The sequence below is a fragment of the Sphingobacterium sp. SGR-19 genome, assembly GCF_011043555.1.
Classification (GTDB): domain Bacteria; phylum Bacteroidota; class Bacteroidia; order Sphingobacteriales; family Sphingobacteriaceae; genus Sphingobacterium.
In genome coordinates this window covers 57,672-115,342 of the sequence record NZ_JAAKGS010000011.1, presented here as the reverse complement: position 1 = coordinate 115,342, position 57,671 = coordinate 57,672, and the positions used below count along the sequence as shown (strand labels likewise).

Genomic DNA, 57,671 nt, shown 5'->3' with positions numbered 1-57,671 from the left:
CACCACGAGCAAAAATATTTTTCGGAACTATTTTATAAGTCCACTCAATTTTGGTTTGGCCATTACCGAGGTCGTTAAATATCCAGTCCCCTTCAATTCTCTTTGCTAAAAAGCGAAGTTGAGAAGTAAAATCTTCAATTCTGTATGAGAATGAAGTATGAGGAACAACTGTCAAAAGTGTTTCTTTTGAGGTTGAACCATCTTCAAAGTAAACCGTTCTTGTCAACCCTGCTTTAAACCACTTTTCTTTTTCATCTGTCTTTATAATTGCAGGCAGATTTTTGTGTTTTTTAAAAATGCGTGATAACTCAACGGGTACAATGTAGTTAAAAGCATTGTCAATTGGTGCGTTAATTGTCATTATGATTTTTGTTTGTGGAATTTTTTTATTGCTTTGTGCAAAGGCAATTCCTGCGAAGCCCATTGTTAATCCGATTGTCATTAAAAATGCTGTCATTGTGTTTTAATTTTAAATTACATTGCAAAAGTCGCAACATAATTCTTGACAGCATTTGCCAAATGGCAAAAAAACTAACGGATATTTTTTCTAATTCTGCTCAATGAAGATTGTGTTATTCCTAAATACGAAGCCAATAATGAAAGAGGTATTCTATTGGCAAGTTGAGGGAATTTGTCAAGGAAACTGATATAACGAGCTTTAGCGTCTTCTGCAAGCATTGGACTAATCCGACTTACTTTTTCAATTAATGATTTTGCTGTTATTTGGTTAATTATACCATTCCAAGCAATGATTGTATTTGACAAGTCTTTTAGTGCATCTGCCGAAAAAACTAAAAGTCTACAGTCTGTGACTGCTTGTACATATTCAGAAGATGGAATTTGATAAGTAAAACTGTTTAAGTCAACAGCAAAGTTATTTTCGTCTATAAAATATCTTGTTATTTCTTCACCTTTATTGTTGTAATAGCAAACTCTTAAAATTCCGTTGTCCACGAATGCCACTTGTCGGGCAATTTTTCCTGCTTCTGAAAAATAGTCGTCTCTTTTTAGTTCAACTACTTTTGACTTGCTTGTTATCAAGTCAATTTGTTGTTGGTTAAGTTGTCCAAATTGAAGTAAATAGTTTATTAGGTTTTCCATAGTCGCAAGGTAGCAAGTGTAGTTCTGTTAAAAGTTGTCATTTGGCAAATAAATTGATTTTTGTCTGTTGGTTGTTTTTCTGTTAGGATTGCAGGTAACGGTCAAGTGTATGAGCAGTAGCGGGTTTTGTACGCTTACTGTTCAGTTTAGCACAAAGATAGCTAAAAGGCAAAAACTTTGGTTTTGGCACTTTCCCCGCTATTGCTTATACACATTGTTAGGTGCTGGCATTTTTACACGAATTTTATTGGATATTTCGTCTTTATCTGTCCTTTTGCAATCTTTTTAAGTTTGGATTCCATCAGCCTTCTGGTCAATGGTTTTAGATAGTCAAGATACAAAATTCCTTCTGTGTGGTCGTATTCGTGCTGTATCATTCTTGCGGTCGTTCCACTAAATGTCTTTGTTTGAAAGTCAAAATCTTTGTTGTAATATTCTATACTAATCGTCCAAGGTCTTTTTACTTTTTGCGATAAATTTGGGATACTTAAACAGCCTTCTTCGTCTTCCCAAAGCTCTGCGGAACGTTCAATGATTTTTGCGTTGATAAAAGTTTCCATTATTCCTTTGTCGTCTTTGTCAAAATAGATTTCCCTGTCCGCTTCGTCAAGATTTTCAAAAGTTGTTTTACTGTCCACTACAAAAAGTCTTATCGGAAGTCCGATTTGTGGCGAAGCCAATCCGCAACCATTGGCGTTTTTCATTGTTTCCCACATATCGGCTATTAGCTTGTCCAACTCGGGATAATTCTTTTCGATGTCGTTGCACTTTTGTTTTAAAATGCTGTGTCCGTATGCTAAAATAGGTCGTTTCATTCCTTTGCTTTTTATCGCAAAGTTCCAAAGAATGAACAAGGTTGGCAATGAACCTATGTTAAGTAATCTGTCTGCGAATACGGCTCAAGCCCTGTGGCGTTATTCCGATGTAGGAAGCCACGTATTTTAGCGGAATGAATTTTAAAATGTCGGGCTGTTCGCTGAACAGTCTTAAATAACGCTCTTTCGCATTGTATTTAAGCAAGGACAGTTCACGTTTGCTTTTAGCCAAAAACAATTTTTCGGAAGCGAAGCGTCCTAAATAATTCCCAACTTTGGTCTGGGCATACACTTTTTGCAAATCGTCAAAGGAAATTTGCCAAACAACGGTTTCCGTCAATGCCTGTAATTCGTATTCGGACGGTGTTTGCGTGAGAAAAGAGTCGTAAGCACAGGTAAATTCTTTGTCGAAACTGAAATTAAAAGTCAGTTCGTTTTCATCATCGGGAATGTAAAACCGAACGATGCCCGTTTCAACGAATGAAAGGTAATTTTCCGTTTCGCCCTGCCGTGTGATGATTTGGTTTTTGGCAAACACCTTTCTGTCAAAATGTGAAGCTATAAATTCCCATTCCGATTCTTGTAGCTTTACGATTCTTTCATAGTATTCTCTTATGTGTCCCATTTTTGACGGTTTTTGTCCTGCTTGCACCTAACATATTCTTTAGCGAAGCTAATATACAAAATATTTCGCCAATCCGTCTCTATAGACGCACTTCGCCTTACAGATCCAAAGACGATATAACAGACTATATTTTAACATGTTGACACAACATTAAATACCGTAAAACGAAACAATTGATATGAATAAATCGTTATCTCTATATGGATAACGAAACTATACTGAAAACATTTGAAAAAAAGCTGACTACGCAAAGATATGCTAACAATACAGTTAAAGCATATAAAGATTATGCCCGTTTATTTCTCAAATATGTTGATAATTATCCCTCTTTAGAATCAATACCAATTACTATTATAGAATCCTTTATAAATGAAAAAGTTCAAAAAGAAAAAATCAGTATTTCCTATCAAAAAGGTTTAGTTGGAGCTATTAAGAAAATTTATGAATTGATACTGAATGAAAAAATTAAACTTGATTACTTATACCCTAAAAGACATTTAAACAAACTGCCAAAATTCTTTTCCAAAGAAGAGATCAGACTACTATTAGATAATACGGAAAACATTAAACATAAGGCCATATTAACAACTATATATAGCTGCGGACTACGCCTTAGTGAGTTACTAAACCTCAAAATAAAAGATATCCGATCATCTAATAAGATGATACGTATCAACCAAAGCAAAGGAAACAAAGACCGAATTGTTTCATTACCTGATAAGTTGCTAGATATTTTACGCGAATATTATCTAATTTATAAACCTAGCGACTATCTTTTTGAAGGAGAAAGAGGAAATCGATATAGTGAAAGAAGTGTTCAGCTTATTTTAAAAAAAATCATTATCAATGGCTAAGATCAAAACCGAAGGTACAGTCCATACGTTACGACATTCGTATGCTACACATTTAATTCAGTCCGGTATTGATATTCGAATTGTTCAGGAATTACTAGGTCATGAGAATATCAAGACTACCATGATCTACACACATATCACAGATATTGATAAGAAAAAGACCCCAAGCCCACTAGATTTTTTATAATTTCTAAGATAAACACTATATGAGACTACCCTAATCTAGACTTACCGATCTTAATATTAAGTTGAAAAATAAGTAATTTTTGTCCGAAATAAGTCCGAAAATAGAAAAATCCACTGATTATCAGTGGCTTTTGTCGGGGTGGCAGGATTCGAACTTTTAATACACCTTTCGCGAGTTACAGCAAAATACGATTAATGAATATTATTAAATAAACTCTCCAACATAATTTTGAATTGTATTAATATAACAACACCCAAAACTGGGTGTAGTTTTGGGTGTTAATCTTGTAAATTATTGAATTTCAAGTTGTTTTGTGGAGCCGGAGGGATTCGAACCCTCGTCCAAACATAGTATGATTTACGCTTTCTACATGCTTAGTTTCTCTTTAGTTGTCGGGAGAGGGAAGGTGAGAAACTTACCTATACCGTTCTCCGTAGTTGCTGTATCTCGCAAGTGCTTAGCAACATCACACTTGCCAGTTCTATAGTTCGATGCCCCTGATGTTAGACCAAAGAACAGGATCTAACGGGACAAATAGCTATGTTAAGTCTAACTTAAGCAGCTAAGGCGTAGTTTTCTTCGCCAATTATAAAGTTGAAAGTTCAGATTAAAGTGCTAGACTAACAATGCACTGCATGCTTACATAACCATCGCTATCCTGTCAATTCCGGTCGACCCCATGATTATATAATTTACAAAATTACGAAAAATTATTTGTTTTCGTTATATTTAGAACGGAAACAGATAATTTTAGTTTATTTAAACATATCTTCATGGCTACAGAAAAGAAATCAAATCCGGAGAATGAACCGCTTAAAGAAACAGCGGCGTCATCCGTAAAACCTACAGAAACCGTAGATAAGACCACCGTTGCTAAACCCGCTACGGCGAGCAAACCGAAGACAGCTTCTGCAAAAAAAACTGCGGCGCCAAAAACAAATAGCGCAGCGAAGCCTGCGGCTACCGCAGCAAGCAAGGCTACACCCGCTAAGCCAGCTACCGCTAGCAAGCCAAAAGCAACTTCTGCAACGAAAACTGCAGTGCCAAAGACCGATAGTGCAGCAAAGCCTGCGGCTACCGTAGCAAGCAAGGCTACACCCGCTAAGCCAGCTACCGCTAGCACGCCAAAAGCAACTTCTGCAACGAAAACTGCAGCACCAAAAACCGATAGTGCAATTAAAGACACTCCTAAGTTAAAAAAGGGTTCTACATCTTCGTCAACTGAAAAAAGTGGGCAGAAAAAACAAAAATCGGCCGACGCCAAGAAACTTGTTAAAGAGGCATCTTATAAAAGTGAAATAAAAGAGCAAGTGAAGCCAGGCAAAAAGAAAGAAAAGGATAAAAAGGAAAATAAGAAAGACAGCAAAAAGACCAAGCCAAAGTCTAAAAAGACGGTTGATAAGAAGACAAAGGTAAAAGACGAAAAACCACTTGGTGGACTCAAGAAAAAATTAAAAAAGCTAATTGAGGACGTACTGGATAAAAAAGAAAAAAAAGCAACAAAAGGAAAGAAAAAAAAGAAATAGAAATTTGCAGAATAGCCACGATTTAAATTGTGGCTATTCTTATTATATCGCTACTTCCGTAGATTTTTTGATCTGAACACCATACGTATCCTTTAGTTCTTCAAACCGCTGTCGTGTACTGTTTTCAAAACCGGCAATCGGAGACATACAGTCTTCCAACACCGTAATACGCGACGTAATCGATCTATCGGTTGCATAATGCTCCAAAATTTGTTCCACAGAAGCTAACACGCAGTGGCTCGAAGCCTCGCCAGCGATAAAAATAGCATCATACGCACGGATGGCATTAAGCACGGTATGGTTTACAAAGTGTTCCTGGTCGTATTCCGCTTTGATGATGCCATACATTTCGGTATAAGGATTTTGTCCTTTATAAACCAATTTAGGCTTAGCGTTACGTGCTGCTGCATGAAAATATAACATCTTTGTAAACTCGGACTCGAGTTTCGCACCCGATGTACCCTCTAGGCAATGATACGGCCAAATGCAAAGTTGCTTTTTACCCTCAAATTCCAGGTTACGCAAGTATTCTAAAGAACGTCCCGTCTCTCCATTGGCTACTGTCCAGACTCCGTTTACAGCATCATGATAGCTGATAATTGTAAAAGGTGCTGGATGCTTCCCCTCCTCATCCAACCACCAAACCGGGTGAAAAATTTGCATCATCGAATGGCAATCCAGACTGCAAATCACTCCGGTCAACGATTTGATATTACGATACATCCATTTCGTTAGACGTCGTACATCTCCTTTCGAGCCTGCTACGCCCAGACTGCCTATGCCTTCCATAAAATCATTTTGCACATCGATAGCTAAAAGTAAACTTCGTTTTACATCTTGCGAAGCAGGTGCGATATGTTCACGTTGCGCTAACGCCAAGATATCTGCTATATTTTCTCTACTAACAAATGAAGCGATGTGATTGGTGTTAACAATATCTTCGTAAGCTGCTTTCATATCATAGACATGTTAACATTTAATTACCGAATCCCCTCCCACCAAGCGCTATTCGATGCAATACTGTCCATGTAAACCACCTGCCCTATCTGTGGCGTAATAACATCAACATGACTTTCCTGAGCCGCTTTGGTAATCCTAATCAGCGGTTCATCCCAAGGGTGGTTCGCAAGTGGAAATTTCGAAGAATGGACAGGAATCACATAAGCCGCTTGCAGTTCCTGTGTCGCTGTGACGACCTCTTCGGGCATCATGTGAATATTATGCCACATTTCATTGTACTGTCCGTTTTCCAGAATCGCAAAATCAAAAGGTCCGTATTGTTGCCCAATATTTTTAAAATGCTTACCATAACCACTATCTCCACCCAAGAATAATTTTTTAGATCCATTCAGGATGAACGATGACCAAAGCGTCGTATTCCTTTTAAACGTACGGCCCGAAAAATGTCTCGCTGTAGTGGAAGTAATCTGCATACCTTCAAGTTCAACGCTATCTCCCCAATATAATTCCGTAATCTGATTGGCTGGATAGCCCCATTTTTCCAAGTGTGCTCCTACGCCAAGACCTGTGACGATATGTTTAACTTTATGCTTAAGCTTCATAAACGTATTGTAATCCAAATGATCCCAATGATCATGTGTAATAAATAGTATATCTATTTCAGGCATATCCTGAACAGTGTAGTTATATGTGCTATTGAAAGCACGCACATTAATACGTACCGGTGTAGCGTATTTGCTGAACACGGGATCTACTAAAATTTTCTTTCCATCCAATTGGATAAAATAGGATGAATGTCCAAACCACACATAAACATTGCTATCCGCAGGAAGGGTATGTAAGTTGCTTTTGATAACCGGTATGGAGTCATGGGGAACATTACGCACTTTCTTTGTAAAGAAGAACCCTCTGATAATATCCCGATAAGTAACGCCTTCTGCTAATGCCGGCGTAGGTTCGATATTATCAAAAGCTCCATCATGATAATTAGGCTTGCTTTCCATCAACGCAAGGCGATCTCCATTGGCATTTGCCCCGAAACGATCATGCCGCATATACATAAGCCCGCCAATGATCAGCAAGATGATCAAGAGTAGTAAAGTCTGCATACTTCGAATTAAAAACTTTTTCATTGATACAACCAAAATTAGCGGAATATCTCTCATCTAAAAGTCATAATCCGAAGGCATCAAAAGGTAATTGTCATAAAATTCCAGTTTAAGGTGTCGACAATCGTTAATTGGTTAGTCTCTACGGGTAAACCCGTAATTATTTTAAGTACCTGCATAGCCATCATTGTACCGACCACTCCAGGCAGCGGACCCAATACGCCGTGTCGGTCACAATTAGGTATATCTTCAGGATTGGGAGCTTCTGGAAATAGATCCCGGAGATTTTTACTTCCTTGAAAATTAAAAACAGCTACTTGTCCTTCAAAAGCGAAAATGCTCCCGTAAACCAATGGTTTATTCAGCGCTGCACAGGCATCATTCACGATATAGCGTGTGGTAAAATTATCGGAACCATCCACTACAATATCGTAGTTACGGATCAGGTCCCCCGCATTCTCCGCGTCTATCTTACGGTGGATAGGGACAAAGGTGATTTGGCTATTGAATTCCCTAACAAAATCCGCGGCACTTTCTGTCTTGGATTTCCCAACCGTACTTTCCTTGTGGATGACCTGCCTATTAAGATTATGTATCTCTACGTCATCGAAATCGACTACGGCCAACATCCCTATACCCGCAGCCGCCAGGTACTGTATGACAGGGCTGCCCAATCCACCTGCCCCCACCACGAGAACCTTTGTTTTACCTATCTTACGCTGACCGTCTACGCCTATCTCCTCAATAAATATTTGTCTGCTGTATCGCTTAAATACATCGTTCGCCTGCTTCATTTCCTTTATTACCAATATGTATCCCAGTCTTTCATAACGGGCTCGTATCCTTTCTGATAAATAACTTTCCGCACCTCGTCCATACTGCGTTCGTCGCTGGTCTCGAACTGTTCCAAAGATTGGGGATCCACTACATATCCTCCAGGATTGGTTTTCGATGCCGCACTCATCGTCGTAGCACCCAGTGAAATGATATGGTTTCGGAATTTTTCATTCTCCCGGGTCGAAATAGAAATCTCCAAATCTGCGTTCCAGATCCTATAAGCACAGATCAGCTGCAGCAAATCCCGATCTTCCATGATAAAGTTGGGTTCTATAATACCTTCAGCGGGCCGCAAACGTGGAAAGGAAACGGAATATTTCGTCTGCCAGTACGTTTTTTGCAGATAATCGATATGCAGCGCGTTGAAGAAACTGTCTACCCGCCAATCTTCCAAGCCCAACAAAACGCCTAGACCTATTTTGTGCAATCCCGCCTGCCCTATCCTATCGGGTGTATCCAAGCGGAACGCGAAGTTTGATTTTTTCCCTTTTGGGTGATAGCGCTTATACACCTCTTCATGGTAGGTTTCCTGATACACCAATACGGCGTGCACGCCCGCTTGATGCACGGCTTCATACTCCTCTCGCGATAACGGTTGGACTTCGATGGAGATATGTGCAAAATGCGGGCGTAACAGCTTTATTGCCTTGAGAAAATAATCTATACCCACCGTTTTATTGGCTTCGCCGCTGACTAAGAGGACGTGATTTACCCCCATGGCTTTCAGCGCAGCGGCCTCTTGCATAATCTCGATACTGCTCAAGGTTCTGCGTTTAATTTGGTTATCCATGCTAAAACCACAATACGTACAGATATTCTGACATTCATTGCTCAGGTACAGCGGTGCATACAGTTGTATGGTTTTTCCAAATCTCTTTTGGGTGAGTTGTTGCGTCAACTGAGCCATCTCTTCCAGCGAATCACTCGCCGCGGGCGACAACAGCACTAAAAAATCATCTATTGTTTTTTTAGTCTTGTGCAGACTGCGCTGTACATCTGCTTTACGAACACTGTAGATGCGATCGTGAACGAAAGTCCAGCTATATTGATGAAATGTATTTTCAAATGATTGCATTTTCTCCGTTATTTATGTAGCAAAAAATCCGTCAAAGGGCTTGATGGCACCGCAACTGCATGCGACGCAGCCAAACCGGCCTCATAAGCTCTTCGTCCGGCAATGACCGCTTCTTTAAATGCTATCGCCATCGCCGTCGGATCGTTTGCAACCGCGATGGCTGTATTGACCAGAACTGCATCGGCTCCAATCTCCATGGCTTTCGCCGCATCCGAAGGCGCACCGATTCCCGCATCGATGACTACGGGAACGTTGCTTTGTTCCATAATGATTTCCAGAAAATCTAAGGTCAACAAACCTTTGTTACTGCCAATCGGAGCACCGAGCGGCATCACCACGGCCGTACCGGCATCTTCTAATCTTTTGCACAAGACAGGATCGGCATGAATATAAGGCATCACGACAAAACCCACTTTTGCCAATAATTCGGTAGCCTTGAGCGTCTCTATCGGATCAGGCAGCAGGTACCTTGGATCGGGATGGATTTCCAATTTCACCCAGTTGGTCTCCAACGCCTCTCGAGCCAGTTGCGCCGCTAAAACAGCCTCTTCGGCATTTCTCGCACCGGAAGTATTCGGCAATAGATTGACGTCGGGAATTTGTAACGCCTGTAGCAAATCATCCGAATCCGACTGTAAGTCCACACGCTTCAAGGCCATGGTTACCAATTCCGATCCGGAACTACGGACGGCTTCTGTCATCTCTTCTAATCTACCAAACTTCCCTGTTCCTAAAAAAAGCCTGGAGTTAAACGTTTTATCTGCTATAGTTAATGTATTCATCGTAATAGTTTTTTAAAATCAGAAACAAGTATAGGCGTATCGGTTATAGCCTTGGATATAGCGACACCATAAATTCCTTCTTCCAACAAGGATTGGATATCGGTTAGATCAATCCCTCCGATGGCATAAATGGGTGGAAAATCGATCTCGTGTTCTTTTAAGTAAAGAATGATCTTCCGATAGCCTTCAATTCCCAATACCGGGCTCAATTTCTCCTTGGTGCTCGTCGTTCGATATGGTCCTAAGCCGATATAGTTGCACCCCTCGTCGATTCTTTTTGTAACATCTGCTATCGTATTGGCTGTACCGCCGATAATCTTTCCCTTACCCAAAACATACCGTGCCTTTTCAATTCCCTCGTCGTCCAATCCCAAATGCACACCATCGGCATCTACCTGTTTTGCGATAGGAATGCTATCATTAATGATGTAGGTTGCTTGATAATCCTGACATCGTTGTCTTACCTGCTCGGCGAGCTTTACGCGCTCTTCATCGGTAGCCGTTTTCCAGCGCAGCTGAATCCAATCCGCTCCGTGATCCAACGCTTGCAGGATATTATATGTTTGTTCTTTGGCCGTCGTTCCTTGTGATATATATTGTAGTTTACTTTGCATCATGATGAAGCTCCTTCTGGATGTCTTTATGTATCGTGTCAAATATCTGTATCGGCTGCGGACTGTTCCAAATAGCGCCCAATAGGGCTATCGCATCTGCTCCTGCCGTAAAAACCTGCCTATAGTTCTGTTCATCTATACCGCCTAATCCGACGAGTCGCACGTGCGGATTGCAGCGCAGACGCAAATCGTCCAAAACGGTATGGGTTATGCCGTATCCTTTTTTAGAGATACTGGGAAAAACCGGTGATAAAAAAGCATAGTCCCATATAGTATCCAAGGTATTGAAGGTTGTGATGGCGTGAACCGACGTAGATAGGGTAAACCCAGTCGTGAATGCTCGCTGTTTATGCTGCTTCCGGTCTTCTTCCCGAACATGCAAGCGCTCGATACCGAGTTCGTTTGCCAAGTGAAAATGCGAATGTAGCACCAATTGCTTCCTATAGTCCCTATTTATATCGTTCACATACGCCACCATTTCCGTGTCGGTAAGCTGATATTTCCGGATATGAAACAGCGATAGTCCGCGTTCCAAAAGCGTATTGACAATCGCTGATTCATCCGTTACGGGTTGTTCCGGCGATAGCAGTATGATCATAGATAGATTTCTTTGCCTTGTTCTATAAATTCTTTCGATTTCTCTACCATTCCCTCTCTGGCCACATCCCTAATCTCTTGTGTGATTTTCATCGAACAGAATTTGGGACCACACATCGAACAGAAATGCGCTACCTTGGCGCCATCTGCCGGTAGCGTCTCATCGTGGAATTCTCGTGCGGTATCCGGATCGAGAGACAAGTTGAACTGGTCTTCCCAGCGGAACTCAAACCTTGCCTTGCTCAGTGCGTTATCCCGATATTGAGCTCCCGGATGTCCCTTTGCCAAATCAGCTGCATGCGCTGCCAGTTTGTAGGTAATCACGCCATCTTTCACATCTTTTTTATTGGGTAGCCCCAGATGTTCCTTCGGGGTCACGTAACATAACATCGCACAGCCATACCAACCGATCATGGCGGCTCCGATGGCAGATGTTATATGGTCGTATCCCGGTGCGATATCCGTCGTTAGTGGACCTAACGTATAAAAAGGCGCTTCATCGCACTCCGCTAGTTGCTTATCCATATTCTCCTTAATCATGTGCATAGGCACATGTCCAGGTCCTTCGATCATCACCTGCACATCGTGCTTCCAAGCAATTTTCGTTAACTCTCCCAAGGTTTCCAGTTCGGCAAACTGGGCGGCATCGTTGGCGTCAGCAATGGAGCCTGGACGCAATCCATCACCCAGCGAAAAGGCGACGTCATAGCGTTTCATGATTTCACAAATTTCTTCGAAATGGGTATATAAAAAGTTTTCTTTGTGGTGGAATAGACACCATTTCGCCATGATAGAGCCGCCGCGGGAAACAATACCCGTCACCCGTTCAGCCGTCAAATGGATATATCGCAAAAGTACACCGGCATGAATGGTAAAATACGACACGCCCTGTTCCGCCTGCTCTATTAACGTATCTCTAAAGATTTCCCACGTTAAATCTTCGGCAATTCCTTTTACTTTCTCCAACGCTTGATAAATCGGTACTGTTCCGATCGGTACCGGTGAATTACGGATAATCCACTCTCTGGTTTCGTGGATATTCTTTCCGGTGGATAAGTCCATAATGGTGTCCGCTCCCCAACGACAGGCCCATACGGCTTTTTCCACCTCTTCCTCGATGCTGGATGAAACCGCACTGTTTCCGATATTGGCATTTATCTTCACGAGAAAATTACGGCCAATAATCATCGGTTCGCTTTCGGGATGGTTGATATTGTTGGGGATAATAGCTCTTCCTGCTGCAATTTCGTCACGCACAAATTCCGGTGTAATTTTTTGTTTGGGTGTGCGTGCCCCAAAACTGTGACCGGCATGTTGCTGCCGCATCGCTGTACTGGCTGCTTCCAATTGCGCTATACGCTGGTTTTCGCGAATGGCGATATATTCCATTTCGGGCGTAATCATTCCTTTTCTGGCATAGTGCAGCTGCGTTACATTACCTCCCTCCTTGGCAACTTTCGGTTGATGGCTATATTCAAAACGAAGCTCATCTAGGCTTTGATCAGCCAACCGTGCTTTTCCATATTCGGAACTGATACTGTCCAGCACCTGCACATCTCCCCTATCCAGTATCCACTGTTCGCGAATCCTGGCAAGACCTTTGCGAACATCAATATCCGCATGTTCATCTGTATAGGGCCCCGAAGTATCATACACGGTTATCGGTGGATTAAGTTCTAATTCTCCTGTACTCAATCTCGTTGGGTGTTGCGCAATCTCGCGCATAGCGACCTTAATCGGGAAGAGTTTTCCTTCGACGTAAACTTTTTTGGAGTTCGGAAATGGCTTGTGTGTGATGGTTTGCTTAATCATAATATGCTGATTTGATAGTTGATAAATTAACCCCCTTGCGTAGCGGTAATGATGAGAATAGAATCACTGTCTTGCAATACAGTAGAAGCCCATTGCGTTTTGGGCACAACTTGGTTATTAACGGCTACGGCAATACCTTTGGATTTCCCGGGGGCTTCCCATTGCATTAATTCCGCGAGCGAAACCGTGGCTTCTTTGAAAAACTTTTGCTGATGATTGATTGTAAGTTCCATTCCTGTTGACATTTTATTCTATAAATAAAACTTTAGGAATGGCTACGGCAATGCAGAACGCATCGATGAAGACATCTTACTTTTCCCTACGCCAGTATGATCCGGATCAGGTTCAAAGGGTAAAATCTCAGTCTGCTATCACGCAGACACCCCTAAAGTGCGATGCTAAGATAGTACTTTTTTAGAACAACTCCAACAATTCGTGCTTTGATAAACCGTTAACAAAAGATTTATCGGTCTTAATTAACTCTTCGGCTAACTTGTTCTTTTTCTTTTGCAGGTTTATAATTTTTTCCTCGACCGTGTCCGAACAGATGAGCCGAACGGCCACCACATTTTTACGCTGTCCGATACGGTAGCTACGGTCTATTGCTTGATTCTCCACGGCCGGATTCCACCAGGGATCAACGATATAGACATAATCAGCTTCTGTAAGGTTGAGCCCTACCCCACCCGCTTTCAGGCTGATTAGGAATACCCGTATATTTTCGTCTGTTTGGAAATTTTGTACTTGCGTACCCCTATCTTTTGTTTGCCCGGTCAAGTAGACAAACGGAATATCTTTTCGTTCAAGTTGCGTCTTAATCAAGTCGAGCATCTCCACAAACTGCGAAAAAACCAGGATCTTATGCTCTCTAAATTGGTTTTCAATTTGCTCGGTCAACACGTCTATTTTAACGGCGTTATCGCCCGAATGACCTTCTTTTAGCAACACCGGCGAGTTACAAATCTGGCGGAGCTTGGTTAACCCTGTCAATACGTGCATGCTGTTTTTACGGACTTCACGCTCATCAGTCGCCGAGATAAATTCCCGTAATTCCCGTTCGTAGACATCATAAATCCGACGTTGCTCCGCGTTCATTTCACAATAAATGATCATCTCTGTTTTATCGGGCAATTCTTGTGCAATTTGCTTTTTTGTTCGGCGTAGTATAAACGGCTTAATTTTCTCTTGGAGTTCTATCGCGCGCTTATTGTATTCAAATTGATCAATCGGAATGGCGTATGTATCTCTGAAATATTGCTTGCTCCCTAGCAATCCCGGACAAGCAAACGACAGCTGCCCATAGAGGTCGAATGTGTTATTCTCTATAGGTGTTCCGGTCAACACCATTTTGTTCCGCGATTGCAACAGACGAGTAGCTTGGTAGCGTTCGGAACTTGGATTCTTAATAGCCTGTGACTCATCCAGAAAGATATAATTAAAATAGAACGTTTTCAAAAGTCGGATGTCCGACAGCAATACACCGTAACTCGTCAATACCACTTCATATTGTCCCATATCTTCAACACTTTTAGCTCTTTGCGTTCCGTAGTGCAATACCATTTTTATAGACGGGGCAAATTTAGCCAGTTCTTCTTGCCAGTTGAATAATAAAGAGGTAGGTACAATAATCAAATTGGTTGTATGTCCATATTTTTCCCGTTGTGTTAAGATAAAAGCGATAATTTGTAAGGTTTTCCCCAATCCCATATCGTCCGCAAGGCATCCGCCAAAATTGAAGTCATCCAAAAAGTTTAGCCATTTCAACCCCTCTTTTTGGTAATCACGCAGCTGTGCCTGAAGTGTCGCAGGAACGGGAACGTCCGGAAAACTTTTATGCGCAAGAAATTGTTTCTGAAAAGTTAAAATCTCGGTTTGTACTTCCCGGCTCAACACTTCTTTTTCAAAGAAGTTTGTAACGTCCAAAAAATTGATTTTCGGAATTCTCAACAACTCTTTGTCTATTTCCCCTATCTCAAAATAACGCGAAATTTTGGCTATCCATTCGTCCGGCAATATCCCTTGCGTGCCGTCATCTAACTGAACAAATTTGCTTTTGTTCCTAATGGCACGGTTTACTTGTTTTAAGCTGGCGTTACTTTTCCCAAAACGGACTTTTAATTTTGCATTAAACCAGTCCAAACCGCTATTTACTTCTATGCTTATCTTCGCCCGATGCGGATTTAATTTATTATTGGTGAGTTCACTGAATCCTAATATAGTGACACCTTTCGCTCGCCACACTTCAAAAGCTCCCAAAAACCAATCTTCGTCCAAAAACTGGTTCTTATGCAGATAGAAGTATTCACGTTCGTTCATTTGTTCCCGAAAGTCCGGGTGTTGGCGCATAACCAGCAATATGAGGCGTTCTTCAGCTTCTTTATCGCGTTCGATTTTAAATTCATTTCCATTTTGATCCGTATCAAAAAGTTGCTTTCGGGAATACACCGGAATCTCCAAACAACCGTATTTCATTACCGGTGTAATCGAGATATAGTTACCTTCCTGATATAAGTATATAATAGATTCCGTTTGGAAAGTCTTTTCCGCCAACTGTACCGGTGTCGCGGTGCGGATATAACTATAATCAATGTGTAATAACTTCTCCAGTGGAGCAAGTACCTTTTGAAAAAAATCATCGTATTTAGCAGCGTGTATCAGCAGAATTTCGTTATTCGATTTGAAGAATTTAATTACCCGGAGCATATCCGGGTGATCTACAACGTAGAAAACCCGCTGGTGGTAAACAAAATAATCATGCCGAATAACCACATTACGGAATGGAAGCGACATATCGTTGAACCGCAATTCGCCCATCACCTCGTAAAACGGTTCTTTTTTGAATACCTGTAGCCGTATCTCCGCTTTTAACACCTCCAATTCGACAGGTAATAGCGATTTCGTCGTAACCGTTTCCGATATCTCCCGATCGTGGTAGTAGGCCTCCAGTTCCAATGGATTCTTAACAATCTGTTTTATAGCTTCAAATTCTGCTTCTGTGTGGTCTTCTTCACTATATTTATGCTGAAAACTCGATATAGCCGTATAGAATTTAACCTCTTGTGGATCGTCGGCTTTCCAGACTAACTGTAAAGGATCTATATTTGTTATCGGATTCTTGATTTTACCAGCCTGTGTGCAATAGGCTTCCATCAACAGGAAATTCAGCTGCTGGTAATAACGATGTCTACTGATTACCAATATTTGTCTTTTACCCGTTTTCGTTTTGTTCAAGTCTTTTAAAATAGACTGGCGTTTGGGCAATAACGTTTTTTTGAAAAGTTGCTCATCCATCGGAAGCAATTCTTTCATCTTAGTTTCGATGTGAACTTTTCCTTGCTGACAACTCAACTGAAAATACGCATCCAAATCAGGCTCGTTTTCTAGTCCATAACGTTTTGCCTGAGTTAACATAGTTTTGTATCGAAGCATCTTATCAAAGAAAATGCGAAACTCTTTTCGTTCCAGAATACCATGAATGATTTCGGCTTGATGCGTACACAACATAGAAGAAGCATTCCCACACGAGCAGGAAGATATAATAGCATTACTTGCCTGGCTTACCGCAACATTTGGAAATCCCATAGCATTTATTTTCGTAAATACACCTGCGTTCAGTTCTAGAGAGATGACGGAAATATCTTGAAAATCCCGCTTCTCCATAAAATCTCCACTTGCGGTATGTTTGAGCAACTCAAAAACCGAAAGACTTTCTATATTTGTATTTGTCAGTGTGTACTCCCTTGGTAATCCTATCATGAAATGCAAATGAACTATATTTTAAATAAGATAGCAAATTTTGACAAAACTGGTAAATAATAGTTTGCATATTATCTTAATTTTGTACCGACGTTATCCCACGACAAAGAGAAATTCCACATATGAACATTAATGCCGTTTCCCGAAAAAAACGCTTTGCAATACTATTAACATTGGGGCTACTTGCTGCTATCGGTCCATTTTCGATAGACATGTATCTTCCCGCTTTCGAAACTATTGCCTTAAATTTCGAAACAACTTTTGAACATATACAGCTTTCGCTGACTTCCTTCTTTATCGGAATTGCTTTCGGTCAACTTATTTATGGTCCGCTGCTGGACAAATTTGGGCGTAAAAGACCGCTTCTTATTGGCCTTGTGATTTATATAGTAGCATCTATATTATGCGCTTATACGAAGGAGCCTAATCATCTTATTTTCTTGCGGTTTATGCAGGCGCTGGGCAGCTGTTCCGGCATGGTCGCTAGCCGAGCAATGGTAAGGGATATTTTTGAACCACGGGAAGCCGCCAAGGTATTCAGCATGCTGATGTTGGTGATAGGTATCTCCCCTATTGTGGCACCCAGCGTAGGAGCTTTTGTATTGACCAATTTTGATTGGCATATCATTTTTGTCATACTAGCCGTACTTGCCTTATTCATTTTCTTAAGTGTCATTTTTATTTTACCGGAGTCATATCAAGGCAATAAGGAAATGTCCTTGAGACCTCGGGCTATTATAACGGACTTTTGGCATGTTTTTCGAAATCCCACATTCCTTCTATACGCCGCTGTCGGTGGCTTTGCTTCGAGCGGACTTTATGCGTATTTGTCTGGTTCACCATTTGTGTTACAGCGTTTATTCGGTTTGTCCGAGGCTCAGTATGGAGCTGCGTTCGCGTTGGTCGCTTCCTCGTTGATCATAGCTACCCAGTTTAACCGTATTCTGCTAAACAGATGGGATAGCGCGGCGATTTCCAAAAAAGCAAGCGTTCTACAAGCGTCTGCAGGGATATTGCTCGTTATCATCACGTTAACCGGAGACATGAACCTCTATATACTGCTTGGACTGATCTGTCTATTCCTATGTAGTCAAGGCTTTATCTTTCCGAACACTTCCGCCTTAGCGTTAGCTCCTTTTGGAAGGCTTGCGGGCATTGCGTCAGCACTTCTAGGCTGTATTCAAATGGCATTAGGCGCACTGACTTCCGCTTCTGTCAGTTATTTCCATAATGGTTCGATGGTACCCATGGTTGCCGTTATGGGCGCCAGTGCGTCAATTGCCTGTTTAATATACCTCTCGGTTAAACGTCAAAGCCATACGTAACAACATCTATTTTTCGGACTTCCCCGACACGAAAACGCCAGAAACTATTTCTGTTGTTTTTTGTTCTTTAGATATGAGAAGTACACTAGATATTGATGTCACGTCGTTTTATCAAACGCAATTCAAAAGACTGAAATGGGCGCTGAACGATCAAACGGCAAACGGAACCGAAATCGCTATAGAAGAGGAATCACTAACGGATAAAAGCGATTTAAGGGGAGCTATGGAAGATCACATCGACCAGATAACCGCTGCTCTCCCGGAGGGACGTGGGCTGAATGATTATGAAGTTACCCTATCTTTTAGCTCAGAGGTGGAGGCCAGGCAGAAAGCGGAGTTTACCACAGTATTTAATGAATTCAATACGAGAGACGAATCGAATTAAAAAGTATTATGTAAGTTTGGGCGGGGTATGATCCATAAGAACTACATCCGCATTATTAAACTTGCATTTCCGGTTATTCTCGCAAATGCTTCCGTTCCCCTGTTGGGATTGGCAGATACTGCTGCTATCGGACAAACTGGGGCTGCTGTTGATCTAGGTGCCATCGCTTTAGCGTCATTGATTTTTAATTTTGTGTATTGGGGCTTTGGCTTTCTTCGGATGGGAACAACCGGTTTTATATCACAAGCCGCCGGAGCAAACGATGTCGACGAGACACACGCCTTACTGTTTCGAGCCGTGTTATTGGGCACAGGAATCGGCATACTTCTTATCGTATTCCAACAACTGATTGGTGAAACAGCTATTAACTTACTCAAGGCGAGCGATGAAATTAAATCCCTCGTGAGAGACTATTTTTACATCCGCATCTGGGGAGCTCCAGCCACCTTAATTACTTTCACCCTCCTGGGCGCACTCATCGGGATGGGCTGGACAAAACACCTACTATTCGTGCAGTTATTCCTTAACGGACTCAATATTCTACTGAACGTACTTTTTGTTGTAGGATACGACCTTGGTGTACGCGGTATCGCGTTAGGCACCATTATAGCTGAATGGTCTACATTGTTTTTTGCCACGTATCTACTGCTTAAAAAGATGCAGCTCCAAGATCTCTCAGGCCGCTTACAGCAGTTACGGCTCCGAATTTTAAACAAAAAGAAGCTCATCGAACTATTCAAAGTAAATGGCGATATTATGATCCGTACTTTGGCACTTCTTTGTGGCTTTGCCTGGTTTGCCAATCAAGGAGCTGATTTCGGTGATCAAATTCTAGCTGCCAACCATGTCCTACTCCAATTTGTATCGCTTTCCGCCTTTTTCCTGGATGGTTATGCCCATGTTGCTGAAATGCTGACGGGCAAAGCATATGGAGCAAAGGATAGACCTTATTTTATAGAGCAAGTACGACATTCCACTATCTTGGCGGGCATCACTGCCCTGATACTGGCGGGCAGTATATATGCACTGAGTGATTTGCTCATTCCGTTGCTTTCGAAAGATAAACATGTTCAAGCAATAGCTTCTGCGCACAGTCTATATGCAGCCATCTACATTGCATTATCTTTCGCCGCCTTCCAATTAGATGGCATTTTCATCGGCGTGACGAAAAGTGTAGAAATGCGAAATGCGACGTTGATGGCCTTATTTATTTTCATTAGCTCCGCGTTGTTGTTAACATCTCCATATGGCAACGTGGGCTTATGGGTTAGTTTTATTATTTATGTCTTTGCGCGGGCCGTTATGCTGGGAATATATTATCCGAGAATACTACGCGAAATGAGGAACGCGGTAATTACATAAGGATTACCATATTTCTTGTCAAAGCCTGTAATTTTGTGGCATGGAAAAAATTAAACTTTCGGCTTTGGATCTAGCAACTGTCTGCAAAGGGCAAAATGCACAGCAGGCTATTGTCAGAAGTGTGGAAGCGGCTCAATGTATTGAGGAATTAGGATACGAGCGTATATGGTTTGCAGAGCATCATAATATGGAACATATTGCCAGTTCCGCGACAGCTGTTTTGATTGGCCATATCGCGGGTAAAACCAACCATATCCGGATCGGTTCGGGAGGAATCATGCTACCAAACCATTCTCCTTTAGTTGTTGCCGAACAATTTGGCACGTTAGAGACATTATACCCCGGCAGGATCGATTTGGGACTGGGTCGTGCTCCCGGTACTGATCAAGTCACGGCGATGGCACTCCGTCGTAACAATCTGAACACGGCCTTTTATTTCAAGGACGATGTGCAGGCTCTCCAACAATATTTTGAAAACGATGATCCATCGGAAAAAGTACGTGCCTTTCCGGGTGAAGGATTGGATATTCCGATTTATATTTTAGGTTCCAGTACAGATTCTGCACACTTGGCTGCTGAGTTAGGTCTACCTTATGCTTTCGCTGCACATTTCGCACCGGCGATGCTCGCCCAGGCAGCTGAGATTTACAGAAGGGAGTTCAAGCCTTCTAGACATTTGAAAGAACCCTATTTCATTGCGTGCGTTAATATTATAGGTGCCGAAACAACGGAGGAAGCTGACTTCCTCTCTACCAGCCTACATAATATGTTTGCCGGCATTATCACAAACCACCGTCGTCCGTTGTCACCTCCCACAGAACAACCTATATACCACGGCATCCCCGAAATTGAAAGAGCCGTCCACAGCATGACAGCGTGTACTTTCACCGGAAATGAGAAAACGCTTAAACAAGATATTTATGATTTTGCCAAACGCTATCAAGTTAACGAAATCATGACAACAAATTATGTTTACGATAATCAGAAGCGTCTGGAATCGTTCCGTATCATAAAGGAAGCGTTAATATAGCGATAGGTTTAACCCAAAAGCAAAAAACGATTTTGCTTTGCTTGAAAAAAGCTGTATGTTGGACAACATGGAAAAAAAGACTTTAGCTATCGTTGGTTGTGGCAAATTGGCTACCCTTGTTGCGGACGCGTATAATGATAATTTGCTTCCGGAGTATGAATTGATTGCGACGTACTCCCGCAGCAAGGAAAAAGCACAATATATTGCCGATAAAGTAAACACAATAGATTCCGGATCAACCTGTACACCTTGTGCGTCGATTCAAGATGTTTTGGCAATGAAACCCGATTATATTATCGAAACCGCCTCTCCAAATGCCCTTAAGGAATTTGCGCTCGACGCTTTAAAAAACGGCTCATCTATCGTGACGCTCTCCATGGGAGCTTTTGCAGACCAGGCGTTTTATGAGCATGTTACGAAAACAGCAAGAGAAAACGGCACGAAAGTACACATCGCATCTGGTGCTATTGGCGGACTTGACGTTTTACGTACAGTTTCCTTGATGGGTAAATGCGAAGCAACGTTTCAAACCGAAAAAAGCCCCAATTCGCTGCGGAAATCATCCGTGTATCAGGAATCTCTCCAACACGAGAAAAAAAAGGTATTCGAAGGGAACGCTATCGAGGCCATTGCCCTTTTCCCGACCAGCGTCAACGTATCCGTAGCGGCATCGATTGCATCAGTCGGCCCTGAAAACATGCAGGTATCGATTACCTCTATTCCTGATTTTGTGGGAGATAACCACCGCATAGAGATCAAAAATGAACAAGTCCATGCGGTAGTTGATGTATATAGCGCTACCGCCCAGATTGCAGGTTGGAGCATTGTAAATACATTACGAAATATCGTTTCGCCTATTGTGTTTTAAGATAGTTTTCGATATTGGCCAGTACTTTCTCGCTCAGGCGTACAAACGCCTGGCGGGTACGGCCTACGGAAACTTGCATACAATGTACATTAGGATACGTCAAAAACTTCTCATCTCCCAAAGCAATTAAGGTATCGCAATAACAACGATTGTCCTGTTCTATCCATTTTTCAAAAGGCCCTTCGTCCCAAGCCGGCGAAAGTCCGGTATTGAACAGAATCTTCCGATCGCCCATTTCCGCGAACTCCTCTTCATGCATCAAAACAACACCACGATTTAAACAAGCAACGATAACTTCATTTTCTTTTAAGAGTTGCCTTAACGGCAAAAAGCGATAGCCTTTCTGTTTCGCATCTTCTTTTTCCGAACGTGCGAAATAGGAGATTTCTGCACCAAAGAAACGCAACGCATCTGCCACCATACCACCCGATTTACCTAACCCGACGATGCCAACTTTCGTACCGGTGATTTCGCGAGGCACGCCATCCCATGGCTCTTGCAGCACACCATCATTCCGAACACCAAAACCGTGCAAGCAACGCACGAGTTCGCTCACGACATATTCCACGACCCCCTCGTCTCCGTAATCGCGGACTCCTAAAACGGTAATACCTCTGGAATTCGCATACCGAATATCCACATTGGCGCTTTCGGGGCTGTACAATGAACAGCACATACCGATATATCTTACGTTAGGGCACTTTGCCAATGCATCCTCACCCAACCGAGAAATATAACTGATCAAAACAGCATCAGCGTCGCCAATCCGTAACGCCATCTCCTCTGCAGATTGTGGGCTATTGGGATAAAAAACGACTTCCTCGGCATAATTGGACAACGCCTTCTCTGCCGAGGGAATTAAATTTAATGGTTCAACAGCCACTATTTTTTTAAACATACTCTTGCTATCTCTTCGTAGAGACGTAGCATGCCACGCCCCTACATACCTTTAATACGCTTTCGCAAATAATACGCGCTTACCAGATGGCTTACCTGTAAAGATACAAACACCCGCTTCTTCCTTTGCGTCCAAAGGAATACAACGTATAGTTGCTTTCGTTTCTTCTTTTACGCGTTTTTCAGTATCTACCGTACCATCCCAATGACAGGAAATAAAACCTCCCTTGTTTTCCAATACATCTTTAAATTCTTCATAAGAATTCACCTCCGTAATGTGTTCGCTACGGAAAGACAACGCTTTATGATAAATGTTCTCCTGGATAATACCCAACAGGTTTTCGATGGTCACGGCAAGACCTTCCTGTGATACCGTTTCTTTGGTCTGGGTATCACGTCGTGCCAATTCCACCGTACCATTTTGCATATCACGCGCGCCAATTGCAACACGTAGCGGCACACCTTTCATTTCCCACTCGGCAAATTTAAATCCTGGACGTTGCGTATCCCGATCATCATATTTTATCGAGATATCCATGTCTTGCAATTCGCTTGTTAGCTTATTGACAAAACCATCGATGTTCGCCTTTTCTTCTTCAGTTTTGTAAATAGGAACGATAACCACCTGAATAGGAGCTAATTTTGGTGGCAACACAAGCCCTTGATCATCGGAGTGTGCCATAATCAACGCGCCCATCAAGCGCGTAGACACACCCCAAGAAGTCGCCCAAACGTGCTCCAATTTTCCTTCTTTCGACGTAAATTTCACATCAAAAGCTTTCGCAAAATTTTGGCCTAAGAAATGCGAAGTACCGGCCTGCAATGCCTTGCCATCTTGCATAAGCGCTTCTATACAATATGTTTCTAATGCTCCGGCAAAGCGTTCGTTTTCTGTTTTTACGCCTCGAATGACAGGAACCGCCAGTGTCTGTTCTGCAAAATCCGCATACACTTCCAACATCCGTTCAGCCTCTTCAATAGCTTCTTCACGTGTGGCATGTGCCGTATGTCCCTCCTGCCACAAAAACTCCGCTGTGCGCAAGAATAAACGGGTACGCATTTCCCATCGCACCACATTCGCCCACTGATTTACTAGAATAGGTAGATCACGGTAGGACTCAATCCAGCCTTTATACGTATTCCAGATAATCGTTTCCGACGTAGGTCGTACAATCAGTTCTTCTTCCAATTTTGCCGTTTCATCCACCACAATATTCCCATCACCATCGTTTTTCAACCGATAGTGTGTTACCACAGCGCATTCTGTTGCAAACCCCTCCACATGCGAAGCTTCTTTAGAGAAAAAGGATTTAGGGATAAATAAGGGGAAATAAGCGTTCGAATGCCCGGTATCCTTGAATTTCTTGTCCAATATAGCCTGCATGCGTTCCCAAATAGCGTACCCGTAAGGCTTAATGACCATACAACCACGAACGGCAGAATGTTCTGCCAGATCAGCCTTGACGACTAAGTCGTTATACCATTGTGAATAGTCTTCACTACGACTTGTTATACCTTTTCCCATTATTTATTTCAATTATTATTTCTGTATCAATTATTGTAATTTGTTCGTATTATTATAAAAACTTCGGGTAGCCCTAAAGTTTTATTCATATTTTTGGCATAGGATTAAACCCCTGTCTAAAAAACGGGTCTAAGATAATAAATAAAGACTGTATTAGCGAAGTTTAACAGTAGAGGATATCATGAAAAAAAATAGATTATTATTCGGTAGTTTGACACTTGCAGCCATCTTTGCGCTGAGCTCGTGCTCAACAAGCAGGCAGATCGCCCACCGAGACGATGTGTATAATAATCAATCCCAAGCTCCCGAAGATTACCTGAGTCCGGATTATTATTATACCGATGGAGAAGCGCAGGAGGAGCAATACGCGCAAAACGACTACTATGCTGACGAGTATTCCGATGAAGAATATGTAGAAGGCTTTGAGTATGACAACGATTTAGTATATGCGAACCGTATTAACCGTTTCTATTATGGAGCTCCAGGCATGCCTTATTTCGATCCTTGGTTTGATCCTTGGTATGGCTACGGAGGTTTTGGCCTCGGATGGTCTAGCTGGGGCTGGGGATCGGGCTGGTCTCTAGGTTTCGGATGGGGTCGCCCTTATTATGGTTTTGGTTGGGGATGGGGTAATCCTTATTACGGATATGGAAGCTGGGGATGGGGCGGATACCCGTATGCTGGCTGGGGCTATAACGCTTGGGGACACCCTTATTATGGATATGGAAATCATTATTACGGTGGAAACCGATATAGCGTAAGACCAGGCGGTGCGCCGTCACGTATTGGGGCCCGCGACGGATATAATACACGCGTAGGTAATACATCCCGCGTTTCCAACTCTCGTGTAACCCGAGATAGAAACGGACGTATTGTGACGGGAAGGACAAGTCGTGCCACGGCATCTGGTACACGTACCACACGTTCTGTTGGAAACACAAGCCGCGTGCGATCTGAAAACGGCAGAGTAACCCGAGGCACATCGAACAGATCAAACTCATCTCGTGTTAGCACACGCACACGCAGTACCACTAACAGAGAAGCCATAGGAAATCGAACGAGAACGACTACCCGACCAAATAGCGGTGTATCACGTTCGGGAACGTCTAGGACGACCACTCGTCCGACAACGCAGCGGTCTAGACCTACTACGACCCAACCGTCTAGACCAACGACACGAAGCACACCTTCGTACTCGCCTTCTAGAGGTTCTTCGGGCGGATCAATGTCAAGGGGTAGCAGCGGAGGTGGAATGTCCCGAAGCTCTGGTGGCGGAGGTAGTTCCCGCGGCGGAAGAACAAGATAATTTTAACAGATATTTATTGATATGATGTAGAGACGCGAGGTATGCGTCTCTACTCTTTAACACAGACTATGCGCTTAAAAAAAATACTTTTTACATCTTTATTAGTTTCAGGCATCGGTTTTTCTGCTTATAGCCAATCGCTTAGCAACGGGTTAATTTTTTCACAAGAAAACAATGGTGGTACTGCGCGATTCAAAGGGTTAGGAAATGCAAAAACAGCATTGGGGGGTGATATCAGTTCCATTACGGGGAATCCGGCAGGCTTGGGGTTCTTCGGCCAATCCGATATATCCATTACGTTCAACTACGACAATGCAGCCAATAAAGGCTCGTACTTTGGGAACAGTATCAGCAAGAACAAAGGCAGATTTGGTGTTGACCATGCTGGCGTTGTTTTCCACTTCCCCAAGAACGAAGGTTACCACGGCTGGCAAAATTTCAATATCGGGATAGGCTATGAAAACACCAATAGATTTTCGAACAATGTACGTTATGAAGGCATAAACCCAAACAACACCATCGTTAGTGCTTATACGGATGACATTGCACAGTTTGGAGATCAAGCTTTTGCTAGCAATTTATCCGGCGTGAAACTTATTGAAAGATTTGCCGACGCCGACCAAGGCTATTTCCCGATCACCAACGAGTCTGGAAATAAAGATCAGATCAGTGATATATTAACAACGGGCAACAGTTTCCGAACATCTTTGGCATTTGGTGGTAATTACAACAACGTTTTTTATATTGGCGGTAACATAGGCTTCACTTCTTTTATACATGAAAACTCGGCACAGTTCTCCGAATACGGTTGGACGAAAGATGCGGCGGCAGTGGCCGTTGATAACCCTAGCTCCAATTTCATAGATCCGACCCATCCAAATTACGAGTTTTTGGATGTAAATTACGAGATGCTGGACGATTACTACCAACGTTCGGAAGGATCGGGGGTTGATTTCAAGATCGGTGCTATTTACAAACCGGCTGTTGATTGGAACATCGGCGCCACCATTACCTCTCCCACTTGGTACACCATTGATCAATATACCGAGAGTTATATTGGTGTGGATTATTACGATGATGACAATGCTCAAGATCCATTTGATTATGGTGAAACAGAGTTTACAGACGATTTTAGCTATCGCTTGATTACACCCTGGAAATTTGGCCTTGGTGTGTCCAAGTTTTTTGGTCGTGGACTGGTTTCAGCAGATGCCGAATACGTGAATTATGCCAGTATTAAAATTAGAGATATTGGACGTGTAAATTCATCTGACGACGCTCTTTGGGACCAAGATTTCAAAGATGCTTATCAAGGTGTCGTTAACTTACGCCTAGGTGGCGAGTATCTAATTACCAATGCCATCAGTGGACGTGTGGGTATAAACTATTTCGGTAACCCGTACAAAAATGCCGATAACACACAGTACAGCGGTAGCTTAGGCTTGGGAACGAAACTTACAAATACGCTTTATCTCGATTTAGCCGTTGTACACTTCGTCAATGATTATAAAGTAAGTCCATACGTTATTAACGAAGAATTTTGGGGCAGCGCGAATCCCGTGGCAGATATCAAACATCAGCGCACTAATGTGGTGTTAACACTGGGTGCTAAGTTTTAATTTCCTTTTAAAAGTAAAGTTTTTTGGGCGATGCTAAAATCACCCAAAAAACTTCATATAAGATTAACGGTATATTTATAATTTTTGACGAACTTGTATCTCATGTTCGTCAGGGGATCAAACTGTTATGCTGTGCTTTTGATATGCATGTTGTTAGCCACTTCCTGCAAAAAAGACGCGCCGGATTTCCCCGCAGGCTCGTCAGAAGCTGTCAACGGCTGGATTCACGACCAGATGGAACAATATTATTACTGGTCGTCTGCACTTCCGCCAGCGGCCAATTATAACCATTCACCGAAGGATTTCTTCCAATCGCTATTGGTTAAAGAAGATCGTTTTTCCAGCATGATGCTATCCGGAAAAACCGACACCTACGGTACAACGCTATTAAACACGTTTGGCTTCGATTTATTCAGTTTAAAGTAGAAAACGCCACCATTTCGCTCATCAGCCATGTGGTACCTGGTAGCACCGGTGATAGACTTGGTTTACAACGCGGAGACACGCTGCAGCATATCAATGGACAATTACCTACGGAAAATAGGCTATCCGTTTGGTTACAACAGGCGACTCAGCAAACTAGTATCTTTCTTACGCTGGCTAATGGCACGACTTATACCCTGCCCGCTGCCTATATTTCTCAGCCAGTTATCTACCCTTCGGAGGTGTTTATGGCCGATGGGGATAACAAGGTTGGTTATCTGTTCCTAAGCCATTTCGACTTCTCTGGCGGCTACGATCTACTGAAAGCCATAGAGAAATTACAGACTAATGGCGTGCAAGAACTAATCCTTGATCTGCGCTATAACAGTGGCGGAAGCGTCGCTTTTGCTGCTTTTGTCGCATTGGCTTTAGCCGATGTACAGCCTAACGATGTGTTTGTGCATTACAAAGGCAACGGGCGCCTTCAAAATCTACAAGAAACGTTTGCACAGACACTGGCCAGACAACCGGATGGCTACAGTTTCGCCGCCACCAATGTACGCCAAAAAGGACTGGGATTCCGACGATTGCTGATTTTGGGTACTGGACACACGGCTTCCGCTTCCGAGATGCTTATCAACAACCTTCGTCCTTACATCGAAGTTATTCATATTGGTGGCTCTACCTACGGCAAGGATATGGCCAGCACAACGCTGACCACACCAGCATCTGTGGTTGGCACGAGCTCCGTGTGGCATATTCTCCCTATGATATACAATGCACAAGATCAAGGAGAATATCAGAACGGTCTGCAACCGCAATGGAAAATTGCCGAACACAACACGCTCTCCCTCTACCCTTTCGGCGACAAACGTGATGCACTGGTTGCCGAGGCACTTGCCCGTCTCCGGTGCGGAGAAGTGCAGGTTAAGTCCGAGATCAGGCATAGGGTAAATGGCACAGCAGAAGAACAATTATTGTTTCAGTCGGCACCTTATCTAGCTCAGCCGATCGAGATACAGACTATAAAGTAGTAGTTAAATAGAATTGATAATTCTCGAATAAGAATGCACCTGTCGTCTCGTTGAAGAATAGATCTATTGTAGATGCGATGCGCAAAAAAAGCGGCACCGACTGGTACCGCTTACCTACAACCCCACCATCATCCCACAAGCGTTCTCTTTTGTTGTTTAGTATATTACTCTGTTGCCATCAACTGAAAATCTCGAACATTAAATTTTGTGGCTTTACGTTCCTGTCGTAATGCGGGAACCAAAATATCTGAGCGCAGACTTTTTTGTAGCTCACGGTATTCCACCATGCAAGCCTTTAGCTGCGCGACCATTTCATGGTAGGTCTCATATTGCTGCTGTAAGACCACCAAACCCTCTTCGGCAGCTTGGCGAGTTTCGGGGTTTTCTGCGTCGCGCGCTAGCTGCATCAGCTTAGCTTGTAATGTTTCGTGTTCTCGTGTGGTGATGGCTTTCATGGGGTTTATTTGCTTAGTAGCACTGTTGCGGCGCACATATAAAAGCCTTCCGGATATGCTCCAAAAGGCCCTTCTAAAGGGAAATCGGTTTCTTCTTCTTCTTTTAAGATGATCTTGTAGACCTTGTTAAGTTCTGCCGCGCCCTCTGGGTACTCTATAGTCGGAGAGAAAACAAAGGCCACGGGTAAACCTTCTCGACGATAAGGCTCCATGTTTTCGTCCAATACGTAAATAGCGGCTTGTTCTCCGTTTTCAAAGTTTGTCAAATCTCCAAAGTCAACTTCTTTGAACTCATCTGTAAAATTGGACGTTACATTTCTTATTATCGTTGGTTCTGTTACAGCTTCTAGATTAAAATTCAGCCGATATACTGCTAAAGTTACGTTGTTCTTATCCGTAATATTGCTCACATTTGCAATATCCAATTTCAGCTTGGCTGGATTCACCTCTACCTCATCGATAGGGTTTACAAGTAAAAATCCATTTCCGCTATCAAAGACCGTAATCGGTTTCGAATCGCTTGTTACTTCTAATTCGTGTTCCATGAGAATGTTTCCTTCAGCATCCTCAAAGCGGTAGCTTGCTTTACCCGCAGGGACTTTATACGTCTGATATCCGGATGCCGCAGGCACTTCTGACTCATTTCGAAAGATCTTTACCTCGTTAGGCAAACCATTAAACCGAAGAGAAACAACTTCCTCGTAAGTGGTCAGCTTCTACCTTGACCTCTTGTACGCGTTGTGTCTTGTAGGAAATATAACTGATCTCCACGACATAAGTACCGGCGTGCAGCTCCATATTATAAGTACCGTCCACGCCGGTTTGAGCCGATTTACTACCGATCACCCGGACATTGGCGCCGACCAGGGGCAGCCCACGCTCGTCGTATACCGTACCGCTGACCCGGCCGGGCGTTTGCGGTACTTTCTTTTCCAAAATGATATAAGCGCCGGTTTCGCGGAAGTCGAGGTCCGTTCCCCTAAACACATAAGCCAACACCTCGCGCAACGGTCTGCCGCTAAAATGCCTGGCACTGACTTTCTTGCCGTTGAGGTCATATTTAGCTGCATCATAGGCAATGAGGATATTTTTTGATTCCAGGTTTTTCACAGCTTCTGCTATACTGCCTTCCTGTATTTCCAAGGTTATTTTCTTCTGTAAAAGTTGGGCGTTCGCTCCCGATGCAAGCAATACCTCCGTCAAACAGAGGATGCTGACAACACTAAGCATGAATATTCGCATAATGAAATGGAAATAGTACAGATTAAATTGCATAAATTTGTTTGTGTATAATGTTGTATGGATATGATTTTATAATACGATGTTATAACGATGATAGGGGGTTAACGATGGCGGTCGTTAACTCCTTTATAATATTAGATTAGGTTAATAAAGAATCACGCGCTCGCCCTCCTTTCTGATCTGGTTATGGTGAATGGATTGTATAGCCTCTAAGAACTCGTCCAGTGACACCGATTTGCGGATCGGCAAGCTGTATTGCTGGCGGGCAATACGGTCGTTGTCGGCGACGAGTGTTACACCATAAGTGTTTTTAACGGCCAGTGCCAATTCTGCAAATCCAGCATCCTGCAACACCAATTTTCCGCTTGTCCAGCTGTAAACCTGTTGCGTATCAAATTCGTCCGTTGTACTATTGGCATATTGTTTTTCGAAGCGGATACGTTGCCCCTTTTCGAGCGTACCCAAGTTGCTGTTCCCACGCTGTACCTTCACGCGACCGGTATATACCGAAATCACCTGCTCTTCCATCTCCGCATAGGTCTGTATATTAAAAGAAGTCCCCAAAACGGTTGTCTGCAAACGGCCAGCCTGCACGATAAACGCCCGGCTACTATCCTTTGCTACCTCGAAAAAAGCTTCTCCAGTAAGGAGTTCGACCTCTCGGGCGGACCGTCCGTAGGCATTTTCGTCGACACGGAGACTTGTCCGTGCGTTTAACGTTACCTCCGATCCGTCGGGAAGACTGACTACTTTACGTTCGCCCACCCCGGTGGAGAAAATACGGTAGGCTGGCATAGACACAGTTTCCTGTGTTTGCTTGATCTCCTGTTGTATGCTCCAGTAGAAAAAACCGATAGTAGCCAACAAAAGCGCCGCAACACTCCCTACCCAACGTTTGAAAGCGACAAATCGGTTTTGTTTTGTTTCTATTAGGTTCTCTTCTTCTCCAATCGCATCGTGTATTTTTTGCCACGATCGGCTACGTCTCTCTGCGTAATCGGCTGTATCCATATTTTTACGCCAGTCTAAACTATCATACCAAGCATTGAATAAATGCTTCTCCCGCTCCCCCACCTTCTCTTGCTGGTAGCGATTGACTAAAAATTGAAATAACCGGCGTTTTACTTTTTGTTTGCTCATTTACCGTATGTCGGAAAAAAGGCAAAAAGGTACTTTGATTAATCGTTAATGTTCTATTAAGTTATCATTAACTACATTTTTTTTAGAAAAAAGTTGTACAAACCGAACAAAGGGAGTTCATGACCAAAATAAACACTTGTTCATAAAAATCGTCACTTCGAATGTTTTACATGGAGGATAGTGCTAAGGTGGAAAAAAAAGTAAAAGTCACATTGCGGTGAGCGATCGGAGTGCGAGCAAGACGATCACGGTGCTATAACCATCTATACCGCGAGATAATAAAGCTTGTTTCAGGCGTTTGCTGCCTTCACTGATGTTGTTTTTCACAGTTTGTTCAGAAAGTCCTAGACGCGTTGCAATATCCCGGATGCTAAACTCATCCCATTTAAGTAAAATGCCCTGTCTCATATTGGCTGGCATACGGTCCAGTTCTTCTGCTAAGAGCTGTTCCAAAGCCAGATAGGTGTCCAGCTCTTCGGGACGCTGTTGTACAAAAGCGTATAGATCTTCGGCCCAAAAGTCCAGCAGTTGAGGTTTTATTTTGTTGGAATGGAAGAAATCTACAATCTTATGTTTCAATATACCATAAAGATATGCCGGCAGGTTTATCTGCGTATCCAGTCGTGCACGCTTCTCCCAGAATTGTATAAAAAGCTCCTGCACCATATCTTCGGCATATTGCGGATCACGAATACGGCGCAGGGCATGCACATAAAGCCCATCCCAAAAGCAACGGTACAGTTTACCGAAGGCGTCTTTATCGTCTTTTTCCTGGATAGCTAATAGCCAATCTTCATATAACAGGTTATCTGGGGCCATTCTTCGATTTGTGTCTTCAAAGATACCGCATACAAGTTAATTGAATATTAAATTTATAAATCTCTCCACATGACACAAAATTTTGGACACTGCCGATTAGCTGGCAAACAGATTCAGTTATACGCTAACGCAATTATATTGTATATAAAATTGAATTTACTTAGGTTTGTAGAAAATAACAGCGTTTTATGAAACCCAAAACCGTCATATTCGGCATTATCACGGCATTTGTGCTGGTTATCCTCTTTAATAACAAAGAAGAAGCAAGTTTTTGGTTTTTCGGCGAGATCCGTACCTCGAAGTTATTAATTTTAGGTGTGTTCTTTGTGCTGGGCGTTATTACCGGTGGGATTGTATTCCGTCGTAAAAAGAGCCATCCGAAGGAGTACAGCATTAATAATACCACCCCAGTGGATAATGCAGAAATACACCCCCCGTCCCCCTACGACAATTTATCAGACGAAGATCGGAAATTTTTGGACCGCGATTAAATCCTTAACTCTTTAACAGTTTTTTGCATATTCTACTGATCAAGGCAGGCCCTTCATAAATAAAACCGGTGTAAACCTGCACTAGGCTTGCTCCTGCTTCGAGTTTCTCGATGGCATCTTCTGCCGAATGAATTCCACCTACGCCAATGATCGGAAAAGAACGATTAGATCGCTCCGCTAAGTATCTTATAACCCCGGTAGAACGTTTAGTAAGCGGCTTTCCGCTTACCCCTCCTGCTTCCTTCGCCAAAGCAGGGTTGCTATGTAGCCCTTCTCTTGAAATGGTCGTATTCGTCGCAATAACACCTGCTATTTTTGTCTCCGTTACAATTTCCACAATATCATCTAATTGGGAATCCGTTAAATCAGGAGCTATTTTGAGTAAAATTGGCCGTTGGATATATTTCGTGTAGTTTAAATCCTGAAGTGTATTCAAAATTTTCTTTAACGGCTCTTTTTCCTGCAAGTCGCGTAGTCCTGGTGTATTGGGTGAACTCACATTGACTACAAAATAATCTACATATTCAAAAAGGGCATTAAAACAGTATATATAATCGTCTACCGCTTCCTCATTAGGTGTTGTTTTATTCTTGCCTATATTTCCGCCAATAATCAAATTATTTCGATCTTTCAGGCGCCTCAAGCGACCCGCAGCTACGTCAGCTCCCTGGTTGTTAAATCCCATGCGGTTTATCAACCCCTTATCTTCTACCAAACGGAACATCCTTGGCTTATCATTTCCCGGCTGCGGACGTGGCGTTACCGTTCCGATTTCGATAAAGCCGAAGCCCAAACCTACCATCTCCTCAATATACTCCGCATTCTTATCAAACCCAGCAGCCAGCCCCACCGGATTTTTAAATTTTAATCCGAATACTTCGCGCTCCAAACGAGAATCGTTTACCGTATAAAGTGACTTAAGCAATGACTTTGCACCCCAAATTTTAGTAAACGCGCGCAATCCGCCCGTTACCCTATGGTGTGCAGTTTCGGGATCCATCGTGAAAAAGACAGGTTTAACTAATTTATACATATCTGCAAAGGTAGCCAAAGAAGCAGAAATATTCATTACTTTTGCAGCAAATGATATCAATTAATAATTTAACATTTGAGATTGGCTCGCGTGCATTATATGACGATGCCAACTGGCATATAAAACCGGGAGACAAAGCAGGCTTAATCGGTGCAAATGGCACGGGTAAGTCTACTTTGCTGAAATTAATCGTGGGCGATTACACCCCCACGTCGGGCACCATTTCCATGGCAAAGGATTTAAAGATTGGTTATCTTAACCAAGATCTGTTGTCCTATCATTCCGATAAAAGCATCCTACATGTAGCCATGGAAGCCTTTGAACGGCAGAATCAATTGCATTCGGAGATTGAGGTATTGCTCAAAAAACTGGAAACCGATTATTCTGACGAAGTACTGAATAAGCTTAGCGATAAGCAGATGGAATTTGAGGCACTCGATGGTTATAATATTGAGTTTCGGGCACACGAAATCCTCGCCGGACTAGGGTTCTCGGAAGATGAACAGCAGCGGCCATTAGCTACGTTTTCCGGAGGCTGGCGTATGCGGGTGATGCTCGCACGCATTCTTCTCCAAGCACCCGATATCCTGTTATTGGATGAGCCGACCAACCACTTGGATTTACCCTCCATCAAATGGCTGGAGAATTATCTACAGGCATTTGAGGGCGCTATCGTCATCGTTTCCCACGACCGCTATTTCCTCGACCGGATCATCAATAAAACTGTCGAATCCCGTAAAGGAAAACTTACCGTATACGCAGGCAACTATTCTTTCTATCTGGAGGAGAAATCGCTGCGTGAGGAAATCCAGAGCAACCAGTTTAAAAATCAGCAGGCAAAAATTAAACAGGAGGAAAAACTTATAGAGCGGTTCCGTGCCAAAGCAAGCAAAGCGAAAATGGTGCAATCCCGCATCAAAGCGCTCGACCGTATGGAAAAAGTGGACGACGTAGACGATGATAATCCGGAGGTAAATTTCAGCTTTAAATTTTCTAAGCCTTCGGGACGGCACGTTGTTACGTTGGAGCATATTTCCAAATCGTATCCCAACCTGGAAATTTTGCGCGATACAAGTGCCATCATTGAAAAAGGAGACAAAATAGCACTGATCGGTGCCAATGGTAAAGGTAAATCGACCTTGCTCCGTATTGTGGCGGATGCCGACAAGGAGTACGAAGGTAAGAGTATCAAGGGACATAACGTCTCCCAAACCTTTTTTGCGCAACACCAGCTCGAGGCGTTGCATCTCGAAAACAGCATTATACAGGAACTGGTTAACTTTGCTCCCAAACATACGGAAACAGAATTACGCTCCATTTTAGGTTGCTTCCTGTTTACCGGCGATGATGTATTCAAAAAAATCAAGGTGCTTTCCGGTGGAGAGAAATCACGCGTAGCATTGGCAAAAGCATTGACTGCCGATGCGAATTTCCTTGTGCTCGATGAACCGACCAACCACTTGGACATGGCCTCGGTCAATATACTTATTCAAGCCTTACAGCAGTATGAAGGTACATTTATCGTTGTCTCGCACGACCGTTATTTCTTAGACCAGGTGGCCAATAAAATTTGGTTCATCGAACATAAAGAAATCAAAGAATACCCGGGAACTTACCAAGAGTATGAAGAATGGAGTGCAAAACGTGTGGTGAAAAAAGAACCTCAGGCGGAAAAGAAAGCCGTAAAAGAGAAAGAACAGCCAAAAAAAGAAAAGACTCCGCCATCGGAAGACAAAAACCGGCTTATTCAGCGCAAAAACAAAGAGCTGGCAACACTAGAACAACAAATAGAAGAAAAAGAGAAGTCGGTGAAGGAGCTTGAAGCACATTTAGCAAAAGAAGAGATCTATTCAGATGCGCAGAAACTTCAAGAAGCTACCAGAACGTATAATTCTACCAAAGCCTCTTTTCAGCAGCTCCAACAAAATTGGGAAAAGCTGGCTGAGGAGATCATGGAATTGGAAGGGTAAAGCTCGCCGCGTCGAATGTTTTACATTAGGGGTACTACTAAGATGAGTTTGTACAGCTGCAAAACATTCGGATGCGGCATTTTAAAGGTTAAGGGGGGGATAGTGATATATAAAATCAGTATTAACTTAAATGGTAACGTTGGTTTTTAAATTCCATTGAGGTATAATAGTTATATTTCTCCATATCCAACGGGTAATCCCAGCAACCCATACGATGATACATCTCTCCACCGAATCCTGTTTTGAACCGATAAAGCCCGTACATAGGGTGAGATGGATCGGGATTTGGTGCAGTCCCAAAAAAATCATATTCCGTACAGCCCCGCTCCTTCGCCATTTCCATTGCGCGCCATTGCAGTGCGTAAGTAGCCATATAATTCCGGTTTTCTGAAGCGGAAGCTCCATAAAGGTACGTCCCTCTATTGGCCGAGATTACCAAAAACATCGCCGCTAACGGTTTATCTTCGACTTCGGCAACTAGTAGATACACATCCGCAGGCGAAGAAGTATCATTTGCTCTGGCCGAAAGTACAATCCGGAAATACTGTATATCATGCAAAAAGAAATTGTTTCGGGTCGCCGTCTGACGGTATAGATCGTACCAGATTTCCAAACTTTCAATACCCAACGAACGTACATGTACACCTTTTCGTTGCGACAGGTTGATATTATATCGCGTTTTTGGCTTCATATTTCCTAAGAGCGTGTCCTTATCTTTCCGTAGATCCAAGAACATAGTGTTAGAAGGAAGAATATCGGTATTGGCTTTTCTCAACCTCCAATGGTTCGTACTATAATTAAGTCGAATCTCCTGTATATTTTTCTCGGGTACACCTAACCAATTACCATGCACGTCATAACAACTCTCGTCTTTTGCCCACAGCGATTGCCAAGGCAAATCATACCTGACCATAATACATTTCGCTGGCAGAAACGTCCGCAAGCTTTCAGACAGCTGTTCCAAAAAAGAGCCTTGATTTTCCTCTGAGGGTTCTATTTCGGGTCCATAAGGCACATAAGCAATACTATGTTCTTTATCAATCGGCTGGATGACAATCAGTATATCTCCTATAAAGTAGGCGTCGCTTTTGCTATTTGTATATAAATCAGATTGCTTCGTTCTAAAATTAAATGCCCTCGTATGCAATCCCTGTAAGTTTTTTACTTCTGACCAATAGGCCGTTTGTTGGATAATGGACGTTTCATAAACCTGTTTAATGTCCTTACCTTCTAATTCCGCGATCATAAATAAAATTGTGGTAACGATGTTAAAATCCAAAAGCTGCGAACATAGCCAAAATGTTTGAGACGGCGGTTACTTTTATGTCATAAGTTTGCATTATCAGGTTAAGTCTCGCCGATTTAACATTAAGCTAATATTGATTTGTTATGTTTGCATTATGGAAAATATAAAATACAATGTCCCCGTTGTGTTGACCCATATCAATGATGATTCACACAACTTTAAGCCACTACCACTCCCTACAGGCGAATATCCATATCGCTTAAACCTAGAAAAGATCATCGGGGAACGTACGAGTGATCTTCAAGATCGTATGTTTTTCCACATGGTCGGTGACACGGGCAGTGTTCGCCATTCCGATTTTCAGGCAACAGTTGCCCACACGTTGACCCAACAAATTGCAGGACATCAAGATGCATCACCTGCCTTCCTTTTCCATTTAGGTGATATCGTTTATAATTATGGCGAAGCAAACGAATATCCGGAACAGTTTCTAAAGCCTTATAAGAATTATCCAGCTCCTATTTTTGCCATTGCCGGTAATCACGATGGCGACATCAATCCAAGTGCCTCTAATCCCTATCAAAGCCTCGACGCCTTCATGGACGTCTTCTGTGATACCCACAGCCGCCCTATAACTTATGACACCAGTGTGAACCGGCAGAGCATGATACAGCCCAACGTATATTGGACATTAGAGACGCCGCTTGCACGTTTTATAGGTCTGTATCCTAACGTCACCAAGCACGGTATGATTACCGATGAGCAGCGCAAATGGTTTATAGAAGAATTACGAGATGCCGCTATCCAACGTGACGAGCAAGCGATTATCGTATGCATACATCACGCTCCGTACTCGGCCGACACAAACCACGGATCGAGTGTTGGCATGATCGATTTCCTCGAGGGCGCCTTTGCAGAAGCTTCTGTGATACCTGATGCCGTGTTTAGTGGCCATGTACACAATTACCAGCGCTTTCATAAAACATACCCAGATGGTAGCATGGTGCCTTACATTGTTGCTGGTGCAGGTGGTTACGCTGTCCTCCACTCGATAGCACGTCACGATAACCCCTTGGTTACCCCATTACAAAAGGTAGACAACGACATCCAGTTGATTGCATATTGCGATGACCAATTTGGTTTCCTCAAAATAGGCATTATCAGAACAGATCTAGGATTGAAGCTCATCGGAGCATATTACACATTAACCCAGCCAGATGATGTGGAAGCTAAATTACACGACACCTTCGAAATCCCATTACAACGGTCGATGCTCTCTGAAGTGTAGAATAGAGTTTACCAAGCCTTATCCAAGAATTTCTCCAGCAGCGGAATAACGAGTTCCTCTTCTTTAAAATCCGGCTTCAAGGTTGTCACTTCTCCGAGATACTCGCCATGTCCTCCTGGGATTACGGCGAGTTCCGAATTGGTAATCAATCGATGCATTTCTACTGCATGTTCTAACTTGATGACGTCTTTATCACCTATCAGCACCAAGGTTGGGGCCTTTATAGATTTTATCTTTTCGTCAGGAATATCCGAAAAATTCACCATTCTAGTGGCGTCTTTATCATGCATCACCTGTAACCGTCCCACATCGGGCGTAACTTCTAAATAGGCGTCTTTCAGTTGTTGGGGCATATCCCCCAGTTCGGCGTTTTCCATAAAACTCCAAAACCATTCGGGCACACCGCTACGTTTAGCCAGCGCAGAAGCCAAAATGATTTTATTCACTACAGCCGGGTATTCCATCGCAATATATAACGTTGTTGTACCGCCGTTACTAAACCCGAGAAAATCAGCTTTATCGACTCCTATTTTTTTTAAGAGTGTGACCACATCATCCGCATCCTGCTGAAACGACAACGCCGTATCTCTGTCATCCGTACGACCATGCGCCTGCAATTCCACGGCAATTAATTTTCTATGTTTCGCCAATAATGGGATAGCTTTTCCGAAAGTAGTCTGGATAGTTGACCCTCCGCCGTGAATCAAGACAAGCGGCTTCCCTTCTCCATATATTTCATAATACATATTTAGTCCGTTCACCTCAACATATCCCTGAAACCAAGAACTGTCTAAGACGGTATCCTCCGTCCCAACCATCTCCGTTAATGTATATTGCGCTTTGCTCACAGTACTTGAAATCAATCCAAGAGCTGTAAGCGTTATCGATGCCGTTATTTGATTCATTGCTACAGATTTTTGGGGTAGTACAACATCCTACGACAAACAAAGTTAGACCTATCGTCAGCTAATAGACTTGTCTTAAGGCAAGAAAACATAAAGTCAATCAGAGCACGTCCGTATTCCGATCAACCGATCTCAAATTGAAAAAAAGAAGGTGGAGGAATTAATGGACCTTTCGTTAGAAGAAGTCGTTTATCCTTCGTCTAAAAGAGCAGGCTTTGTCGGCCTGCTCTTTTTCGATATGCCGCCCCTTCTAGTCAGCGGGCAGGTTAAGCACTTGATAAATCCTTTTTGCGATGTCGGCATTATCCAGAAAGCCTTGAAAAAGCTCTGCTCCGGGCCCGTAAGCCATCAACGGCACCGGAATACCCGTATGATCCGTAGTAGCGAAATCACCCAATACGTGTCCTTTATCTTTATCCGCATCTAGGAGCACCAATCCTCCGGTTTCATGATCCGATGTGACGATAACCAAAGTCTCTCCGTCCTCGTCGGCATATTGGAGCGCCTGCCCCACTAAACGGTCGAAGCTCAAATATTCGGATACCGTAAACGGCATAGAATTGCTATGCCCGCCGCCATCTATTTTCGCCCCTTCTACCATCAGGAAAAAGCCGTTCTCGCCACGCTCCTTCAAAAAGCTTACGCTCGGAGAGAATGCATCTTCGATCATCCTGTAACCAGTCCGCAAACTGTTCTGATCAGCATCTAATTTATCCCATTCCCGATCAGCACTGTCTGCTCCAAACGCTAATAAACGCTCACTATCTACGCTATCCATCCCGGCCACACCGTGGCGAACTTCGAACCCTTTTTCTTCAAGCCCCTTCCATAGCGCACTATCTGCTTTGGTAAACACCGGATGGAATCCGCCGACGATAAGCGATAATTTGCTATCCAACAAATTGCGTGCTATGCTATCGGACATGTTTCGTTCGTCCACGTGTGCGTAGAACGCGGAAGGCGTAGCGCCGGTAACACGGTCGTTTGAAATGATACCGCTCACAATATGCTTTTCATATAGACGATCGGGGATGTTTGATACAGCCTTTCCTAAGGTATCCACGCCGATAAATCGATTTTTTGTTTTTATCCCGGTTGCCAAAGCACTTCCTCCCGCAGCAGAATCCGTATGGTAGTTATCCGTAGAGCCGGTGAACAGGTAGCCTGTATATGACATATTCAAGACATTCAATTGCCCCTTGTTCGCCATCGCAGCCGCCCAAACCTGCGACATGCCTGCCCCATCACTGATTAACAGGATAACGTTCTTTGGTCGTTCAGGGAACGTGTTTTCTTCCCCGCGGAGCAAGTAAGGCTCGTAGAAATCATCGTTCATATAGCTGTTTTTGGGGTACGCCTGCATAAACGCCGCCGCCGCCATCGGTTGATCCGTATTAATGTAATCAATACCCATTTTTATCCATTCATACCAAGTTGTCTTCGTGTCAGGTGCTGCCCAGAACCTGATTTTTTTTCCAAGGCGATGCACCGAATCCACCGTCGTCTTTACCTTACGGTAATCAGGATGAGTCAGCCGGCCCAGCCCATTCCATTCAGAGAACCGCGGAAATGGTGCGCTAAAGAGTCCTATCCTTTCCAGCTGTGCAGCCGTATACGTTTTGTCCAACTCGCCATCGAAAAAGAAAATTTCATCATACAGATGAAAATTTTCCGGCGCTGGTCGGTTTCCACTGATAACAATTTTTACGGCCTTGGGGTTATGCTTGCTGTCAAACAGGTTTCGGTGTGGTTTAAGTTTTTCGGTCAGCACCTTCAATACCGCTTGGCCGCCTGTTTTGGGATCGATCAAAAGTTGCAACTGTCCCTGCTCTGGGTAAAGATAGCCGTCCTCGCTATCCGCAAATGCCTTGAGGATGGGCTGCAGATACAACTTGTCGAAAGTACGATCCGCAGCAATTTCCTGGTATTCATGTGCCACAAAAAGCTCACCGTCTTTTAAAAAGAGATCGACTTCAATCGACCCAAAGCCCAGGCCATATGCCTGTGCGAAAGGATGATTCCTGGTATAATCATTATGGGAGTGCAGATTCGGCAGATACCCAGTAGGCCTGACCTGTGCGAGTGTAGGCACAGCCATCCAGATCGCTGCACCGACAAGTGCTGAAAGAAATGTTTTTTTCATCGATTTAAATTTTATTTGGACTACGGTTGAAACCACACCTTCACATTGTGATTCGGCATTTTTCCATCCATGTGCTGTTCTACCCATTCGATTAAACTCGGATTATTCTGTTCGTTGTCGGAGTACACATACCGGACCGGTATCGGTGCCAGAACGGAAGGCCCCGGTTTTATTTCAGGAACACCGGTACGACGCCACGACGCCCAACCCTCAAAACCATTCAGAAAACTATCAATGAAATACTGCTCCGCAATCATAGTAAGGCCCTTTTCCGGTTGATATTGATTTACACTGTTTGCCCAGTAGGCATCGCGCTGGTCCTCACTAATATAAGGATTTTGGGTTTGCGTTTGACTTCCTACTTGCTCCCATTTGCCGAACGAGGCATTAACAGCTTCTCGATAAATTTCCGCTGCCTGTCCCGTAACGCCCATATTTCTTTGGATTGCTTCCGCTTTTAATAGCAACAGTTCGCTGTATGTCATTAGAAAAGCCCGGTTGTCCCGTCGGATGCGGCGACCCACCACAGAAAAGTCACCCTCCTTAAGCCCAGTACTTTCATACAGTTCTTCCTGTTCTGCCGAGCTCAAACCCGCAGTCTGTCCGCGGTATTGCAGTTCTTTGTTAGCATCGCCAGCGTTAGCCAAAAATGAATTTCTGGTCGGGGCAGCATAAATGAAGAGGCGTGGATCACCACCTTTTTCCAATAATCCAACCATCACGTCACTTACCCGGGCATTATCCGAAAAGTCAACGCCACTGCCGTCTGATGAAGGGTTTTGAATAAACCACGGATAATAATCACTGGAATTATTATACACCAACGTAGCGCCGTCATCGACGGCGGAGAATACCGGATAACGATCCGGGTTATTGAATATTTGGGCAACCTGCTGTGAAACGTCCTTCTTTGCAGACTGTCTCATCAGGATCCGTATCTTTAACGCGTTTGCAAATTTGCGCCACTTCTGCAGGTCGCCGTTGTACAGGATATCCCGACTAACGGAAACGCCCGCAGGGAGCTCAGCGAGCAGGTTATTCGCCGCCTCTAAATCTTCCAACATCCGTTGATAAACCTCTTCCTGCGCCTGATACTTCGGGAATTCCAGCCCGTCGACATTTCCCATTCCCGCCTCATCGTAAGGTATATCGCCAAATGCGTCCGTTACCAGCGAAAGAATATACACCTTATTGATGTGTGCCAAGGCGATGTATTCCGGCTGGTTGTTTTGCTCTGCCAGCAATTTCATCTGGTTAACATCCTTGATCAACCGTACAGCGCCATTCCATTCTTCTCGCCAATTTGCTCCCGTGAGATTAAAACGGCCATCACTTTCGCTTGTCCCCCCCGGATACGCCAGATGCTGTACATACTGTCCAGCCCTACGTCCACTTCCCACCATGGTATTCGCACCACCGCTGATGACGGGTGGAAGCAACATCTCCACCGGCACAACGGCCGGATTATTGGGATCGATATTAATTTCTTCGAAATCGTTGCATGATTGAAAAGCCATCACTGCAACCGCTAAACACGCTAAATATTTTTTCATTAGTATACACTATTTTTTTAAACGCAATTAAAAATTCACATTCACCGACATTCCGAAATTCCGCATCGATGGCAATGACATAGCCTCCACGCCTACAAACTGGCCGTCGTAAGCCGATACTTCTGGGTCGATATGCGGTACATCAGACCATAGCATCAAATTTCTCCCGATAAATGATACAGAAGCTCCTTTTATCGCCGTCCGCTGTAACAGATTTTGCGGCAACCTGTAACTTATTTTCAACTCTCTTAATTTAAGATAAGACGCATCGAAGGTAGCTATCCGGTCGTTGTTATAATACTCTCTCCAATAATCCCGCACTGGAATACCAACAGCGTTGGGTTGTCCCGTGTCGATATCTATCCCTTCACCGATAATCGTTCCGGCGCCATTTTCATCCCGGAACGGAAGCGACTCCGGAAGACTGCCTGCTCGTATACCTTCAATGTAAGTCCTGGAATGCACCACTCCTCCTTTTTGGCCTGCAAACAAGAAGCTGAGATTCCAATTTTTATACCCAAGATCATTAGCGATGCTGCCAATCCATTTCGGGTTAACATTGCCTAAATACCCCCAGTCGCCATTTTCTTCTTGGGGGAGACCATTACGATGCGTTAACTGACCATTGTCATTGTAAATCAGATAATCTCCGTAAAGCGAGCCCGAAGAGCCATCGCCTTTCGTGTTTTCAGTCCGGAGTTCCAAGGAAGCCCAGCGTTCCAACTGGCGGATGCGGGAAATACCGCGGTCTTCCGCAAGAGAAACCACCTTATTTCTATTGAAGGAATAGTTTATAAAAATATCCCAAGAAAAATTGGTAGTCCGTACAGGCGTACCGCTCAACATAAGTTCTATTCCGTGGTTCGTCATCTCGCCCACGTTCATAAGTTTAGTATCGTAACCAGCAGACGGGTTAAGTGTTACGGGAATAATCAGGTCCGTTGTCCTACTTTTGTAGTAGGTCAGATCTAGTCCTAGACGATTGCTAAATAATCTCGAATCAAATCCAAATTCGTAGGAAACCACTTTCTCGGGCCGAATGTTCTCATTAGGATAGTTGTTATTATGAATAGCTACCGTCTCTCCTCCCCAGCCTTGGGTCACCAAGAAATTCGGCGATGTCCGGTATGGCTCTAAATCCCTTCTCACCGAAGAGGCGGCCCCCCTCAATTTCAGCATATTGAATTTTTCGCTGGTCCAGCCCAATAAGTCGGAAGCGATGACGCTCAATGATGCGGAGGGGTAGAAATACGAATTGTTGGCCTTTGGTAATGCACTCGACCAATCGTTACGCCCCGTCAAATCCAGGTAAACTACATCCTTGTACCCTATTTGGGTAGTTCCATAGATCGAGTTGATCTGCTTTTGCTGATAGGTGTTTCCAGCCAACAGCGGTTCTCCATTATTCGTCAGGTTGTAGACGTTCGGAATTGCCAAACGAGGTGCAATAGCACCCAGACGTTTCGAAATCTGGGTCATCAAGTTACCCCCTAGCGAAGCATCGAAAGAGAAATTCGAGCTTAAGTTTGGACTATAGCTCAGGAGCATATCGTGGTTGGTTTCGATAAAATAAACATCATCCTCCTGATAATATCCATTTTTATATTGACTGGATGAAGTGGCATGTCGCATCGTACGTTTATCGTTATAAAAATCCCGACCCGACCGCAGCATCAGCTTCAGGTCAGGACGAATGTCGTACGTAGCTTTTACATTGCCGTATACGCGATCTCTGTTGTTCCCGTTAAGGTTTTCGTGGGCAACAAAATAAGGATTATTCCAGATGGTGCCGTTCATGTTAAAAATGGGAGAATGCTGTTCCGTCTTGCCGCTTTCGGGCCGCCAGTAATCCCGCAACGATCTAATATCTAGGTTACGGGGCATGTATAAAAACATCCGCATAACAGATTCGTCGTTCTTGGCACCGTAACTTGCTCTGTTGTCGCTTCCACTGTTTACCCAGTTCATCGCTACATCTAACCTTAAATTAGGAAGGATCTGATACCCTGCGTTCACACCCAGTGAATTTCGGTTCAGGTCCGTATTGGGGACCATTCCTGACTGTGATAAGTTTGTGTACGAAAAACGATAGTTGAGCTTATCGTTACTATTGGATATCGAGAGGCTGTTTGTAAACGTTTTAGCAGTCTGTAAAAAATCTTTCAGCTGATTTCGATGTGCCACAAAAGGCGTTGCGATGCGTTCTCCGGTCTCTGGGTCGATAGGCGAATCCCATTGCTTTATCAATTGTCCATTTAGAGCAGGCCCCCAGTTTTCCATTACGTTGTCGTACTTATTGGCTTCCGTTCCCATGCCATCTACATACTCGTAAACACCATAACGTCCCTGGCCATATTCGTACTGATAATCTGGAAGTTTCAAGGGCGTTCCGAAATCCACGTGTGAGTTAAAATTAATTCCCATTCCTTTGGCACCCCTCCCCGATTTCGTCGTGATCAACACCACTCCGTTCGAAGCACGTGAACCATACAATGCCGCTGCATTTGGTCCTTTGAGCACCGAAATGCTTTCGATGTCATTCGGATCGATTTCTCCAGCGGCATTTCCATAGTCTACCTCACCTTCCCCTCCTGTAAAATTGGGGTTATTAAAGTCTTGTCTCCCGGTAAAGGCACGTGTGGATTGTTCGTTGTTATTACTTATCGGAATACCATCGACGACAAATAGCGGCGAATTGTTATAGTTATAGCCACTAACAAAATTCTGCCCCCTGATCTGTATATTGGATGAAGCACCGATACCGCCAGAAGAGTTAGTAATCTGCACACCTGCCACGCGGCCACTCAACGTATTCACGAGATTAGTCTCGTGTGCTTCTTGTATCATATCGCCGTCGACCTGCTGTACAGAAAATCCGACAGATTTCGAAGCACGGGTAATACCTAACGCCGTGACGACCACTTCCTCCAGCTCCGACGACTGTTCTGCCAGCCGGACCAATAACGAATTCTTGTCGTCTGCGCTGACTAAAAAATCCAGTTCTTCATGGCTTTGATAACCGACAAGCGAAAAAACGATCGTGTAGCGTTGCCCCACTTGCAGATTGTTCAATAGGAAGACGCCGTTATGATCCGATGCAGTGGTCTTCGTATTTCCATATCCTTTCGTTGACACGGAAACTCCGTTCAAGGGATTCCCTCCCTCATCGAGCACACGCCCTTTTACTTGCCCGATTTGCTGGGCCTGCAGCTCATCCACCCCAAAGAACAGATAAGCTAAGCATAGCCAAAATAAATAAAGAAAAACGCTGTTTTTTTTCATGTGTATTGATTGTTTGGAATTATTTATTATTCAATTACTTTATTTCTAGTTGTGTCGGGTGTCTGATAATGTACAGTTGTATCCTTTAAAAGGATAAGCACTTCGTCCCCATCCCCACTACCGCGTTGTAGGTCATTAACCAAGCATATAGTAGACAATATGGTTTCCAAGTCGTCATCCGCCGAAAACTCGCCCGTAAACGTTAAGTTCCGTGGCACCGCTGGATCTATTCGGATAGCTTTATCAAATTTTATCGCGATCTGGCGGAGCACTTCTGCCAGATCCTGTCGATCAAATCGGAGATTTTGTCGTTGATCACTGTTGGCTATACGCTGGTCTGCGTTAGCCGGTTGCATAGTTGGTTTAGGCGCCACTACGGGATTCGTTAATACGGTATTACTCGCCTCATCGATATACAACATTTCTCCAGCCGCTAGGTAAGTGTCCTGTATCGACATCCGAGCTTCCTTCGAGGAGCGGATTACGACCTTCCCAGAAAGCAAGTGAACTGTCGTCTTATCGAGGTTTCTGCCGTCAACAATAAATTCTGTACCGAGTGCCGTCGTTGTAAATCCATTGGCTACGACTTCAAAAGGTAACGTACTGTCGCGCACCACCACAAATTTTCCTTCGCCCCTCAGTTGTATACTGCGGTTTTGGGTACCATAATTTTTATCGTAATAAATCGTACTATGTGGCGAGAGCAACACCACAGATCCATCGTCCAATACAAATTGTAGTGAATCATGCTGCGAGCTAATAGTGTAAGTTTCAGGTCGTGCAGGTTCCGTATATACTATTTCCGTCGCAGTCTCGGTGTTCTTTTGCTTATAAAAGATCCCAAAGATACCGATGAGCACAACTACCGCGGCGGCGCTCACCCATTTATATGGGTACATCCTTTTTACCGGCGTTTGCATGCCGGCTTTGTTACGGATTGCTTGCAATAGTTCGGCTGACCGCTTCGCGCTGAGCAGCTCCGGGCTTTCGCTGGCGTCGACAAGTTCTCTTTTTAGTTGCCGCTGTAAGGCTGGCTGTTGATTGTCTAATTTATCGAGCAGCTCTTTTGCTTCGGCCTTCGTTAGCCGGCCCTTCCAGAAAGCCTGGATACTCTTTCGCGTTTTGTTTCCCATCATATATAAATACGATGGGTCGCATCGGGAGGCAATGGTCTACCTAGTTAAGAAATTATTACTAAAACGTAAAAATAAAGGCAATCGGCGCTGCCGTTTATTACATATAGATGCAAGCGGACAGAAGCAATAAGACCCCATTTTCGTAGGCATACGGATTACTCCCGGATACATATTGCTTAATACTTTTGTTTGCTTGTTTGAGATACTCAGATACAGAATTGACCGATAAATCCAACATCTCCGCTACGCGTTCTTTTGAATACCCTTCATAGCGGCACAGTCGAAAAACCTCTTTCTTACGAGGAGATAATTGATCGATAGCCTCTTCCAGTATGCGTAACTGTTCCGTTATGATGTCGTCTTGCTCCTGTACATCTTCGATATTCACGTAGAGATTATCATAGTCTTCAACAAAATCAATATGCTCCCTCAGCTTTCTTTTGAGAAAGTCCATGGACTTATTGAAACTAACGACGAACAACCAGTTCTCCAGCGGCCTATTTTCATCGATTTTATATCGATTTTGCCACAAACTCAGAAAAACATCCTGCAAAATTTCTTGCGCGTGCTCGGGCGAGTGTACAACTTTAAGAATGTTCGCGTATATTTTATGGTGATAGCGATGGTATATTAAGGTAAAAGAAGGTTCACTGCCATGCTTTAACTGGATAATAGCTTCGGCTTCCTCTAACTGTACGTAACGTTCCATCTCTTTTGTCTCCATCCGGGATCTTTTAACAAGATTTTCGAGCGTTACAAAATTATCTTTTCCGTGTTTGGCTGATTACTTATCCATATTATATTATTGTTAAATCCTAATTTTCTAACCACCGAACCCATCGTCTACTTAAATCTCATCAGCAGCACGAAGAATATCTTCTGCGTCTTTGTCTTCGTATTTCAGGATCAAGTCCCGAAGCCTATTCTTCAACGTTTTCAATATGGAACTATAACCCCGGTCATCGACAACGTTTGCTATTTCATTCGGATCCTGCTGTAAATCAAAAAGCTCCCAATTGTTCAATTCACCGTAAAATCTAATCAGTTTATATCGTTCGGTACGTATCCCAAAATGCGGATGGACACGATGTGGTTGTGGAAATTCATAATAGTGGTAATATCCGGCATCCCGCCACTGTACACTATCTTGGTTATTCAAGAGCAAAGGTAAAAATGAATTACCCTGAACATCATCTGGAATATCCGTACCAGCTAAATCCAATACCGTCGGTGCCCAATCAATATTCAGCACAAGATTTTGAAGTTCGGAACCGGGCTTTACGACTCCTGGATATCGGAGCATAAAGGGTGTCTTCAATGATTCCTCATAAATAAACCGTTTATCAAACCATCCATGCTCCCCTAAATAAAATCCCTGATCGGAAGCATAGATCACTACCGTGTTTTCTGCCAAACCGCTTTCATCCAGATAATCCAATAATTCGCCTATATTTCGGTCTAACGATTTGGCTGTAGAAAGATAATCTTTTAAATAGCGCTGATATTTCCACTCTATTAATTCCTTCCCTTTCAATTTCTTATCCGCGAATTCCTTCGATATTCCTCCATAGTAATCCGACAATGCTTTCTGCTGTCTAGCCGTATAACGGCCTTTAAACGGTTGTCCTACTTTCAAATCATATTTCAACACCATAGTTTTGTCGATTGTCATGTCTTGATCTTTAGCAGCTTCCCTCCCCTCATAATCATCGTAAAACGTTTCGGGAACAGGGAAATTCACACTGTCAAAAGCACCTAGATCTCGGATATCAGGCATCCATTCCCGATGCGTAGCTTTGTGTCCCACCACCAAAAAGAACGGCTTACCAGTCTCCTGTTGCGCTATAAAATCTTTAGCGAAAGAAGTAATGATATCCGTTACGTAACCTTCGTGTCTCACCGTATCGCCGTTGTTATGGATAAAGTCGGGATTATAGTAATGCCCTTGGCCAGGCAGTATCTTAAAATAATCCAAAGCCTCCTTTGGAAGTGTTCCTAAATGCCATTTCCCAATCCAAGCAGTATGGTAGCCTGTCTTTTGCAACTCTTTCGTGAAAAGTGTCTGATCGAGGTTAAAACTATTTTCGTTGGCCTTGAAACCATTTTTATGGCTGTATTTCCCCGTCAACAAAGTTGCACGGCTAGGCCCACAGATACTGTTTGTTACCAATTGATTTTTAAGGATCACCCCTTCATTGGCTATTCGATCAATATTCGGTGTTTGCGCCAGTGTACTTCCGTAGGCGCTGATTGCCTGATAAGCATGGTCGTCTGAGAAGATGAATATGATGTTTGGCCGTTTCCGTTTTACCGAATCCAAATTTTGTCCGAAAGTACTTAACGATATACCGGACAATAATCCGATAAGGATGTAACTACATAATTTTCTGTTCATAATCGTAAAAAGCAAATTTAATAATCATTACTTCCTCGGTAAAAAAGTCTTAACCCGTTCTTTTACCATTTGGTCTCGTAAAACGGTCTTATTTTCAAACGAAGATAAGGATAAAGACAAAGCATATGCTTTTTGCCGCACTAGTTTCATAAAAAATTGATTCTTATTTGAAAATCTAAATATCAATAAGCGGTGTCACGGAAACGCAGCTATTCAAGAGGAATCCTTCGGCTTTTCAAAGCATTGGCCACAATGGATATAAGAATAACAAATGTTACAATATAGCAAGCATAAACAACCATACTGCCCCCATTAGCTGTATTATTATTAGCTACCGCGATCGCGACCAACGCCCAGATACCAACCAAGCCGTATTCACGAAGGTTACGGATAGTGATCATAAACACATTCACTAAGCCCGCAATAGCTATCATAACGACCGTCCATACTACGGGTGAAATGCCCCATCCATCCCAGTTTATCTTCGTGAGCCAAGCCGCTGTATTCGCAATCAATGCAACGGAGATCCAGCCAGCGTACAGCGCGAAAGGCCAAAACACAAAAAAGTATCTTCTAAGCGGGTGATAATCCAATTCCATCCGCGTAACCAAAATGATTTTCAATAGGGCAACAAGAAGAGTCACCATGATAATAACAGAGAGGCCTATATAATCATTTAACCACGCTACAACCCAAAGAGAATTCGCTAAACAAGTAAACACGAAAAGCCATCGTATTTTGAAAAGTACGGAATCCGTTTCCTTTCTCGTGAAGAGGCCGCGTCCCGTATAAAGAACAAAACCTAACAGTCCGAGATAAATAATCCCCCAGATAGAAAATGCATAGCCGGCCGGTGTGAAAAAATTGGCATATCTATCCGATATCGTCGCCATTGTATTACCACTAAAGATTCCGGCATTACCTAAATAATTGACAAAGATCGTGATGATCAAAGCGAGGCCATTGGCTATGGGAAGAAGAGTTTTCATAAAACAAACGTTAGGTCTAATAAACAATAACCGTTGCCATTTAGTTCTATTAGTTTTCTATAAAAGTAAAAATAATTATGATGTCTCTAAAAATCACTATTTTAGTTTTGTATTATCAACGATTCGGTATAATGGAAAACGAAAATCAGGCCATTCCTACAAGGGGCGCAGAAATTAAAGCCATCTATCTCGAATTTCTGGACAGGCACATTACAGCTGTCGTGTCTGGCGAGGTAGATGACTTTATGGAAATCAACCAGATCGCAGACCACCTCTGTGTATCACACAAACACCTTACAGATACGATTCAGAGGGAAACCGGGAACCACCCCTGCTATCATTATGACCTGAAGATTATTGACACGGCAAAAGAGCTATTGCTAGAGACCAATAAGTCGGTTGCTGAAATCGCACGCATCCTAACGTATGATCCCTCCAATTTCACTAAGTTTTTCAAGAAATTTGTCGGTTTCACGCCAGGGCAATTCCGAAAAAGATGCTAAATACAAGTTCCGAAAAGTTCACCATATTATGCAAGTTTAGTTTGCTGAATTTTGCTATACACTAAATATACAATAATATGGAAAAGAACAATGTAAATGGAAAAGTAGTATTGATCGCCGGGGGTGCAAAAAATCTAGGTGGTTTGTTAAGCCGTGATTTTGCGTCGCAAGGTGCCAAACTGGTTATCCACTATAACAGCGAAAGTACGAAACCTGATGCAGAACAAACACTTGCGGATGTGCAGGCTTCAGGTGCAGAAGCCATTTTGGTACAATCCGACCTTACAAAGATTGAAAACGTCAGTAAACTCTTCGATGTAGCGATCGCAAAATTTGGCGGTATTGATATTGCGATCAATACCGTGGGAAAAGTATTGAAGAAACCGTTCGTAGATACGACGGAAGCAGAATACGATAGCATGAGCGACATCAATTCCAAAGTAGCCTATTTCTTCATCCAGGAAGCAGGAAAAAAATTGAATGACAATGGAAAGATATGTACTATCGTAACCTCGTTGCTAGCCGCCTACACAGGTCTTTATTCTACCTATGAAGGTATGAAGGCTCCTGTCGAGCACTTTACCCGCGCCGCTTCCAAAGAGTTTGGTAACAGGGGCATTTCCGTTACAGCCGTTGCGCCGGGCCCGATGGATACACCATTCTTCTACGGCCAAGAAACCGAAGACGCCGTAGCCTACCACAAATCAGCGTCGGCACTAGGCGGCCTTACCGATATCAAAGATATCGCTCCCTTGGTCGAATTCTTAGTAACGGCAGGATGGTGGATTACCGGACAAACAATCTTCGCCAACGGAGGCTACACCACGCGATAGCTCTTTTTCGCTTTAATGAACAACAAGGATCAGCATCTTCCAGTTCATAGAGACGTACAAAAAGCGCATGTTTTGTAAAAACAAACAAACATGCGCTTTTGTCGTTTATTCTTTATCGATGATGATGCAATCAAACTCACCTGTGCGTTTTGAATAAATCATCACGGTTTCGTACATTTAAGCATAAAAAAATCACTATGAGCAAGTTGCAAAACAAAGTGGCCTATGTTACCGGCGCGGGTTCGGGCATCGGTAAAGCCATTGCAGTGCTGTATGCACAAGAAGGAGCTAAAGTCGTTGTTTCGGACATCAACGAATCTCACGGAAATGACGTGGTTGAACTTATCAAGAAAGAAGGTGGCGATGCTATTTTTGTCAAAGCGGATACCGCATCAGCAGAAGACGTAGAACGTTTGGTCGCGAAGACCGTCGAGCAATACGGCCGGTTGGACATTGCGTGCAACAACGCGGGTATTGGGGGCAAGCAGGCTATGGGTGCAGACTTGAGCATCGAAGACTGGAAAACCATCATCGACATCAACCTTAACGGCGTATTCTATGGCTGCAAATACGCGACGCAGCAGATGCTGAAAAACGGGGGCGGTGTTATTATCAATATGGGCTCTATCCATAGTATCACGGCTGTGCCAGGTTCGGTTGGCTATGCCGCTGCAAAACATGCTGTACTTGGATTGACACGCAACTTCGGTATAGAATATGCCAGTCAGAACATCAGGGTTAATGCAATAGGTCCAGGCTATATCGACACCCCTTTGCTGGACAAGCTTCCTTCTGAACAGAAAGATGCCTTAGTCGCAAAGCATCCGATAGGTAGACTTGGAAAAGCAGAAGAAGTGGCTCAGCTAGCGTTGTTTTTGAGTACGGACGACGCCACATTTATCAACGGTAGCTACTACAATATCGATGGTGGGTATACGGCAGTGTAGTTGACCTTAATTTTGCGGTAATCAAATATGATGAGAACGATGAAATTAAACAACATGCTTACTACGGCTTTAGTCTGCGTCGGATTAAACGGATTTTCACAACAAATCAGCGCACCTTCAAGGTATGATATATTGTACAATTATGGTATTATTGAAGCCTTTATTGGTGGTCTTTACAAAGGGACACTTCCAATCAAGGACTTAAAGCTAAAGGGCGATTTTGGTATCGGTGCCCCTGATATGTTGGACGGTGAACTGACAATGCTTGACGGGAAAGCCTATCAAACAAAAGCTACAGGGGAAACAGTGGTATTAGATAACGATTACAAAACAGCTTTTTCTACTGTTACCTTTTTCAAAGCGGACACCGTATTCTATGTAAATAATGCCACTGAACAACAGAATTTATTGGAAGTCATAAAAGATGGTTTGAGAAATATAAATGCAATGTATGCCATTAAGATTACGGGCGACTTCGGTCATGTTAAAACAAGAGCATTTCCACCCGTGAAGGCAGAGCCTTTTCCCCTACTCTCGACGATTCTAGATAAACAACAGTTTTTCGACATCCAGAATACTGAAGGAACCTTGGTCGGTTACCATCTTCCCGAATATCTGAACGGGATACAGATCAGTGGCTTTCATCTGCATTTCCTTTCTGCCGATACCAAACAAGGTGGACACGTGTTGGACTTCAACGGCCATAACCTGAAAGTTGAAATTGCCGAACTCAAAAGTCTCGAGTTAGATATACCGACAGGACACGATTTCCAAAACTTCAAATTTAAACCGAAACACAGCGAAGCACTCGAACGAGTGGAGCAGGGCAAATAAAGGTTAGAACGAAAATCACAGCGCCATTAAATTATAAATGTAACAACTATCATTACATTTATATTTTTTTTCGTATCTTTGCTTTATGAACAACACGAGGTTTGCGACGGCTCTCCATATTTTGACGCTCCTAGCCAAAGCACCAGACGAATGGCTAAGTTCCGACTGGATTGCGGGCAGCATCCAGATAAACCCTGTGATTGTCCGTAAAGAACTCGGACTGCTACAGGATCGGGGCTGGGTGATTAGCAAAAAAGGTAAGGAAGGTGGATCCATGCTGGGTGTGCCAAGCAATGAAATAAGCTTAGCGGATATTTATCACGCGGTAAAAAGCTCGCACGTGCTGGGAAAAAAAAATCAGAACCCTAATCCAAAATGCCCTGTAGGGAAAGTAGTTAACACCCAGTTAGAGCAGCTCTTTATAGAAACTGACGAATCGCTGTATGCGGCTCTTTCGAACAGAACACTCGAAGATTTTGTGCAACAGTTTAAATAATTTTTTTACATATTAATGTAACAGTTTTTATTACATTATCTTTAATAACACAATATGAAAATAGGAATCACCGGAGCTACCGGACAACTAGGTCGTTTGGTAGTAGAACAATTAAAACACCGTCTAGGCGCTGAAAGCCTTGTTGCCTTGGTACGCTCGCCCGAGAAAGCAGCAGATCTTGGTATTGCTTCAACCATGTTTGACTACGACAAGCCAGAGACATTGTTCGAGGGGTTAGAGGGTATCGAGCATCTCCTGCTCATTTCCGGAAACGAGGTAGGCCAACGCAAAGTACAACATCAACGTGTTATCGATGCTGCACGTCAGGCCGGTGTTAAATGGATCGTGTATACCAGCTTGCTTCATGCAGCTACATCCACGTTGAGTTTGGCAGCAGAACATGTCGAAACCGAAGCACTACTTCAGGCTTCCGACATCCCCTACACCATCTTAAGAAACGGCTGGTATACCGAAAACTATACAGGCTCGATTCCCGGAGCCTTGCAGGCGGGCGCTTTTGTCGGTAGTGCCGGTGAAGGTAAGATTTCTTCTGCCGCACGAGCCGATTATGCAGAAGCAGCCGCCATCATATTGAGCAGCGATGGCCATATCGGCAACGTATACGAACTAGCCGGCGACGAAGCTTATACCCTACACGATCTTGCAGCCGAAATTAGCAAGCAAACGGGCAGAAACATTCCATACAATAATCTACCCGAAGCGGATTACGCAGGTGTGCTCGCCTCGCAAGGTTTACCCCAGAGTGTTGCAGAAGCAATCGCCAGCTGGGATGTAGGCGCTTCCAAAGGCGATTTATTCGATGATCGGAAGGTCTTATCCAATTTAATTGGGCGGCCTACCACACCGTTAGCCGAGTCGGTTAAAGCTGGATTGTTATTTAGCGAAAATTAATTGAACCTTTCGGAATTTACATTGAAACAACATGGAGAAGCGCTTAATTCTTTAATTTCGTACTATAAACTACGCAAGAAACATGATCAATTTCGAATATAAGAACCCAACAAAAATACTTTTCGGTCAAGATCAGATACCTAAAGTCGCGCTCCAAATCCCGCAGGATGCCATCGTATTGATGGTATACGGCAGTGGGAGCATTAAGCAAAACGGCATTTACGAACAGGTTAAGGACGCCTTGCAACAGCATACAGTTTATGAATTCGGAGGTGTTCCTGCCAATCCAGAATATAACATACTGTTACAGGCATTGGCCCTTATCAAAGAGAAAAAAGTAACCTATCTCTTAGCCGTTGGCGGCGGATCTGTGATCGATGGCGTTAAATTTCTATCCGCTGCAGTAGGCTACCAAGGTGACCCCTGGGATATCCTGAAACTTCGGATTCGGACAGAAGAAGGTCAAGGCATGCCTTTCGGAACTATCCTGACGCTCCCGGCCACCGGTTCCGAGATGAACTCCGGATATGTGGTATCTAGGAAAGAAACAAACGAAAAGTTGGCTGCTGGCGGCCCTGGGGTATTTCCACAGTTTTCGATATTGGATCCTGAAGTTGTACGCTCGATCCCCAGAAGGCAAATCATCAACGGCATCACCGATGCGTATACACACGTGCTGGAGCAATACATCACAGCGCCTTCGGCTGCCGATTTGCAAGAACGAATCGCCGAAAGTATTTTGATCAGCCTACAGGAAACAGCACCCAAACTGATGACATCGGAATTTGATTACGGTGCGGCAGCAAACTTTATGTGGTGCTGTACCATGGCACTCAATGGCCTTATCCAAAAAGGGGTAATAACCGATTGGGCAATACACGCTATGGGGCATGAGCTCACGGCCTACTATGGTATCGACCATGCACGTACCTTGGCGATTATCGCGCCATCCCATTACCGTTATAATTTTGAAACCAAAAAAGAAAAGTTGGCGCAGTACGCGGAACGCATATGGGGAATCACCGAAGGTACGGTTGAAGAAAAAGCGAAGGCAGGCATTGCACAGATGGAACACTTCTTCCACAGCATGGATATTGCCACCAAGCTTTCCGAGTATGTTACGGATTACCACGATACCGCAGCGCGTATCAAACAGACTTTCATCAACAGAAACTTGACCGGCATCGGTGAGTACAAATCCCTGACACCAGATGATGTGTATGAAATCGTGAAAATGAGTTATTAGCATCTTAAAAAGATCTATGTAAAGGACGAGACTGAGGATCGGACCATATATATTACGATCAAGACAATCTTGAAAGGGAAATGAACGGTCGAAAAGATTTGTGTCCACATTTAAACATTTCTAGTTTGTTATTTGTATTATTACAATAAATTACAATCATACATTATGGAATGGATCGCGGACCCTCAAATATGGATTTCATTTTTTACACTGACAGTATTGGAGATCGTATTGGGTATAGACAATATTGTATTTATCTCAATACAGAGCGGTAAGCTTCCTTTGGAACAACAAAAAAAGGCGAGACAGCTTGGTTTGCTACTCGCCTTGGTTATGCGTGTCGGTTTATTATTCTCCATCAAATGGATTATGGGCCTGACCGAACCATTCCTTCATCTGGGCGATACATTTAATATCGAAAATCCTTCGTGGTATCGATACCTAACGTTATCTGGTCGAGACCTTATTTTATTTTTTGGCGGTTTATTCCTGATTTATAAAGCAACCACCGAGATTCATCATAAAGTAGAAGGACATATAGAGACAGCTACCAGCCGAAGCAGGCCCATCACCTTTCGGAGTGTCATTATACAGATTATTATCCTCGATTTAGTCTTCTCACTTGATTCGGTCATCACAGCCGTTGGAATGGTAGATCAAATCGGCGTGATGATAGCAGCGGTCATTGTCGCGGTTGTTATTATGCTGCTTTCCGCTTCCACAATTTCTAGGTTTGTCAACGATTATCCATCAGTCAAAATGCTTGCATTGGCCTTCCTACTACTTATCGGGGTTTCGTTAACAGCTGAGGCGTTTGATCAGCACATTCCTAAAGGTTATATCTATTTTGCTATGGCTTTCTCGGTGTTAGTGGAATTTCTTAATATCCGGACAGAAAAAACAGCATTGCAAAAATTGAAAGACGAAGTCGATAAGTGATTTGAATGGCAGTGCGAACTAGCGCCCCAGCCATTCCTGGAAGAGCAGCGAACGTTCCTGACTAACGATGACATCCTCGTCATGTGTGGGTGCAAGTTTTACTTTTACACGACCTCGGCTAATTTTTAGCATCGATATGATGGCATCGATATGCACAATAAATTTACGGTTTACCTGAAAAAAAAGTGCTGGATCCAGTTTTGTAGCAATCCCCATTAAAGTGTCCTCTATGATAAATCGTCCACCGTTTTTCTCGACAACAAATAACGTCTTATCCTCCGCCATAAAATAGGCAATATCGACTACGGGAAGCGATTTGAGATGGATACCATATTTAACCAAGAACCGACTTTTATACTGTGGGTCGTCCGAAGGCAGCAATTTCCTCACCTTGGCGACAGCTTGCTCTAGATCCTCCCGATCAAAAGGTTTTAATAAGTAAGCATATCC

At 43.3% G+C, this 57,671-nt stretch carries 56 protein-coding genes, 1 other RNA gene and 1 riboswitch (2 of these 58 cut by a window edge); of the genes, 23 read left to right on the top strand and 34 right to left on the bottom strand.

What is annotated here, in order from left to right:
- From G5B43_RS17825 to G5B43_RS17810, 4 genes are all read right to left on the bottom strand, one after another.
- A protein-coding gene (locus tag G5B43_RS17825; RefSeq protein ID WP_240904913.1) for an SRPBCC family protein crosses the window boundary here: on the bottom strand, positions 1–457 show its 5' portion. The gene continues 107 nt to the left of window position 1, outside the view; the window shows 457 of its 564 coding nt (coding positions 1–457); its start codon is at positions 455–457; the stop codon falls past the left edge of the window.
- Between the two features lie 74 nt (positions 458–531).
- Positions 532–1,101: a Crp/Fnr family transcriptional regulator gene (locus tag G5B43_RS17820; protein ID WP_165296149.1), complete on the bottom strand. Its 570-nt coding sequence runs from the start codon at positions 1,099–1,101 to the stop codon at positions 532–534.
- 233 nt (positions 1,102–1,334) lie between these two features.
- A complete protein-coding gene (gene def, locus G5B43_RS17815; RefSeq protein ID WP_073582486.1) occupies positions 1,335–1,916 on the bottom strand; it encodes a peptide deformylase in 582 nt (193 codons plus the stop codon).
- 58 nt (positions 1,917–1,974) lie between these two features.
- The gene (locus G5B43_RS17810) at positions 1,975–2,541 is read right to left on the bottom strand and encodes a Crp/Fnr family transcriptional regulator (RefSeq protein WP_073583490.1); all 567 of its coding nucleotides are present in this window, start codon (positions 2,539–2,541) and stop codon (positions 1,975–1,977) included.
- 200 nt (positions 2,542–2,741) lie between these two features.
- On the opposite strand from G5B43_RS17810, the gene G5B43_RS17805 reads away from it, so the two are divergent.
- Positions 2,742–3,395 carry a tyrosine-type recombinase/integrase gene (locus G5B43_RS17805; RefSeq protein WP_262887188.1) on the top strand — a complete coding sequence of 218 codons (654 nt, stop codon included), beginning with the start codon at positions 2,742–2,744 and terminating at the stop codon, positions 3,393–3,395.
- Positions 3,388–3,582, top strand: a complete 195-nt coding sequence (locus tag G5B43_RS19565; protein ID WP_262507984.1) for a tyrosine-type recombinase/integrase — start codon at positions 3,388–3,390, stop codon at positions 3,580–3,582. Before G5B43_RS17805 ends, G5B43_RS19565 begins: the two co-directional genes overlap by 8 nt.
- A gap of 311 nt (positions 3,583–3,893) precedes the next feature.
- Here G5B43_RS19565 and ssrA read toward each other — a convergent pair.
- Both ssrA and G5B43_RS17795 read right to left on the bottom strand, forming a co-directional pair.
- Positions 3,894–4,261: a transfer-messenger RNA gene (gene ssrA / locus G5B43_RS17800) on the bottom strand.
- A gap of 21 nt (positions 4,262–4,282) precedes the next feature.
- A complete protein-coding gene (locus G5B43_RS17795) occupies positions 4,283–4,768 on the bottom strand; it encodes a hypothetical protein (protein WP_165296148.1) in 486 nt (161 codons plus the stop codon).
- A 124-nt stretch (positions 4,769–4,892) separates the two neighbouring features.
- Between G5B43_RS17795 and G5B43_RS17790 the strand changes: the two genes are divergently transcribed.
- The gene (locus tag G5B43_RS17790; protein ID WP_165296147.1) at positions 4,893–5,108 is read left to right on the top strand and encodes a hypothetical protein; all 216 of its coding nucleotides are present in this window, start codon (positions 4,893–4,895) and stop codon (positions 5,106–5,108) included.
- Positions 5,109–5,150: 42 nt separating this feature from the next.
- Here the strand turns inward: G5B43_RS17790 and G5B43_RS17785 are convergent, their stop codons facing one another.
- The 10 genes from G5B43_RS17785 to G5B43_RS17740 form a co-directional block, all read right to left on the bottom strand.
- Positions 5,151–6,065 (bottom strand): hypothetical protein, encoded by a 915-nt coding sequence (locus tag G5B43_RS17785; protein ID WP_165296146.1) that lies wholly within the window; start codon positions 6,063–6,065, stop codon positions 5,151–5,153.
- A 23-nt stretch (positions 6,066–6,088) separates the two neighbouring features.
- Positions 6,089–7,177, bottom strand: coding sequence for an MBL fold metallo-hydrolase (locus G5B43_RS17780; RefSeq protein WP_165296145.1), 1,089 nt, complete (start codon positions 7,175–7,177; stop codon positions 6,089–6,091).
- A gap of 80 nt (positions 7,178–7,257) precedes the next feature.
- Positions 7,258–7,971 (bottom strand): HesA/MoeB/ThiF family protein, encoded by a 714-nt coding sequence (locus G5B43_RS17775; protein ID WP_165296144.1) that lies wholly within the window; start codon positions 7,969–7,971, stop codon positions 7,258–7,260.
- An 8-nt stretch (positions 7,972–7,979) separates the two neighbouring features.
- Entirely contained in the window at positions 7,980–9,089 is a 1,110-nt protein-coding gene (gene thiH, locus G5B43_RS17770) for a 2-iminoacetate synthase ThiH (protein ID WP_165296143.1), read from the bottom strand.
- A gap of 8 nt (positions 9,090–9,097) precedes the next feature.
- The gene (locus G5B43_RS17765; protein ID WP_165296142.1) at positions 9,098–9,871 is read right to left on the bottom strand and encodes a thiazole synthase; all 774 of its coding nucleotides are present in this window, start codon (positions 9,869–9,871) and stop codon (positions 9,098–9,100) included.
- Complete coding sequence (gene thiE, locus G5B43_RS17760; protein WP_240904912.1) at positions 9,868–10,488, bottom strand: thiamine phosphate synthase; 621 nt, start codon at positions 10,486–10,488, stop codon at positions 9,868–9,870. Before thiE ends, G5B43_RS17765 begins: the two co-directional genes overlap by 4 nt.
- Entirely contained in the window at positions 10,475–11,083 is a 609-nt protein-coding gene (locus G5B43_RS17755) for a thiamine phosphate synthase (protein ID WP_165296141.1), read from the bottom strand. Before G5B43_RS17755 ends, thiE begins: the two co-directional genes overlap by 14 nt.
- Positions 11,080–12,894 carry a phosphomethylpyrimidine synthase ThiC gene (gene thiC, locus G5B43_RS17750; protein ID WP_165296140.1) on the bottom strand — a complete coding sequence of 605 codons (1,815 nt, stop codon included), beginning with the start codon at positions 12,892–12,894 and terminating at the stop codon, positions 11,080–11,082. The genes G5B43_RS17755 and thiC overlap by 4 nt, the downstream gene beginning before the upstream one ends.
- A gap of 26 nt (positions 12,895–12,920) precedes the next feature.
- Positions 12,921–13,139 carry a sulfur carrier protein ThiS gene (gene thiS, locus G5B43_RS17745; protein WP_206367412.1) on the bottom strand — a complete coding sequence of 73 codons (219 nt, stop codon included), beginning with the start codon at positions 13,137–13,139 and terminating at the stop codon, positions 12,921–12,923.
- A gap of 54 nt (positions 13,140–13,193) precedes the next feature.
- Positions 13,194–13,291, bottom strand: a riboswitch (TPP riboswitch).
- Between the two features lie 17 nt (positions 13,292–13,308).
- On the bottom strand, positions 13,309–16,650 hold the full coding sequence (locus G5B43_RS17740) for a DEAD/DEAH box helicase (RefSeq protein ID WP_206367411.1): 3,342 nt from the start codon (positions 16,648–16,650) through the stop codon (positions 13,309–13,311).
- Between the two features lie 122 nt (positions 16,651–16,772).
- Between G5B43_RS17740 and G5B43_RS17735 the strand changes: the two genes are divergently transcribed.
- The 5 genes from G5B43_RS17735 (at position 16,773) to G5B43_RS17715 (ending at position 21,620) form a co-directional block, all read left to right on the top strand.
- Positions 16,773–17,975: a multidrug effflux MFS transporter gene (locus tag G5B43_RS17735; RefSeq protein WP_206367410.1), complete on the top strand. Its 1,203-nt coding sequence runs from the start codon at positions 16,773–16,775 to the stop codon at positions 17,973–17,975.
- A 73-nt stretch (positions 17,976–18,048) separates the two neighbouring features.
- Entirely contained in the window at positions 18,049–18,360 is a 312-nt protein-coding gene (locus tag G5B43_RS17730) for a hypothetical protein (RefSeq protein ID WP_165296139.1), read from the top strand.
- A 27-nt stretch (positions 18,361–18,387) separates the two neighbouring features.
- Complete coding sequence (locus tag G5B43_RS17725; protein ID WP_165296138.1) at positions 18,388–19,722, top strand: MATE family efflux transporter; 1,335 nt, start codon at positions 18,388–18,390, stop codon at positions 19,720–19,722.
- Between the two features lie 40 nt (positions 19,723–19,762).
- Entirely contained in the window at positions 19,763–20,752 is a 990-nt protein-coding gene (locus G5B43_RS17720) for an LLM class flavin-dependent oxidoreductase (RefSeq protein WP_165296137.1), read from the top strand.
- A gap of 67 nt (positions 20,753–20,819) precedes the next feature.
- Entirely contained in the window at positions 20,820–21,620 is an 801-nt protein-coding gene (locus G5B43_RS17715) for an aspartate dehydrogenase domain-containing protein (protein ID WP_165296136.1), read from the top strand.
- Here G5B43_RS17715 and G5B43_RS17710 read toward each other — a convergent pair.
- Positions 21,607–22,518 (bottom strand): NAD(P)-dependent oxidoreductase, encoded by a 912-nt coding sequence (locus G5B43_RS17710; protein WP_165296135.1) that lies wholly within the window; start codon positions 22,516–22,518, stop codon positions 21,607–21,609. The two genes, G5B43_RS17715 and G5B43_RS17710, sit on opposite strands and share 14 nt — an antisense overlap.
- Before the next feature lie 51 nt (positions 22,519–22,569).
- Positions 22,570–24,042 carry a proline--tRNA ligase gene (proS, locus tag G5B43_RS17705; protein ID WP_165296134.1) on the bottom strand — a complete coding sequence of 491 codons (1,473 nt, stop codon included), beginning with the start codon at positions 24,040–24,042 and terminating at the stop codon, positions 22,570–22,572.
- 181 nt (positions 24,043–24,223) lie between these two features.
- Here proS and G5B43_RS17700 point away from each other — a divergent pair, with 181 nt between their 5' ends.
- From G5B43_RS17700 to G5B43_RS17685, 4 genes are all read left to right on the top strand, one after another.
- Positions 24,224–25,348 carry a hypothetical protein gene (locus G5B43_RS17700; RefSeq protein ID WP_165296133.1) on the top strand — a complete coding sequence of 375 codons (1,125 nt, stop codon included), beginning with the start codon at positions 24,224–24,226 and terminating at the stop codon, positions 25,346–25,348.
- Positions 25,349–25,416: 68 nt separating this feature from the next.
- A complete protein-coding gene (locus tag G5B43_RS17695) occupies positions 25,417–26,967 on the top strand; it encodes an OmpP1/FadL family transporter (RefSeq protein ID WP_165296132.1) in 1,551 nt (516 codons plus the stop codon).
- A gap of 132 nt (positions 26,968–27,099) precedes the next feature.
- Complete coding sequence (locus G5B43_RS17690) at positions 27,100–27,393, top strand: hypothetical protein (protein WP_165296131.1); 294 nt, start codon at positions 27,100–27,102, stop codon at positions 27,391–27,393.
- A gap of 29 nt (positions 27,394–27,422) precedes the next feature.
- Positions 27,423–28,424 (top strand): S41 family peptidase, encoded by a 1,002-nt coding sequence (locus tag G5B43_RS17685; protein WP_165296130.1) that lies wholly within the window; start codon positions 27,423–27,425, stop codon positions 28,422–28,424.
- A 164-nt stretch (positions 28,425–28,588) separates the two neighbouring features.
- On the opposite strand, the gene G5B43_RS17680 is transcribed toward G5B43_RS17685, so the two are convergent.
- From G5B43_RS17680 to G5B43_RS17660, 5 genes are all read right to left on the bottom strand, one after another.
- Positions 28,589–28,831, bottom strand: a complete 243-nt coding sequence (locus G5B43_RS17680) for a hypothetical protein (protein ID WP_165296129.1) — start codon at positions 28,829–28,831, stop codon at positions 28,589–28,591.
- A 53-nt stretch (positions 28,832–28,884) separates the two neighbouring features.
- Positions 28,885–29,550 carry a hypothetical protein gene (locus tag G5B43_RS17675; RefSeq protein ID WP_165296128.1) on the bottom strand — a complete coding sequence of 222 codons (666 nt, stop codon included), beginning with the start codon at positions 29,548–29,550 and terminating at the stop codon, positions 28,885–28,887.
- 4 nt (positions 29,551–29,554) lie between these two features.
- The gene (locus G5B43_RS17670) at positions 29,555–30,154 is read right to left on the bottom strand and encodes a carboxypeptidase regulatory-like domain-containing protein (RefSeq protein ID WP_165296127.1); all 600 of its coding nucleotides are present in this window, start codon (positions 30,152–30,154) and stop codon (positions 29,555–29,557) included.
- Positions 30,155–30,265: 111 nt separating this feature from the next.
- Positions 30,266–31,261, bottom strand: coding sequence for a FecR family protein (locus G5B43_RS17665; RefSeq protein ID WP_165296126.1), 996 nt, complete (start codon positions 31,259–31,261; stop codon positions 30,266–30,268).
- A 207-nt stretch (positions 31,262–31,468) separates the two neighbouring features.
- A complete protein-coding gene (locus G5B43_RS17660; protein ID WP_165296125.1) occupies positions 31,469–32,080 on the bottom strand; it encodes an RNA polymerase sigma factor in 612 nt (203 codons plus the stop codon).
- 188 nt (positions 32,081–32,268) lie between these two features.
- On the opposite strand from G5B43_RS17660, the gene G5B43_RS17655 reads away from it, so the two are divergent.
- Positions 32,269–32,571, top strand: a complete 303-nt coding sequence (locus tag G5B43_RS17655) for an LPXTG cell wall anchor domain-containing protein (protein ID WP_165296124.1) — start codon at positions 32,269–32,271, stop codon at positions 32,569–32,571.
- A 4-nt stretch (positions 32,572–32,575) separates the two neighbouring features.
- On the opposite strand, the gene G5B43_RS17650 is transcribed toward G5B43_RS17655, so the two are convergent.
- The gene (locus G5B43_RS17650) at positions 32,576–33,604 is read right to left on the bottom strand and encodes a quinone-dependent dihydroorotate dehydrogenase (protein ID WP_165296157.1); all 1,029 of its coding nucleotides are present in this window, start codon (positions 33,602–33,604) and stop codon (positions 32,576–32,578) included.
- Positions 33,605–33,654: 50 nt separating this feature from the next.
- Here G5B43_RS17650 and G5B43_RS17645 point away from each other — a divergent pair, with 50 nt between their 5' ends.
- A complete protein-coding gene (locus G5B43_RS17645; RefSeq protein WP_165296123.1) occupies positions 33,655–35,574 on the top strand; it encodes an ABC-F family ATP-binding cassette domain-containing protein in 1,920 nt (639 codons plus the stop codon).
- Between the two features lie 121 nt (positions 35,575–35,695).
- Here G5B43_RS17645 and G5B43_RS17640 read toward each other — a convergent pair whose 3' ends face one another.
- Positions 35,696–36,820, bottom strand: coding sequence for a lipid II:glycine glycyltransferase FemX (locus G5B43_RS17640; RefSeq protein ID WP_165296122.1), 1,125 nt, complete (start codon positions 36,818–36,820; stop codon positions 35,696–35,698).
- Positions 36,821–36,974: 154 nt separating this feature from the next.
- On the opposite strand from G5B43_RS17640, the gene G5B43_RS17635 reads away from it, so the two are divergent.
- Positions 36,975–38,108 carry a metallophosphoesterase family protein gene (locus G5B43_RS17635; RefSeq protein ID WP_165296121.1) on the top strand — a complete coding sequence of 378 codons (1,134 nt, stop codon included), beginning with the start codon at positions 36,975–36,977 and terminating at the stop codon, positions 38,106–38,108.
- Positions 38,109–38,116: 8 nt separating this feature from the next.
- Here the strand turns inward: G5B43_RS17635 and G5B43_RS17630 are convergent, their stop codons facing one another.
- The 8 genes from G5B43_RS17630 to G5B43_RS17595 all read right to left on the bottom strand — a co-directional run bounded on the left by G5B43_RS17630 (position 38,117) and on the right by G5B43_RS17595 (position 50,511).
- Positions 38,117–39,013 carry an alpha/beta fold hydrolase gene (locus tag G5B43_RS17630; RefSeq protein WP_240904911.1) on the bottom strand — a complete coding sequence of 299 codons (897 nt, stop codon included), beginning with the start codon at positions 39,011–39,013 and terminating at the stop codon, positions 38,117–38,119.
- 250 nt (positions 39,014–39,263) lie between these two features.
- A complete protein-coding gene (locus tag G5B43_RS17625; protein ID WP_165296120.1) occupies positions 39,264–41,156 on the bottom strand; it encodes an alkaline phosphatase in 1,893 nt (630 codons plus the stop codon).
- A 20-nt stretch (positions 41,157–41,176) separates the two neighbouring features.
- Positions 41,177–42,709, bottom strand: coding sequence for a SusD/RagB family nutrient-binding outer membrane lipoprotein (locus G5B43_RS17620; RefSeq protein WP_165296119.1), 1,533 nt, complete (start codon positions 42,707–42,709; stop codon positions 41,177–41,179).
- A gap of 27 nt (positions 42,710–42,736) precedes the next feature.
- Positions 42,737–45,991: a SusC/RagA family TonB-linked outer membrane protein gene (locus G5B43_RS17615; protein WP_165296118.1), complete on the bottom strand. Its 3,255-nt coding sequence runs from the start codon at positions 45,989–45,991 to the stop codon at positions 42,737–42,739.
- A gap of 26 nt (positions 45,992–46,017) precedes the next feature.
- Complete coding sequence (locus G5B43_RS17610; protein ID WP_165296117.1) at positions 46,018–47,127, bottom strand: FecR family protein; 1,110 nt, start codon at positions 47,125–47,127, stop codon at positions 46,018–46,020.
- Between the two features lie 97 nt (positions 47,128–47,224).
- Entirely contained in the window at positions 47,225–47,851 is a 627-nt protein-coding gene (locus G5B43_RS17605; protein ID WP_165296116.1) for an RNA polymerase sigma factor, read from the bottom strand.
- A 123-nt stretch (positions 47,852–47,974) separates the two neighbouring features.
- Complete coding sequence (locus G5B43_RS17600; protein WP_165296115.1) at positions 47,975–49,522, bottom strand: sulfatase; 1,548 nt, start codon at positions 49,520–49,522, stop codon at positions 47,975–47,977.
- 209 nt (positions 49,523–49,731) lie between these two features.
- On the bottom strand, positions 49,732–50,511 hold the full coding sequence (locus G5B43_RS17595; protein WP_165296114.1) for a tryptophan-rich sensory protein: 780 nt from the start codon (positions 50,509–50,511) through the stop codon (positions 49,732–49,734).
- Positions 50,512–50,642: 131 nt separating this feature from the next.
- Here G5B43_RS17595 and G5B43_RS17590 point away from each other — a divergent pair, with 131 nt between their 5' ends.
- From G5B43_RS17590 to G5B43_RS17555, 8 genes are all read left to right on the top strand, one after another.
- A complete protein-coding gene (locus G5B43_RS17590) occupies positions 50,643–51,014 on the top strand; it encodes a helix-turn-helix domain-containing protein (protein ID WP_165296113.1) in 372 nt (123 codons plus the stop codon).
- A 77-nt stretch (positions 51,015–51,091) separates the two neighbouring features.
- The gene (locus G5B43_RS17585) at positions 51,092–51,847 is read left to right on the top strand and encodes an SDR family oxidoreductase (protein WP_165296112.1); all 756 of its coding nucleotides are present in this window, start codon (positions 51,092–51,094) and stop codon (positions 51,845–51,847) included.
- Between the two features lie 197 nt (positions 51,848–52,044).
- Positions 52,045–52,794: an SDR family NAD(P)-dependent oxidoreductase gene (locus G5B43_RS17580; protein ID WP_165296111.1), complete on the top strand. Its 750-nt coding sequence runs from the start codon at positions 52,045–52,047 to the stop codon at positions 52,792–52,794.
- Between the two features lie 27 nt (positions 52,795–52,821).
- Positions 52,822–53,628, top strand: coding sequence for an acetolactate decarboxylase (budA, locus tag G5B43_RS17575; RefSeq protein ID WP_206367409.1), 807 nt, complete (start codon positions 52,822–52,824; stop codon positions 53,626–53,628).
- A gap of 85 nt (positions 53,629–53,713) precedes the next feature.
- Positions 53,714–54,124: an Rrf2 family transcriptional regulator gene (locus G5B43_RS17570; protein ID WP_165296110.1), complete on the top strand. Its 411-nt coding sequence runs from the start codon at positions 53,714–53,716 to the stop codon at positions 54,122–54,124.
- Between the two features lie 54 nt (positions 54,125–54,178).
- A complete protein-coding gene (locus G5B43_RS17565; RefSeq protein WP_165296109.1) occupies positions 54,179–55,036 on the top strand; it encodes an SDR family oxidoreductase in 858 nt (285 codons plus the stop codon).
- Positions 55,037–55,118: 82 nt separating this feature from the next.
- The gene (locus G5B43_RS17560; protein WP_165296108.1) at positions 55,119–56,282 is read left to right on the top strand and encodes an iron-containing alcohol dehydrogenase; all 1,164 of its coding nucleotides are present in this window, start codon (positions 55,119–55,121) and stop codon (positions 56,280–56,282) included.
- A 165-nt stretch (positions 56,283–56,447) separates the two neighbouring features.
- Positions 56,448–57,221: a TerC family protein gene (locus tag G5B43_RS17555; protein WP_165296107.1), complete on the top strand. Its 774-nt coding sequence runs from the start codon at positions 56,448–56,450 to the stop codon at positions 57,219–57,221.
- 18 nt (positions 57,222–57,239) lie between these two features.
- Here the strand turns inward: G5B43_RS17555 and G5B43_RS17550 are convergent, their stop codons facing one another.
- Positions 57,240–57,671, bottom strand: the 3' portion of a protein-coding gene (locus G5B43_RS17550; RefSeq protein WP_165296106.1) for a LytR/AlgR family response regulator transcription factor. 285 nt of this gene lie beyond the right edge of the window; only the last 432 of its 717 coding nucleotides appear in the window; its start codon lies beyond the right edge, outside the window; the stop codon is at positions 57,240–57,242.

Bases quoted from the DNA above. Each gene is read 5' to 3' on its own strand.
- G5B43_RS17820 (WP_165296149.1), bottom strand. From the start codon at position 1,101: ATGGAAAACCTAATAAACTATTTACTTCAATTTGGACAACTTAACCAA.
- def (WP_073582486.1), bottom strand. From the start codon at position 1,916: ATGAAACGACCTATTTTAGCATACGGACACAGCATTTTAAAACAAAAG.
- G5B43_RS17810 (WP_073583490.1), bottom strand. From the start codon at position 2,541: ATGGGACACATAAGAGAATACTATGAAAGAATCGTAAAGCTACAAGAA.
- G5B43_RS17805 (WP_262887188.1), top strand. From the start codon at position 2,742: ATGGATAACGAAACTATACTGAAAACATTTGAAAAAAAGCTGACTACG.
- G5B43_RS19565 (WP_262507984.1), top strand. From the start codon at position 3,388: ATGGCTAAGATCAAAACCGAAGGTACAGTCCATACGTTACGACATTCG.
- G5B43_RS17785 (WP_165296146.1), bottom strand. From the start codon at position 6,065: ATGAAAGCAGCTTACGAAGATATTGTTAACACCAATCACATCGCTTCA.
- G5B43_RS17780 (WP_165296145.1), bottom strand. From the start codon at position 7,177: ATGCAGACTTTACTACTCTTGATCATCTTGCTGATCATTGGCGGGCTT.
- G5B43_RS17775 (WP_165296144.1), bottom strand. From the start codon at position 7,971: ATGAAGCAGGCGAACGATGTATTTAAGCGATACAGCAGACAAATATTT.
- thiH (WP_165296143.1), bottom strand. From the start codon at position 9,089: ATGCAATCATTTGAAAATACATTTCATCAATATAGCTGGACTTTCGTT.
- G5B43_RS17765 (WP_165296142.1), bottom strand. From the start codon at position 9,871: ATGAATACATTAACTATAGCAGATAAAACGTTTAACTCCAGGCTTTTT.
- thiE (WP_240904912.1), bottom strand. From the start codon at position 10,488: ATGATGCAAAGTAAACTACAATATATATCACAAGGAACGACGGCCAAA.
- G5B43_RS17755 (WP_165296141.1), bottom strand. From the start codon at position 11,083: ATGATCATACTGCTATCGCCGGAACAACCCGTAACGGATGAATCAGCG.
- thiC (WP_165296140.1), bottom strand. From the start codon at position 12,894: ATGATTAAGCAAACCATCACACACAAGCCATTTCCGAACTCCAAAAAA.
- thiS (WP_206367412.1), bottom strand. From the start codon at position 13,139: ATGTCAACAGGAATGGAACTTACAATCAATCATCAGCAAAAGTTTTTC.
- G5B43_RS17740 (WP_206367411.1), bottom strand. From the start codon at position 16,650: ATGATAGGATTACCAAGGGAGTACACACTGACAAATACAAATATAGAA.
- G5B43_RS17735 (WP_206367410.1), top strand. From the start codon at position 16,773: ATGAACATTAATGCCGTTTCCCGAAAAAAACGCTTTGCAATACTATTA.
- G5B43_RS17730 (WP_165296139.1), top strand. From the start codon at position 18,049: ATGAGAAGTACACTAGATATTGATGTCACGTCGTTTTATCAAACGCAA.
- G5B43_RS17725 (WP_165296138.1), top strand. From the start codon at position 18,388: ATGATCCATAAGAACTACATCCGCATTATTAAACTTGCATTTCCGGTT.
- G5B43_RS17720 (WP_165296137.1), top strand. From the start codon at position 19,763: ATGGAAAAAATTAAACTTTCGGCTTTGGATCTAGCAACTGTCTGCAAA.
- G5B43_RS17715 (WP_165296136.1), top strand. From the start codon at position 20,820: ATGGAAAAAAAGACTTTAGCTATCGTTGGTTGTGGCAAATTGGCTACC.
- G5B43_RS17710 (WP_165296135.1), bottom strand. From the start codon at position 22,518: ATGTTTAAAAAAATAGTGGCTGTTGAACCATTAAATTTAATTCCCTCG.
- proS (WP_165296134.1), bottom strand. From the start codon at position 24,042: ATGGGAAAAGGTATAACAAGTCGTAGTGAAGACTATTCACAATGGTAT.
- G5B43_RS17700 (WP_165296133.1), top strand. From the start codon at position 24,224: ATGAAAAAAAATAGATTATTATTCGGTAGTTTGACACTTGCAGCCATC.
- G5B43_RS17695 (WP_165296132.1), top strand. From the start codon at position 25,417: ATGCGCTTAAAAAAAATACTTTTTACATCTTTATTAGTTTCAGGCATC.
- G5B43_RS17680 (WP_165296129.1), bottom strand. From the start codon at position 28,831: ATGCAGCTAGCGCGCGACGCAGAAAACCCCGAAACTCGCCAAGCTGCC.
- G5B43_RS17670 (WP_165296127.1), bottom strand. From the start codon at position 30,154: ATGCAATTTAATCTGTACTATTTCCATTTCATTATGCGAATATTCATG.
- G5B43_RS17665 (WP_165296126.1), bottom strand. From the start codon at position 31,261: ATGAGCAAACAAAAAGTAAAACGCCGGTTATTTCAATTTTTAGTCAAT.
- G5B43_RS17660 (WP_165296125.1), bottom strand. From the start codon at position 32,080: ATGGCCCCAGATAACCTGTTATATGAAGATTGGCTATTAGCTATCCAG.
- G5B43_RS17655 (WP_165296124.1), top strand. From the start codon at position 32,269: ATGAAACCCAAAACCGTCATATTCGGCATTATCACGGCATTTGTGCTG.
- G5B43_RS17650 (WP_165296157.1), bottom strand. From the start codon at position 33,604: ATGTATAAATTAGTTAAACCTGTCTTTTTCACGATGGATCCCGAAACT.
- G5B43_RS17645 (WP_165296123.1), top strand. From the start codon at position 33,655: ATGATATCAATTAATAATTTAACATTTGAGATTGGCTCGCGTGCATTA.
- G5B43_RS17640 (WP_165296122.1), bottom strand. From the start codon at position 36,820: ATGATCGCGGAATTAGAAGGTAAGGACATTAAACAGGTTTATGAAACG.
- G5B43_RS17635 (WP_165296121.1), top strand. From the start codon at position 36,975: ATGGAAAATATAAAATACAATGTCCCCGTTGTGTTGACCCATATCAAT.
- G5B43_RS17630 (WP_240904911.1), bottom strand. From the start codon at position 39,013: ATGAATCAAATAACGGCATCGATAACGCTTACAGCTCTTGGATTGATT.
- G5B43_RS17625 (WP_165296120.1), bottom strand. From the start codon at position 41,156: ATGAAAAAAACATTTCTTTCAGCACTTGTCGGTGCAGCGATCTGGATG.
- G5B43_RS17620 (WP_165296119.1), bottom strand. From the start codon at position 42,709: ATGAAAAAATATTTAGCGTGTTTAGCGGTTGCAGTGATGGCTTTTCAA.
- G5B43_RS17615 (WP_165296118.1), bottom strand. From the start codon at position 45,991: ATGAAAAAAAACAGCGTTTTTCTTTATTTATTTTGGCTATGCTTAGCT.
- G5B43_RS17610 (WP_165296117.1), bottom strand. From the start codon at position 47,127: ATGATGGGAAACAAAACGCGAAAGAGTATCCAGGCTTTCTGGAAGGGC.
- G5B43_RS17605 (WP_165296116.1), bottom strand. From the start codon at position 47,851: ATGGAGACAAAAGAGATGGAACGTTACGTACAGTTAGAGGAAGCCGAA.
- G5B43_RS17600 (WP_165296115.1), bottom strand. From the start codon at position 49,522: ATGAACAGAAAATTATGTAGTTACATCCTTATCGGATTATTGTCCGGT.
- G5B43_RS17595 (WP_165296114.1), bottom strand. From the start codon at position 50,511: ATGAAAACTCTTCTTCCCATAGCCAATGGCCTCGCTTTGATCATCACG.
- G5B43_RS17590 (WP_165296113.1), top strand. From the start codon at position 50,643: ATGGAAAACGAAAATCAGGCCATTCCTACAAGGGGCGCAGAAATTAAA.
- G5B43_RS17585 (WP_165296112.1), top strand. From the start codon at position 51,092: ATGGAAAAGAACAATGTAAATGGAAAAGTAGTATTGATCGCCGGGGGT.
- G5B43_RS17580 (WP_165296111.1), top strand. From the start codon at position 52,045: ATGAGCAAGTTGCAAAACAAAGTGGCCTATGTTACCGGCGCGGGTTCG.
- budA (WP_206367409.1), top strand. From the start codon at position 52,822: ATGATGAGAACGATGAAATTAAACAACATGCTTACTACGGCTTTAGTC.
- G5B43_RS17570 (WP_165296110.1), top strand. From the start codon at position 53,714: ATGAACAACACGAGGTTTGCGACGGCTCTCCATATTTTGACGCTCCTA.
- G5B43_RS17565 (WP_165296109.1), top strand. From the start codon at position 54,179: ATGAAAATAGGAATCACCGGAGCTACCGGACAACTAGGTCGTTTGGTA.
- G5B43_RS17560 (WP_165296108.1), top strand. From the start codon at position 55,119: ATGATCAATTTCGAATATAAGAACCCAACAAAAATACTTTTCGGTCAA.
- G5B43_RS17555 (WP_165296107.1), top strand. From the start codon at position 56,448: ATGGAATGGATCGCGGACCCTCAAATATGGATTTCATTTTTTACACTG.